Origin of the sequence: Saccharopolyspora karakumensis, from assembly GCF_004349225.1 — a bacterium.
GTDB classification, from domain to species: Bacteria; Actinomycetota; Actinomycetes; order Mycobacteriales; family Pseudonocardiaceae; genus Saccharopolyspora; species Saccharopolyspora endophytica.
This window is the reverse complement of sequence record NZ_SMLA01000035.1, coordinates 1-54,351: the sequence shown is the minus strand read 5'-3', so window position 1 is coordinate 54,351 and position 54,351 is coordinate 1. Positions and strand designations below refer to the sequence as shown.

At 70.2% G+C, this 54,351-nt stretch carries 60 protein-coding genes, 1 tRNA gene and 1 pseudogene (1 of these 62 only partly in view); 32 read left to right on the top strand and 30 right to left on the bottom strand.

Going from position 1 to position 54,351, the window contains the following annotated elements:
- Positions 1-416, top strand: the 3' portion of a protein-coding gene (locus E1202_RS21055; RefSeq protein WP_207918820.1) for a universal stress protein. It extends 46 nt beyond the left edge of the window; the window shows 416 of its 462 coding nt (coding positions 47-462); its start codon lies beyond the left edge, outside the window; the stop codon is at positions 414-416.
- 51 nt (positions 417-467) lie between these two features.
- Here E1202_RS21055 and E1202_RS21050 read toward each other — a convergent pair whose 3' ends face one another.
- Complete coding sequence (locus E1202_RS21050; protein ID WP_132684860.1) at positions 468-830, bottom strand: VOC family protein; 363 nt, start codon at positions 828-830, stop codon at positions 468-470.
- A gap of 42 nt (positions 831-872) precedes the next feature.
- Between E1202_RS21050 and E1202_RS21045 the strand changes: the two genes are divergently transcribed.
- Positions 873-1,463: a pentapeptide repeat-containing protein gene (locus E1202_RS21045; RefSeq protein ID WP_132684859.1), complete on the top strand. Its 591-nt coding sequence runs from the start codon at positions 873-875 to the stop codon at positions 1,461-1,463.
- Positions 1,464-1,544: 81 nt separating this feature from the next.
- Here E1202_RS21045 and E1202_RS32630 read toward each other — a convergent pair whose 3' ends face one another.
- A complete protein-coding gene (locus E1202_RS32630) occupies positions 1,545-4,034 on the bottom strand; it encodes a glycohydrolase toxin TNT-related protein (protein WP_132684858.1) in 2,490 nt (829 codons plus the stop codon).
- 328 nt (positions 4,035-4,362) lie between these two features.
- On the opposite strand from E1202_RS32630, the gene E1202_RS21035 reads away from it, so the two are divergent.
- Genes E1202_RS21035 through E1202_RS21025 form a run of 3 tightly spaced genes read left to right on the top strand, consistent with a single transcriptional unit; the run spans position 4,363 to position 6,765 of the window.
- Positions 4,363-5,592 (top strand): MFS transporter, encoded by a 1,230-nt coding sequence (locus tag E1202_RS21035; RefSeq protein WP_132684857.1) that lies wholly within the window; start codon positions 4,363-4,365, stop codon positions 5,590-5,592.
- A gap of 6 nt (positions 5,593-5,598) precedes the next feature.
- Complete coding sequence (locus E1202_RS21030) at positions 5,599-6,450, top strand: bifunctional methylenetetrahydrofolate dehydrogenase/methenyltetrahydrofolate cyclohydrolase (protein WP_132684856.1); 852 nt, start codon at positions 5,599-5,601, stop codon at positions 6,448-6,450.
- A 24-nt stretch (positions 6,451-6,474) separates the two neighbouring features.
- Complete coding sequence (locus E1202_RS21025; RefSeq protein WP_235878762.1) at positions 6,475-6,765, top strand: DUF3017 domain-containing protein; 291 nt, start codon at positions 6,475-6,477, stop codon at positions 6,763-6,765.
- 219 nt (positions 6,766-6,984) lie between these two features.
- Here the strand turns inward: E1202_RS21025 and E1202_RS21020 are convergent, their stop codons facing one another.
- Both E1202_RS21020 and E1202_RS21015 read right to left on the bottom strand, forming a co-directional pair.
- On the bottom strand, positions 6,985-7,821 hold the full coding sequence (locus tag E1202_RS21020) for a DUF4253 domain-containing protein (RefSeq protein ID WP_235878760.1): 837 nt from the start codon (positions 7,819-7,821) through the stop codon (positions 6,985-6,987).
- Between the two features lie 82 nt (positions 7,822-7,903).
- The gene (locus tag E1202_RS21015) at positions 7,904-8,929 is read right to left on the bottom strand and encodes a medium chain dehydrogenase/reductase family protein (protein WP_132684855.1); all 1,026 of its coding nucleotides are present in this window, start codon (positions 8,927-8,929) and stop codon (positions 7,904-7,906) included.
- 89 nt (positions 8,930-9,018) lie between these two features.
- Between E1202_RS21015 and E1202_RS21010 the strand changes: the two genes are divergently transcribed.
- A complete protein-coding gene (locus tag E1202_RS21010) occupies positions 9,019-9,693 on the top strand; it encodes a TetR/AcrR family transcriptional regulator (RefSeq protein ID WP_132684854.1) in 675 nt (224 codons plus the stop codon).
- Between the two features lie 28 nt (positions 9,694-9,721).
- Here the strand turns inward: E1202_RS21010 and E1202_RS21005 are convergent, their stop codons facing one another.
- The 3 genes from E1202_RS21005 to E1202_RS20995 form a co-directional block, all read right to left on the bottom strand.
- Complete coding sequence (locus E1202_RS21005) at positions 9,722-9,922, bottom strand: DUF1918 domain-containing protein (RefSeq protein WP_132684853.1); 201 nt, start codon at positions 9,920-9,922, stop codon at positions 9,722-9,724.
- A 57-nt stretch (positions 9,923-9,979) separates the two neighbouring features.
- Positions 9,980-10,408: a hypothetical protein gene (locus tag E1202_RS21000; protein WP_235878758.1), complete on the bottom strand. Its 429-nt coding sequence runs from the start codon at positions 10,406-10,408 to the stop codon at positions 9,980-9,982.
- Positions 10,409-10,534: 126 nt separating this feature from the next.
- Positions 10,535-11,368 carry a metal-dependent hydrolase gene (locus tag E1202_RS20995; RefSeq protein WP_132684852.1) on the bottom strand — a complete coding sequence of 278 codons (834 nt, stop codon included), beginning with the start codon at positions 11,366-11,368 and terminating at the stop codon, positions 10,535-10,537.
- A 236-nt stretch (positions 11,369-11,604) separates the two neighbouring features.
- Between E1202_RS20995 and E1202_RS20990 the strand changes: the two genes are divergently transcribed.
- Together E1202_RS20990 and E1202_RS20985 are read left to right on the top strand one after the other, a co-directional pair.
- On the top strand, positions 11,605-12,825 hold the full coding sequence (locus tag E1202_RS20990) for an NADP-dependent isocitrate dehydrogenase (protein ID WP_132684851.1): 1,221 nt from the start codon (positions 11,605-11,607) through the stop codon (positions 12,823-12,825).
- A 221-nt stretch (positions 12,826-13,046) separates the two neighbouring features.
- Positions 13,047-13,121: transfer RNA gene (locus E1202_RS20985), tRNA-Val, on the top strand.
- Positions 13,122-13,341: 220 nt separating this feature from the next.
- On the opposite strand, the gene couM is transcribed toward E1202_RS20985, so the two are convergent.
- From couM to E1202_RS20970, 3 genes are read right to left on the bottom strand one after another with little or no spacing between them, the layout of a single operon-like run.
- Positions 13,342-13,827 carry a p-hydroxycinnamoyl-CoA hydratase gene (gene couM, locus E1202_RS20980; protein ID WP_132684850.1) on the bottom strand — a complete coding sequence of 162 codons (486 nt, stop codon included), beginning with the start codon at positions 13,825-13,827 and terminating at the stop codon, positions 13,342-13,344.
- A 32-nt stretch (positions 13,828-13,859) separates the two neighbouring features.
- Positions 13,860-14,750, bottom strand: coding sequence for a 4-hydroxyphenyl-beta-ketoacyl-CoA hydrolase (gene couO, locus E1202_RS20975; protein WP_132684870.1), 891 nt, complete (start codon positions 14,748-14,750; stop codon positions 13,860-13,862).
- Between the two features lie 8 nt (positions 14,751-14,758).
- A complete protein-coding gene (locus E1202_RS20970; RefSeq protein ID WP_132684849.1) occupies positions 14,759-15,670 on the bottom strand; it encodes an SDR family NAD(P)-dependent oxidoreductase in 912 nt (303 codons plus the stop codon).
- Positions 15,671-15,760: 90 nt separating this feature from the next.
- Between E1202_RS20970 and E1202_RS20965 the strand changes: the two genes are divergently transcribed.
- Positions 15,761-16,207, top strand: coding sequence for a MarR family winged helix-turn-helix transcriptional regulator (locus E1202_RS20965; protein WP_132684848.1), 447 nt, complete (start codon positions 15,761-15,763; stop codon positions 16,205-16,207).
- A 21-nt stretch (positions 16,208-16,228) separates the two neighbouring features.
- On the opposite strand, the gene E1202_RS20960 is transcribed toward E1202_RS20965, so the two are convergent.
- The 3 genes from E1202_RS20960 to E1202_RS20950 form a co-directional block, all read right to left on the bottom strand.
- Positions 16,229-17,506 (bottom strand): MFS transporter, encoded by a 1,278-nt coding sequence (locus tag E1202_RS20960; RefSeq protein WP_328591005.1) that lies wholly within the window; start codon positions 17,504-17,506, stop codon positions 16,229-16,231.
- A gap of 145 nt (positions 17,507-17,651) precedes the next feature.
- A complete protein-coding gene (locus E1202_RS20955; RefSeq protein ID WP_132684846.1) occupies positions 17,652-19,169 on the bottom strand; it encodes an acyl-CoA synthetase in 1,518 nt (505 codons plus the stop codon).
- A gap of 35 nt (positions 19,170-19,204) precedes the next feature.
- Positions 19,205-20,374 (bottom strand): acyl-CoA dehydrogenase family protein, encoded by a 1,170-nt coding sequence (locus tag E1202_RS20950; RefSeq protein ID WP_132684845.1) that lies wholly within the window; start codon positions 20,372-20,374, stop codon positions 19,205-19,207.
- A gap of 236 nt (positions 20,375-20,610) precedes the next feature.
- Here E1202_RS20950 and E1202_RS20945 point away from each other — a divergent pair, with 236 nt between their 5' ends.
- A complete protein-coding gene (locus E1202_RS20945) occupies positions 20,611-21,609 on the top strand; it encodes an MBL fold metallo-hydrolase (RefSeq protein WP_132684844.1) in 999 nt (332 codons plus the stop codon).
- A gap of 70 nt (positions 21,610-21,679) precedes the next feature.
- Here the strand turns inward: E1202_RS20945 and E1202_RS20940 are convergent, their stop codons facing one another.
- A complete protein-coding gene (locus E1202_RS20940) occupies positions 21,680-22,147 on the bottom strand; it encodes a MarR family winged helix-turn-helix transcriptional regulator (protein WP_207918818.1) in 468 nt (155 codons plus the stop codon).
- Between the two features lie 98 nt (positions 22,148-22,245).
- On the opposite strand from E1202_RS20940, the gene E1202_RS31880 reads away from it, so the two are divergent.
- The 3 genes from E1202_RS31880 to E1202_RS20930 all read left to right on the top strand — a co-directional run bounded on the left by E1202_RS31880 (position 22,246) and on the right by E1202_RS20930 (position 24,094).
- A complete protein-coding gene (locus tag E1202_RS31880) occupies positions 22,246-22,545 on the top strand; it encodes a hypothetical protein (RefSeq protein ID WP_207918816.1) in 300 nt (99 codons plus the stop codon).
- Entirely contained in the window at positions 22,458-23,567 is a 1,110-nt protein-coding gene (locus E1202_RS20935; RefSeq protein WP_207918814.1) for a PP2C family protein-serine/threonine phosphatase, read from the top strand. The genes E1202_RS31880 and E1202_RS20935 overlap by 88 nt, the downstream gene beginning before the upstream one ends.
- A gap of 83 nt (positions 23,568-23,650) precedes the next feature.
- Positions 23,651-24,094: an STAS domain-containing protein gene (locus E1202_RS20930; protein ID WP_132684843.1), complete on the top strand. Its 444-nt coding sequence runs from the start codon at positions 23,651-23,653 to the stop codon at positions 24,092-24,094.
- Between the two features lie 7 nt (positions 24,095-24,101).
- On the opposite strand, the gene E1202_RS20925 is transcribed toward E1202_RS20930, so the two are convergent.
- Positions 24,102-24,413, bottom strand: a complete 312-nt coding sequence (locus E1202_RS20925) for a hypothetical protein (RefSeq protein WP_235878756.1) — start codon at positions 24,411-24,413, stop codon at positions 24,102-24,104.
- A gap of 126 nt (positions 24,414-24,539) precedes the next feature.
- On the opposite strand from E1202_RS20925, the gene E1202_RS20920 reads away from it, so the two are divergent.
- A complete protein-coding gene (locus E1202_RS20920) occupies positions 24,540-25,145 on the top strand; it encodes a class I SAM-dependent methyltransferase (protein ID WP_132684842.1) in 606 nt (201 codons plus the stop codon).
- Positions 25,146-25,164: 19 nt separating this feature from the next.
- Here E1202_RS20920 and E1202_RS20915 read toward each other — a convergent pair whose 3' ends face one another.
- Positions 25,165-26,031: an oxidoreductase gene (locus E1202_RS20915; protein ID WP_132684841.1), complete on the bottom strand. Its 867-nt coding sequence runs from the start codon at positions 26,029-26,031 to the stop codon at positions 25,165-25,167.
- 245 nt (positions 26,032-26,276) lie between these two features.
- Here E1202_RS20915 and gdhA point away from each other — a divergent pair, with 245 nt between their 5' ends.
- The 7 genes from gdhA (at position 26,277) to E1202_RS20880 (ending at position 31,175) form a co-directional block, all read left to right on the top strand.
- Positions 26,277-27,605 carry an NADP-specific glutamate dehydrogenase gene (gene gdhA / locus E1202_RS20910; protein ID WP_132684868.1) on the top strand — a complete coding sequence of 443 codons (1,329 nt, stop codon included), beginning with the start codon at positions 26,277-26,279 and terminating at the stop codon, positions 27,603-27,605.
- A gap of 147 nt (positions 27,606-27,752) precedes the next feature.
- Positions 27,753-28,685: a YihY/virulence factor BrkB family protein gene (locus E1202_RS20905; RefSeq protein WP_235878752.1), complete on the top strand. Its 933-nt coding sequence runs from the start codon at positions 27,753-27,755 to the stop codon at positions 28,683-28,685.
- Positions 28,686-28,788: 103 nt separating this feature from the next.
- Entirely contained in the window at positions 28,789-29,355 is a 567-nt protein-coding gene (locus E1202_RS20900) for an RNA polymerase sigma factor (protein WP_132684840.1), read from the top strand.
- Entirely contained in the window at positions 29,348-29,911 is a 564-nt protein-coding gene (locus tag E1202_RS20895; RefSeq protein ID WP_132684839.1) for an anti-sigma factor, read from the top strand. The genes E1202_RS20900 and E1202_RS20895 overlap by 8 nt, the downstream gene beginning before the upstream one ends.
- A 138-nt stretch (positions 29,912-30,049) precedes the next feature.
- Positions 30,050-30,553 (top strand): Asp23/Gls24 family envelope stress response protein, encoded by a 504-nt coding sequence (locus tag E1202_RS20890; protein WP_132684838.1) that lies wholly within the window; start codon positions 30,050-30,052, stop codon positions 30,551-30,553.
- Positions 30,554-30,597: 44 nt separating this feature from the next.
- On the top strand, positions 30,598-30,909 hold the full coding sequence (locus E1202_RS20885) for a hypothetical protein (RefSeq protein ID WP_132684837.1): 312 nt from the start codon (positions 30,598-30,600) through the stop codon (positions 30,907-30,909).
- A complete protein-coding gene (locus E1202_RS20880; protein WP_132684836.1) occupies positions 30,909-31,175 on the top strand; it encodes a hypothetical protein in 267 nt (88 codons plus the stop codon). Before E1202_RS20885 ends, E1202_RS20880 begins: the two co-directional genes overlap by 1 nt.
- A 106-nt stretch (positions 31,176-31,281) precedes the next feature.
- Here E1202_RS20880 and E1202_RS31515 read toward each other — a convergent pair whose 3' ends face one another.
- The 3 genes from E1202_RS31515 to E1202_RS20870 form a co-directional block, all read right to left on the bottom strand.
- Entirely contained in the window at positions 31,282-31,545 is a 264-nt protein-coding gene (locus E1202_RS31515; RefSeq protein WP_165943926.1) for a hypothetical protein, read from the bottom strand.
- Between the two features lie 176 nt (positions 31,546-31,721).
- Positions 31,722-32,366 (bottom strand): DUF3159 domain-containing protein, encoded by a 645-nt coding sequence (locus tag E1202_RS20875; protein WP_132684835.1) that lies wholly within the window; start codon positions 32,364-32,366, stop codon positions 31,722-31,724.
- Complete coding sequence (locus tag E1202_RS20870) at positions 32,363-34,237, bottom strand: S9 family peptidase (protein WP_132684834.1); 1,875 nt, start codon at positions 34,235-34,237, stop codon at positions 32,363-32,365. The genes E1202_RS20875 and E1202_RS20870 overlap by 4 nt, the downstream gene beginning before the upstream one ends.
- Before the next feature lie 156 nt (positions 34,238-34,393).
- Here E1202_RS20870 and E1202_RS20865 point away from each other — a divergent pair, with 156 nt between their 5' ends.
- From E1202_RS20865 to E1202_RS20855, 3 genes are all read left to right on the top strand, one after another.
- On the top strand, positions 34,394-35,116 hold the full coding sequence (locus E1202_RS20865) for a helix-turn-helix domain-containing protein (RefSeq protein ID WP_132684833.1): 723 nt from the start codon (positions 34,394-34,396) through the stop codon (positions 35,114-35,116).
- Positions 35,117-35,190: 74 nt separating this feature from the next.
- Positions 35,191-36,006: a polysaccharide lyase gene (locus E1202_RS20860; protein WP_235878750.1), complete on the top strand. Its 816-nt coding sequence runs from the start codon at positions 35,191-35,193 to the stop codon at positions 36,004-36,006.
- Between the two features lie 112 nt (positions 36,007-36,118).
- Complete coding sequence (locus E1202_RS20855) at positions 36,119-38,008, top strand: N-acetylmuramoyl-L-alanine amidase (protein ID WP_132684832.1); 1,890 nt, start codon at positions 36,119-36,121, stop codon at positions 38,006-38,008.
- On the opposite strand, the gene E1202_RS20850 is transcribed toward E1202_RS20855, so the two are convergent.
- The 5 genes from E1202_RS20850 to E1202_RS20830 all read right to left on the bottom strand — a co-directional run bounded on the left by E1202_RS20850 (position 37,992) and on the right by E1202_RS20830 (position 43,951).
- Positions 37,992-39,710, bottom strand: a complete 1,719-nt coding sequence (locus tag E1202_RS20850) for an ABC transporter permease subunit (RefSeq protein ID WP_132684831.1) — start codon at positions 39,708-39,710, stop codon at positions 37,992-37,994. The genes E1202_RS20855 and E1202_RS20850 overlap by 17 nt on opposite strands.
- Positions 39,707-41,182 (bottom strand): ABC transporter substrate-binding protein, encoded by a 1,476-nt coding sequence (locus E1202_RS20845; RefSeq protein WP_132684830.1) that lies wholly within the window; start codon positions 41,180-41,182, stop codon positions 39,707-39,709. Before E1202_RS20845 ends, E1202_RS20850 begins: the two co-directional genes overlap by 4 nt.
- A 36-nt stretch (positions 41,183-41,218) precedes the next feature.
- Positions 41,219-42,490, bottom strand: coding sequence for an MFS transporter (locus tag E1202_RS20840; protein WP_132684829.1), 1,272 nt, complete (start codon positions 42,488-42,490; stop codon positions 41,219-41,221).
- On the bottom strand, positions 42,487-43,032 hold the full coding sequence (locus tag E1202_RS20835; protein WP_235878748.1) for a GNAT family N-acetyltransferase: 546 nt from the start codon (positions 43,030-43,032) through the stop codon (positions 42,487-42,489). Before E1202_RS20835 ends, E1202_RS20840 begins: the two co-directional genes overlap by 4 nt.
- An 88-nt stretch (positions 43,033-43,120) precedes the next feature.
- Positions 43,121-43,951, bottom strand: coding sequence for a hypothetical protein (locus E1202_RS20830; RefSeq protein WP_132684828.1), 831 nt, complete (start codon positions 43,949-43,951; stop codon positions 43,121-43,123).
- A gap of 206 nt (positions 43,952-44,157) precedes the next feature.
- On the opposite strand from E1202_RS20830, the gene E1202_RS20825 reads away from it, so the two are divergent.
- Positions 44,158-44,694, top strand: a complete 537-nt coding sequence (locus tag E1202_RS20825) for an RICIN domain-containing protein (protein WP_132684827.1) — start codon at positions 44,158-44,160, stop codon at positions 44,692-44,694.
- Positions 44,695-45,065: 371 nt separating this feature from the next.
- Here E1202_RS20825 and E1202_RS20820 read toward each other — a convergent pair whose 3' ends face one another.
- From E1202_RS20820 to E1202_RS20810, 3 genes are all read right to left on the bottom strand, one after another.
- Complete coding sequence (locus tag E1202_RS20820) at positions 45,066-45,422, bottom strand: hypothetical protein (protein WP_132684826.1); 357 nt, start codon at positions 45,420-45,422, stop codon at positions 45,066-45,068.
- 48 nt (positions 45,423-45,470) lie between these two features.
- Entirely contained in the window at positions 45,471-45,707 is a 237-nt protein-coding gene (locus tag E1202_RS20815; RefSeq protein ID WP_093413953.1) for a DUF397 domain-containing protein, read from the bottom strand.
- Positions 45,708-45,942: 235 nt separating this feature from the next.
- Positions 45,943-46,809 carry a helix-turn-helix domain-containing protein gene (locus tag E1202_RS20810; protein ID WP_132684825.1) on the bottom strand — a complete coding sequence of 289 codons (867 nt, stop codon included), beginning with the start codon at positions 46,807-46,809 and terminating at the stop codon, positions 45,943-45,945.
- 271 nt (positions 46,810-47,080) lie between these two features.
- On the opposite strand from E1202_RS20810, the gene E1202_RS20805 reads away from it, so the two are divergent.
- From E1202_RS20805 to E1202_RS20790, 4 genes are all read left to right on the top strand, one after another.
- The gene (locus E1202_RS20805) at positions 47,081-47,875 is read left to right on the top strand and encodes an exodeoxyribonuclease III (protein ID WP_132684824.1); all 795 of its coding nucleotides are present in this window, start codon (positions 47,081-47,083) and stop codon (positions 47,873-47,875) included.
- Positions 47,876-49,162: 1,287 nt separating this feature from the next.
- On the top strand, positions 49,163-49,822 hold the full coding sequence (locus E1202_RS20800) for a DUF1326 domain-containing protein (RefSeq protein WP_132684823.1): 660 nt from the start codon (positions 49,163-49,165) through the stop codon (positions 49,820-49,822).
- The gene (locus E1202_RS20795; RefSeq protein WP_132684822.1) at positions 49,819-50,619 is read left to right on the top strand and encodes a DUF2182 domain-containing protein; all 801 of its coding nucleotides are present in this window, start codon (positions 49,819-49,821) and stop codon (positions 50,617-50,619) included. Before E1202_RS20800 ends, E1202_RS20795 begins: the two co-directional genes overlap by 4 nt.
- 98 nt (positions 50,620-50,717) lie before the next feature.
- Complete coding sequence (locus E1202_RS20790; protein WP_132684821.1) at positions 50,718-51,104, top strand: hypothetical protein; 387 nt, start codon at positions 50,718-50,720, stop codon at positions 51,102-51,104.
- Between the two features lie 47 nt (positions 51,105-51,151).
- Here the strand turns inward: E1202_RS20790 and E1202_RS20785 are convergent, their stop codons facing one another.
- A complete protein-coding gene (locus E1202_RS20785; protein ID WP_132684820.1) occupies positions 51,152-51,526 on the bottom strand; it encodes a VOC family protein in 375 nt (124 codons plus the stop codon).
- A 376-nt stretch (positions 51,527-51,902) separates the two neighbouring features.
- On the opposite strand from E1202_RS20785, the gene E1202_RS32265 reads away from it, so the two are divergent.
- Positions 51,903-52,082 carry a hypothetical protein gene (locus E1202_RS32265; protein ID WP_235878746.1) on the top strand — a complete coding sequence of 60 codons (180 nt, stop codon included), beginning with the start codon at positions 51,903-51,905 and terminating at the stop codon, positions 52,080-52,082.
- A gap of 258 nt (positions 52,083-52,340) precedes the next feature.
- On the top strand, positions 52,341-52,517 hold the full coding sequence (locus tag E1202_RS32260; protein WP_235878743.1) for a HepT-like ribonuclease domain-containing protein: 177 nt from the start codon (positions 52,341-52,343) through the stop codon (positions 52,515-52,517).
- 12 nt (positions 52,518-52,529) lie between these two features.
- Here E1202_RS32260 and E1202_RS20770 read toward each other — a convergent pair.
- Positions 52,530-52,853: pseudogene (locus tag E1202_RS20770) on the bottom strand (dihydrofolate reductase family protein); the annotation flags it as partial.
- A 100-nt stretch (positions 52,854-52,953) separates the two neighbouring features.
- Here E1202_RS20770 and E1202_RS20765 point away from each other — a divergent pair.
- Entirely contained in the window at positions 52,954-53,484 is a 531-nt protein-coding gene (locus E1202_RS20765) for a TIGR03086 family metal-binding protein (RefSeq protein WP_132684819.1), read from the top strand.
- Here the strand turns inward: E1202_RS20765 and E1202_RS20760 are convergent.
- Positions 53,462-54,351 (bottom strand): NAD(P)/FAD-dependent oxidoreductase (locus E1202_RS20760; protein WP_132684818.1); only part of this gene is annotated, 890 nt, incomplete at its 5' end. The genes E1202_RS20765 and E1202_RS20760 overlap by 23 nt on opposite strands.

The following is a 54,351-nucleotide window of genomic DNA, read 5'->3' as shown; positions in this document are numbered from 1 at the left end:
ACGGTCTGGGCGGCATCGTCGTCGGCATGGACGGCAGCCCGGCCAGCTTCCACGCCGCGGCGTGGGCGGCGGGTCTCGCCCGGCGGGAGCGCGCGCGTCTCGTGCTGGTCTACGTCGAGGCCGTGGGCGGCGTCGCCTACTGGTCCCCGATGGGCGTCGCGGTGGCCAGCGAAGCCGCTGAGTCCCTGGTGGAGGAGCTCAAGCAGGAAGTCGTCTCGCACCTCAAGTGGGTGGACATCGACTGGGACTTCGTGCACCACCGGGGTGACCCGGCGGTGGGCCTGGAGCAGGTCGCCGAGCAGTACCGCGCCGACCTGATCGTCGTCGGCCGCTCGCGCCGGAGAGGCGGTCTGCTGGGCACGGTCCCGGCGACGCTGGTGGTGGAGGCGGTCCGCCCGGTCGTCGTCGTCCCCTGAGGCGGAACCGCCCCCGCGCCGCGCTCGCGAACGGCTCCCGGCCGCGAACCCTCAGTCCGAACGTTCCTGGTGGGACAGGGTGTTGACGACGGTGCCGCTCGGGTCGCGGTGGAAGAACCTCCGCACGCCCCACGGCTCGTCGGTCAGCGGGTGCACGATCTCGACGCCCCGCTCCACCGCGGCCGCGTGGGCGGCGTCGACGTCGTCGACCTCGACGGAGATGTCCGGGTGCTCCGGAGCGCTGGCGTCCTCGGTGATGAGCGCGAGCTGGCGCTTCCGGTCCTCCGGGGAGCAGAGCGTGACGATCCAGCCCATGTCCATCACCACCTCGAAACCGAGCACGCGCACGTAGTGATCGCGCGTGGCGGCGATGTCGGTGGCCCTGATGTTGGGTACAACTCGGTGGATTCGCATGGCGCCTCCGGTGTCGTCGGGCGCTCGTGCCAGGGTGTGGCCATGACGAGCGCGGTCGGTGAGGACTTCCAGGACGCGATCTTGCCGGATCAGGAGTGGTCCGGCCGGGTCTTCGAGCGATGCGTGTTCACCGACGCCGACCTGACCGGTCTGAAGACCCGCAACTGCGTGTTCACCGACTGCGACTTCACCGGCGCCGACCTCAACACCTCCTCGCACGTCGCCAGCGCGTTCCGGTCCTGCAAGTTCGAGCGCACGGTGTTCGGCAGGAGCAGCTTCGACGGGTGCAGCCTGCTCGGGTCCGGCTTCGTCGACTGCCGGCTGCGGTCGCTGAAGGTCCGCGAGACCGACCTGACCCTGGTCGCGATGGGCCGCTGCGACCTGCGCGACGTCGATCTGCACGGCGTCCGCTTCCGGGAGGCCAACCTCACCGAGTGCGATCTGCGCGGCTGCGACCTCCGCGAAGCGGACTTCAGCGGGGCGCGAATGCTCGGCGCCCGCCTCAACAACGCCGATCTCCGGGACGCCCGCCTCGACGCCGACGCCCTGGTCCAGGCGAACCTCCGGGGCGCCCGGGTTGACACCGCTCTGGCCCTGTCCTTCGCAGCGGCCCACGGCCTGCACCTGGACTGACCTGGCCTCGCCGCGCTGAGACCGGCAGAACGGAAGAGGGCCCTCCCCCGAGCTGGGGAAGGGCCCTCTTCTCAACCGTTCTCACTCCATGGGCGGACGTTCGCCCGACGGCATCTCGGCGAGGGTGCCGTCGGCGATGAGGTCGCTGACCGCGGCCGGGAGCACGAACGCGGTGCCGCCACCGGGCTGCTCGAACCACGCGACCGCGGTTCCCCGCAGCGCCTGGATCGGGCGCTGCACCCGGTAGGCCGAGTAGGTCCGGTTGGACCACTGCGGCGGCAGTGAGCGGTGCGTGTACGGCGTGCGCGCGGTGTACAGCACGTTGCCGTTGGGCTCACCGAAGCGGTCGAGCTCGGTGCCCGGCTGCAGCATGACGATCCGGCGGTCCCGGTACAGCGTCAGCGGCGGTTCGCCGTTGAGCGGCTGGATCTGCTGACCCTGCGGGGCCTGGCCGTTGGGCGCAGCCTGCGGCTGGCCCTGCGGGGGCTGCTGACCCTGCTGCGGACGCGGCGGTCCGGGCGGCGGGCCCTGCCGCTGCGGGCCGGCCATGCCGGGGCCACCGGGCCCGGGACGACGCTCGGCGCCACCGGCCGGACCCTGCTGCGCGCCGGGGCCGGCGGCCGGGGGAACCGGGGCGTTGCTGTCCCGGCGCGGCTGGCGCTTGGGCAGCGGGTTGGATCCCGGCGCCCCACCGGCCTGCGGCTGCACCGGATTCCCCGCGGGCGGGGACGGCGGAGCCTGCGGCGGGAGCGGTCGGTCCAACGACGGCGCAGGCTGGAACCGGGTCGGCTCCTCGGCGGGCGGCGCCGGCGGGGCCTGCGGTGCCGGTTCCTGGGACGCCTGCGGCGCTTCCTGGTTGGCGGTGAACAGCGGGTTCCCACCGGTGCTCGGGCCCGACTGCTCCGGCTCGCGCGCGGCGCGCTGGGGCAGTTCCGACGCCTGCGGCGTGCGCTGCGGCAGATCGGCCGACGGCTCCGGGGTGCGCTTGGGCAGCTCGGAGGCCGGTTCCGGGGTCCGCTGCGGGAGGTCGGCGGGCTCCTGCTGACCGCGCTGCGGCAGGTCGGCCGGTTCCGGCGTGCGCTGCGGGAGCTCGCCGGCGGGCTCCGGGGTGCGCTGCGGGAGGTCGGCCGGTTCCGGCGTGCGCTGCGGGAGTTCGGGTTCTGGCGCGCCGCGCTGCGGCAGGTCGGCGACCTCGGGAGCGACCGGTGCCGGAGCCGACGCGGTCGGCTGCTCCATCAGCAGCTTGCCGAGCAGGTACGCGGCGGCGTGGTCGACGCGGGCGAACCGGACGTCCTCGTTGCCGGTGACGACCCAGTCGTCGCCGTCCTGCACCAGGCAGTGGGCGTCGGCGCTGCGGCTGCCCAACCGGTAGGCGTCGCTGTCCACCTGGAAGTCGGACAGCCGGTCGTGCAGCTGCGCCAGCACTTCCTGGGCGTCGGGTGCGTCGTCGTCCTCGTCGAGGACGTGCCGCGAACCGGAGGCCGACGGTGCGTCGTCCTCGATGAGCTCGTCGGCCGGCTCGGGAACCTCGTCGGCCTCGGGCTCACCGGAGGTGGAACCGATCGCGGCGGCGCCGACGGCGGCCGCCCCCGCTCCGGCGGCCACCCCGGCGCCCACCCCGAGCGCGGAGTTCCCGGAGTTCGGCTCGGGTTCGTCGGCCGGCTCCTCGTCGGGCTGGTCCACCAGCTCGCTGACGGCCGCTTCGCGGGTCGCGTCGTCGACGTCGCCGACGGTGAAGCCGCGGCTGCGGACGTGCTCGACCAGCGCCGACTCCGGTGGCATGCCGTACTGGGCCAGGTAGTAGGCCACCGAGCCCGGCCACAGCCAGGTGCCGTCGGTGTGCCAGGTGCCCGGGACGGTCTGGGCGCGCTCGGGGTCGAAGTGGTCCTCTTCGTTCTCCCGGGAGGCCAGCACGACCGGAGCGTTCTCCAGGTACTGCCGCAGCGCGCCGACCTCGTCGGCGGGCACCGGGCGGCGCTCGGACACCACCGGGCGACCTTCGTCGTCGACGTCGTCGAAGACGTTGGTGATCCGGAAGCGGCCGGAACCGATGCCGGCGGAGGAGAACCCGGCCTCGTCCTCGAGCCCCGCGACCGTGTCCGGAACCACGGGGGTGTCCTCGGCCTGCGGGGATGCGGTGCCGTCGACCCGTTCCTGCATCCAGTCCGGGATGTTGTCCTCGGACCGCGGGTAGCGGCGAAGTTCGTCGACGTAGGCCGCCCGGGGCAGCGGGCGCTGCCACTGCGGCTCGGTGTCGAAGTTGATATCGATTCGGTAACTGGACGGGCGCTCGACCACGTAGAGCGCGCTCAACCAGGTGCCCACGTCGGGGCGGTACATGCCCTCCCGGAGGCGCTCGAAGATCTCGCGCAGCTCGACCGGCGGCTCGAGCGAGCGTGAACTGCCGTCCTGCGCGGTGAGCTCACCCAGCAGGTCGGTGTATTCGCCGGTGGCGCGGTACTCCACCGTGATCTCCTGCCAGTCCTCAGGAGCGCCTTGTAAAAGCAGAACACCGATCTTGCGGGCGATCTGCTCCTGCTCTTCCGGACTGATCGCTGTCGGACGCGACATGGGTGACATCCTCCCCCTCTCGACGAGGCAACCCGACTCCACCCCGTCGAAACGCTACTCGACGCGGGCCCGGCGTTGTGCGCTGTGTGTGACATCCGCGCCGCCGTTGATCGTCTTGTGGCGGTTTTCAAGATCACCCTGGGTGAGACCGGTGATCTCGCCCCAGAGCTTGCCTGCTGAAAGTTCGAATGAACATCACACCACCAGGTGTATTGGATCAGCGAGGGGGTCCGAAAACCAGTAGCGGTACGCCCGTGCCGAACGCCACAGTTATCACGTGCTGCGTCCTTACCGGCTACTGGCCGCTGTCCCACACGCTCCGTCACTGATGGGCTTCGGTCTGCTCGCGCGCCTCTACATCCCGGCTCAGGTGATGGTTCTGACGTTCCTGATCGCCGAGTGGACCGGTTCGTACGCGATCGGCGGCGCGGTCTGCACGGCCATGACCATCGGTCAGGCGATCGCCGGGCCGGTGCGCGGCCGTGCCGCCGACCGCACCTCGGTCGTGAAAGTGCTGGCGGTGAGCGGGTTCTTCCAGTCGGCCGGATTCGCGGCGATGATCGTGACCACGCACCGGCTGGACGGGGAGCACTGGTGGGTGATGCTGCTGGTCGGGTTCGCCACGGGCCTGGCGTCGCCGCCGCTGGGGCAGGTGGCGCGCTCGATGTGGCCGCGGATCACCGAGGGCGAGGCGCGCGAGGCCGCTTACGCCGTCGAGGCGACGCTGCAGGAGCTGCTCTACGTGGTGGCGCCGATGCTGGCGACGTTCGTGGTGGCGGTGTGGAGCCCGTCGGTGGCGCTGTCGGTGCTGGCGGCCTGGGCGCTGATCGGTCCCGGCCTGTTCGCCTCGGCGTGGTGGCGGGCGGGGATTCGCGGCGGGCTGGGCGGCGGTGCCGCACCAGGACGTTCGGCGGGCCTGGTGCGGGTGCGGGGGTTCGTGTCGATGATGTGCTTCTTCAGCCTGTCCGTCGGCGCGCTGGTCTCGGTGGACCTGGTGCTCGTCGGCTGGGCCCGCGAGCGGGGTGAGCCCGGCATGGCGGGGGTCATGGCGACGATGTGGGCGCTGGGGTCGCTGGTGGGCGGTCTGGTGATGGGCGGTTTCCCGCGCTACCGCTTGGGAGTTCGCTCCGGGCTGGCCGCGCTCGGTCTGTGCGCGCTGGTCCCGGCGCTGCCGCCGGTGTCCAGCGGATCGCCGTGGGTGATCGGGGCGATCCTGGCGGTCGGCGGTGCGGCGATCGCGCCGCTGCTGGCGGCCTCCAACGGTCGGCTGGCCGATCTGGCGCCGCCGGAACGCCGGGGAGAGGCGTTCGGCTGGACGACCACCGCGAGCACGATGGGCATCGCGATCGCCAACCCGCTGGTGGGCTCGATGATGGACCGCGGTGGCCCGGCCTTGGCCGGGGCGGCGTGCGCCGCGATGGCGGTCGCCGCGTTCGGCGTGGTGCTGGTGCACCTGCACCGCTCCGGTCCACTGCGGCCCGCCTCGGAAGTCGTGGGAGAAGTGGCGGAGAAAACTGCGGACCGGCGAGGTCAAGCCGCGACCGATCTGCCACGATGAGCAGCTGTGAGCGCGACGATTCTCGACGGCAAGGCCACCAAGGACGCGATCTTCGAGGAGCTGCGACCCCGCGTCGCCCGGCTCGTCGAGCGAGGGCAGGCCCCGGGCCTGGCAACGGTGCTGGTAGGAGACGACCCGGGTTCGCACTCCTACGTGCGCGCCAAGCACAACGACTGCGCGAAGGTCGGTATCAAGTCGATCCGCAAGGACCTGCCCGCCGACGTCAGCCAGGCTGACGTGGAGGCGGTGATCGACGAACTCAACGCCGATCCCGAGTGCACCGGCTACATCGTGCAGCTGCCGCTGCCCAAGCACCTCGACGCCGGGCCGCTGCTGGAGCGCATGGCCCCGGCCAAGGATGCCGACGGCCTGCACCCGATCAGCCTCGGCCGGCTGGTGCTGGGCGAGGAGGCTCCGCTGCCGTGCACCCCGCGCGGCATCATCGAGCTGCTGCGCCGTCACGACGTCGAGCTCAACGGTGCGCGCGTGGCGGTCGTCGGTCGCGGCATCACCGTTGGCCGTCCGATCGGTCTGCTGTTGACCCGCCGCAGCGAGAACTCCACGGTGACCCTGTGCCACACCGGCACCAAGGACGTGGCCTCGGAGATCTCCCGCGCGGACGTGGTGGTCGCGGCGGCGGGCGTGCCGCACCTGATCACCGCGGACATGGTCAAGCCGGGCGCGGCCGTGCTCGACGTGGGCGTCACGCGTACCGAGGACGGGCTGGCCGGTGACGTGCACCCGGACGTCGCCGAGGTCGCCGGTTTCCTGTCGCCGAACCCCGGCGGCGTCGGCCCGATGACCCGCGCGATGCTGCTGACCAACGTCGTCGAGGCGGCCGAGCGCAACCTGGGCTGAGTTCGGCGCGGGGACTGGAGGAACGTGAGCGACTGGATCCCGGACAGGTACCGCCTGTCCGTCCACGTGCCGTTCGGCCTGGTGTGCGGCATCGGGCTGATCGGTTTTCTGCTGGTGGCCCTGCAGCACTGGCGTCGCGGCACGGTCGTGCTCGGTCTGGCGCTGCTGGTGGCGGCCGGGCTGCGCGCGGTGATCCCGGACGATCGCGCCGGTCTGCTGGCCATCCGCAGCCGCGTGGTGGACATGCTGCTCTACAGCGGTTTCGGCGTGGTCATCATCTCCATCGCCATGACCATCCGAGGCCTGTTCGGCTGACGAGAACCCCAAGAGGCAGGCGCCCCACCAGGGATGCCTGCCTCTTTCACGTCCACAACAGACAGTCCGCGAAGACCACGAGCTCCACGCGGACGGTTCTCGCTGACAACGTGGTTCCCCGATTTCAGTGGAAGTCGGGATCTCAGTTCAGGGATCGGGACCGGGTTTCAGGGGACGGGACCCGGTTTCAGTGGAAATCGGGGTTCTGATTTCAACCCTTCAGTCCCACCAGAAGGTCCAGGTGCGGCGGCCTCGGATCTCGCCCGCGTAGGCCGAGATCGAGCCGGTCTCCTGCAGGATCCGGTCGGGGCAGAAGGTCCAGTGCTCGGCGGCGACCTGCGCGGCGTGCTCGGCCGTCTGCGGCGGGGCGGCGACGCTCATGTCCAGGCGATCCGGGCCGAGCCGCAGGATGCGGGCGCCGAAGCGCTCCTCCCAGCTGCGCACCATCGCCGACAGCCCGGCGGTGCGCGAGACGTGGTTGGCCGCACCCGACCAGCCGAGCACCGTCAGCACGTCGGCGCCGCGCTTGACCGGCACCAGCGCCAGCCGGGTGTCGGCGTCGACGAGCTTCGGGAGCTGCTGGTTGGCCAGCACGTCCGGATCGGCCAGCAGGTTCCCGGCCTTGGCGGGCCCCGGGCAGGTGTGGTCGAAGGGCGCCAGGACGTCGAGGTCGTAGGCGGGGCCGAGTTCGTCGTCGGCCTGCACCAGGCCGTCCCAGATCCGCACCATGACGTCGTAGACGCGCCAGCGGTCGATGTGCTCCAGCGGTTCGGGGGCGGTCACGCCGACGGTGCAGCGCTCGCCGAAGGTCTCGTCGCTGTCGCACAGCAGCAGCGGCCACAGCCCGCTGCGCCGGTGCTCGGCGCGCAGCGCGGCGGCCAGTTGGGGTCTCGGGGTGTCCAGGCTGATCCAGCACAGCGGTGTCGGGTAGGCGGCCATCGACATCCGCTCGGTGAGGATCTCGCCAGGTGGCAGCTCCGTGGAAAGCCCTGAACCGATGCCGAAAACCGCAGGAAGATCGGCCGGTGCCCCCGCGTCCCGGTCGTCTTGCAACACTTCACAGCCTCCTCGCGATTCCCGTTGGAACCACCTTAAGGACGCGGGGCGTTTCGTGGGAGTCCGGGATGGTGCAAACCAGCTAACATTTCGGGCTTCCCGAGCCTCGGTTTTCGGGCAGCAGCACGATGCGTCCGGTCTTCTTCCCGGATAGGTGCAGGTCCAGCGCTTGCTCGGCGTCCTTGAGCGGCATCCGCTCGGCGATGAGCGGGCGCAACCGTCCACTGGTGACCCTCGCGAACAGCTCGGCCAGATCGGCTCGGAAGCGCTCGTCGGGTCGCACGTAGTACAGCCGCATGCGACGTCCTGCCGTCCTGCCGAGCAGCCGGCGGAGCTCCCAGCCGACCAGCAGCCGGGTGATTCCCAGGTAGGGCCGCCACCACGGGCCGGCATCGTCGAGCGTGGTCGCGCTGCCGTAGCTGATGAGGGTGCCGCCGGGTGCGAGAAGTCGCCAGGACGTCGGCAGGCTCGACGGCCCGAGCGGGTCGAGGACGGCGTCGACCCCGTCGGGCGCGAGTGCGCGCACGCGGGCCGCGACGTCCTCCGCGCGGTGATCGATCAACTCCGCTCCGAGAACGGCGAGGCCGGCGTGCCGGTGCGCGGAAGCCGTTCCGATGACGCGGATCCCGTCGGCCGCGGCCAGTTGCGCCAGCAGCGTCCCGACTCCGCCGCCGATGCCGTGCACCAGCACCGTTCGTCCTCTTCGGACGTTCGCGGCGCGCAGCAGCTGGCGCGCGGTGACCCCGTTGAGCACCAGCGACACCGCCTCGGCCGCGTCGATGTCGGCGGGGACCTCGACCAGGTCGCGATCGCGGACCTCCACGTGCTCGGCCCACGCGCCGGTGCGCGGCATGGCGGCCACCCGCTGCCCGATCCGCCAGGAGCTCTCGGGGCCGACGGCGACGATCTCGCCGACCAGGTCGTACCCGGGCACGAACGGGAACGCGGGTTGGGCCGGGTAGCGGCCGCGCCGCATCTGCACCTCCGCGAAGGAGACTCCGGTGGCTTCGGCGCGGATCACGACGCCGCGCGGGCCCGGTTCGGGTGCCTCGGCCTCGCGGACGGCGACCTCGTCGAGTCCGGTGAAGGCGATCTCGGTGCCTGCCATGATGACTCCTCGTGATAATTCGAAGCGAACGTTAGAGCTTCTAACGCAAATATGAGCCTGTTACCGTGAGGGTGTCAAGGGAGGCGGACATGTCAGCAGCGCAGCGCAGTCCCCGCGAGCGGTTCCGGGAGCAGACGCGCAACGAGGCGAAGCAGGTCGCGATGGAGCAGCTCGCCGAGTCGGGGCCGTCGGGGATCTCGGTCAACGCGATCGCCAAGCGGATGGGCGTCACCGGGCCCGCGCTCTACCGGTACTTCGCCAATCGCGACGCGCTGCTCACCGACCTGGTCACCGACGGCTACCGCGACCTGGCCGAGACCCTGGAGGGCATCGCGCTCGACCACCGCCGCAAGGCGCCCGAGAACAGGTTCCGCGAGATCGCGACGGGTTTCCGGGCGTGGGCGTTGGAGGCTCCGCAGCGCTTCCTGCTGCTGTACGGAACCCCGGTGCCCGGCTACGAGGCGCCCGCGGAGACCTTCGGCCTCGCCGACCGCGCGTTCCGGCCGCTCCTGGACGCCCTCGCCGAGCTGGCGCCGGAGGCGCCGCCGAACGGCGCGCTGGACCGGCAGCTGGTGGCCTGGCGCGAGCGGCGCGGCGGGCCGCAGCCGCCGGTGCCGGCGCTGCGCAAGGCGGTTCGCGCCTGGTCACGCCTGCACGGCGTGCTGAGCCTCGAAGTGACCGGTCAGTTCGCCGGGATGGGGATCGACCCGGAACCGCTGTTCCGGGCCGAGGTGGATTCGGTTCTCGCCGAACCGTGGGAGTGAGGCCGGCCGCTGGGCGCGACCGGCCGTGCTACTCCCCTCGGCGAGGGGACGGGGCTTCGACCACGCAGTCGGAACCCGGGAACACCAGGCCGACGTGTCCGTCGGTGTAGCGGACCCGGTACGGCGGTTCACCGTCCGGTCCGAGCACCTCCAGGATCTCCCCGAACTTCTCGGCCTCGTCGACGTGCTTGCTGTGCACGTGAAGCTGGTCGCCCACGACTGCTCTCATCGCACATCACCTCCGCCACACCAGGCTAAGTGACGTGCGACACGCTCCGCATGGTCGTCAGCCGGCCAGGCGGGAGCAGGTCGTGGTGACGGCCTGGTACTTGTCCAGCTGAGCGGAGGTCCACTCGGCGCTGGCCTCGATGTCGATCCGGCCGTCGGCCACCTGCTGCACCGACTCCTGCACGTCGAGCAGGTTCTGCTTCAGGGTTTCGTCCGCGGTCCGGTCGGCGAGCTGCTGGATCTCGGTGACCTTGGCCTGCGCGTCGGCTTGAGCCTTCTGCGGGTCGGCGAAATTCGGCACGAAGTTCGCGGCGTTGATCGCCTGCAGGCACGCCTGCGCGGTGTCCAGGCTCTGCTGGGCGCCCTGGAGCTGCTGGTTGGCCTGTTGCAGTCCCTGTTGGGCCTCCTGGATCTCGCCGCACGCGGCGAGGCCGGCCAGCAGTGGCAGCGACACGATCGCCGCTGCGATCCGCATTCGAGCTCGCATCTTCCCTCCGGGGACAAGGAGCGGTGCCCACATGGCACCGCAGGTGCACCTTATCGGTCAGACCAGAGGGATTGTGCCCTTTGTCTTGTTTTACGTGCTAATGGTCTAAACCCTACTCCGGCTGGCTCAAGGGCTTGCCTCGATCCAGGCCATCAAGCCAGGTGGCAGGTCCAGTCCGGCCAGCCACGGGGCCACGCCGAGGCGGTAGAGCACCACGCAGGTCAGCGCCGCCGCCGCGAGGGTCAGGCCGGGGCCGATGATGGCGAGCTCGACGGCGCCGCCGGTGCGCATGCGCAGCTTCTTCGGCGGCGCGACCGGGTACCAGGTCTTGCCGCCCAGCGGTACCGGCCAGAGCATCGGGCAGCCCTGCTCGGTGATCGCGTCGCCGATGAAGTGGGCGACGCAGCCGATCATCACGGCGAGCCCGAACGCGGCGGCGTCGGTCGGCTGGTCGCCCGCCCAGGCCCAGCAGGCCACCGTGAGCAGCAACGACGTGACTGCGATGAGCAGCGCGTCCTGCCGCGAGCTCCAGGTGTGCATCAGCCCGCGCACCGCGAGCCCGGCGAAGAAGAACATCAGCACGCCGAGCGCGCTGCCCTCGCTGGTCTGCACGATCGCGGTGGTGATCAGGCCGGCGAGGACGGCGAAGACGACCGTGTGCGTGAAGCCGCGGTGGGTGCCCTCGCGGTCGCTGTCCCTCTTGGTGCGGGTCAGCCGGTACAGGAAGCCGCTGAAGCCGCTGATGCCCGCGGAGAAGCCCTTGGATATGGCGCCGAAGGTGGCGGCGACGGTGGACGACGGGTGATCGATGTCGGGCAGCAGCGCGGCTCCTGCGGAGAGAGTGGCTCCGACCACCCAGGTCTTGGGGGATAATTGCCCTATCGCGTGCGTGTCGGCCAGGGCGGTCACCGCTGCCCATGCGGCCAACCCGCTCATCGCGTGCGTCGGTCCTGTCGCCATGTCTCTCCTGCATCGCCTGCCGCGCCGAACACCTGCTCGACAAGATCACTCGTCTGTGAGTTCGAGAGTAGAAGAAGATCGCGGTGCGGCTCGGCATTGCCCGGGGAGTGGCAGCTGTGAATCTGGCTTCGGATGTGCCGTGACCCTGGTGGCGGCCGACGGGGGCAAGGCACAATCGAAGGCGCTAGCAGTACGCTTGTACCGCTTGCATTCTCGCGAGAGGAGCACCCCGCCACATGAGCAAGATCAAGGTCCAGGGCACGGTCGCCGAACTGGACGGCGACGAGATGACCCGGATCATCTGGTCCTTCATCAAGGACAAGCTGATCCACCCCTACCTGGACATCAACCTCGACTACTACGACCTCGGCATCGAGCACCGGGATGCCACCGACGACCAGGTGACCGTCGACGCGGCGAACGCCATCGCCAAGCACGGCGTAGGCGTCAAGTGCGCCACCATCACGCCTGATGAGGCGCGCGTGGAGGAGTTCGGCCTGAAGAAGATGTGGCGGAGCCCGAACGGGACCGTCCGCAACATCCTCGGTGGCGTCATCTTCCGCGAGCCGATCGTCATCTCCAACATCCCGCGGTACGTGCCGACGTGGACCAAGCCGATCGTCATCGGCCGTCACGCCCACGGCGACCAGTACAAGGCCAGCGACTTCAAGGTCCCGGGCCCGGGCACCGTCACCATCACCTACACCCCCGAAGACGGCTCCGAGCCGATCGAGATGGAGGTGGCCAAGTTCGGTGAAGACGGTGGCGTGGCCATGGCCATGTACAACTACCGCAAGTCGATCGAGGAGTTCGCGCACGCGTCCTTCCGGTACGGCCTGGAGCGCGGCTACCCGGTCTACATGTCGACCAAGAACACGATCCTGAAGGCCTACGACGGCATGTTCAAGGACGTGTTCGAGGAGATCTTCGAGGCCGAGTACAAGGCTCAGTTCGACGCCAAGGGCATCACCTACGAGCACCGGCTGATCGACGACATGGTCGCCACCGCCCTGAAGTGGGAGGGCGGCTACGTCTGGGCCTGCAAGAACTACGACGGTGACGTGCAGTCGGACACCGTCGCGCAGGGCTTCGGCTCGCTGGGTCTGATGACCTCGGTGCTGATGACCGCTGACGGCAAGGTGGAGGCCGAGGCCGCGCACGGCACGGTGACCCGCCACTACCGCCAGCACCAGCAGGGCAAGCCCACCTCGACCAACCCGATCGCGTCGATCTACGCCTGGACCCGCGGCCTGCAGGCCCGCGGCAAGATGGACTCGACCCCGGAGGTCATCGGCTTCGCCAACGCGCTGGAGCAGGTCATCGTCGAGACCGTCGAGAGCGGCAAGATGACCAAGGACCTGGCCCTGCTGGTCGGCAACGACCAGCCGTTCCAGACCACCGAGGAGTTCCTCGCGACGCTGGACGAGAACCTGCAGAAGAAGATGGCCGACCGCTGATCTTCGGCTGACGCGAAGCGCCGCTACCACCTCGGGTGGAGCGGCGTTTTTGCGTTCCGGGCGCTCGCCGGCGACGTGGAGTCCCCTGCGGGCGTGGGGTGGCCGCCGGATTCCTCGGCTCGTCGCCGGCGGCGACGGCGTCTCGCCAACGCCAGGGGTGGGTGCGAACGGCCGAAACCCGTTGGGCTAAACTCTTCACCGCTGGCGGAGAGATCCGCCGAGCGCGATTAGCTCAGTGGGAGAGCGCTACCTTGACACGGTAGAGGTCACTGGTTCAATCCCAGTATCGCGCACCACTTCTCGATGCGGCTTGGCGATCCCGTTTCGCCACAGGCGAGTTCGCGCGTCGCTCGCAGGTGAGGATCACCTGGAGAACTCGGCGGTTCCAGGTCGAGCCGATGCCGCTTTCCGCGGTGACTCGTGTAATCCGCTCGGACAGCCGTGTCCGTCACCGGTTCCGCACCGCACCGGTGGACGCGTCCCCGAAGGTGACGCCTCCACCGGGGCAGCGAGGGGTCATTCGAAGAAGCGGTACACGGCCTCGGCGACGACCGCCGGACGCTCGTGGCCTTCGAGCTCGATCCGGCCGTCGACGATCAGCTGCACGCCGCCCTTCGGCAGAACCTCCACCGCTGCGAGCGTCGCGTGCAGGCGGACCCGGCCACCGGCCGGAACCGGGTTGGTGAAGCGGACCTTGTTCAGCCCGTAGTTGATCGCCATGGTCACGCTGTCCACCTGCAGGACCTCGGCCCACATCGGGATGATGAGCGAGAGCGTCAGGTATCCGTGCGCGATCGGCCCTCCGAACGAGCTCTCCGCCCGGGCGCGCTCGGGGTCGACGTGGATCCACTGGTGGTCGTCCGTGGCGTCGGCGAAGGTGTTGATCCGCTGCTGGGGGACCTCGACCCAGGAGCTCGTGCCCAGTTCCGCTCCCTCCAGCGCCTGGAGGTCGGCGAGCGTGGCGACGCGGGTCGTGGTCGGCGCGGTCGTGCTGTCGGTCATGGAATCTCCTCGTTCGAACGCGGCCGGTGGTGTCAGCTCTTGACGCCGAGAACGCGCAGCGCGTTCTCCTTGAAGATCAGCGGGGCGACTTCGGGTTTGATGTCGAGCTTCGCGAAGTCGTTGCGCCAGCGGTCGACCTGGATCACGGGGAAGTCGGAGCCGAAGAGGACCTTCTCGCGGAGCATCGTGTTGGCGGCCTTCACCAGCTGCGGCGGGAAGTACTTCGGCGACCACCCCGACAGGTCGATGTAGACGTTCGCCTTGTGCATGGCGATCGAGATCTGGGAGTCGACCCACGGCACCGCCGGGTGCGCCAGGACGATCGTCAGGTCCGGGAAGTCGGCCGCGACGTCGTCGAGGAGCATCGGGTCCGAGTAGCGGAGCTTGATGCCGTGCCCACCGGGGAGCCCGGCGCCGATGCCGGTCTGCCCGGTGTGGAACAGCGCGGGCACACCGGCCTCGGAGAGCAGCTCGTACAGCGGGTAGAACCGGCGGTCGTTGGGTTCGAACCCCTGCAGGCTCGGGTGGAACTTGAATCCCCGCACGCCGCAGTCGTCGAGCAGGGTGCGGGCGCGCCGGACCGCGGTCAGGCCCTGCCAGGGGTCGACCGAGCCGAACGGGATGAGCACGTCGTTGTTCGCGGCGGCCAGTTCGGCGATCTCCTCGACGGAGTTGGGCGCGTGGCCCGACGCCGAGGTGGCGTCGACGGTGAACACGACCGCCGCCATGTTGCGCTCCCGGTAGTGCGCGGCGATGGAGTCGATCGAGGGCGTGCGCTCGTGGCCGGATTTGAAGTACTTCTCCGAAGCCGCCATCAGCTCGTCGTCGACCGACTTGTGCCCGCACCCGTCGATCTCGACGTGGGTGTGCACGTCGATGGCCTCGATCGCGTCGAAGTCGATGGCGCACTCGTAACGGGTCACCTCGTCGCTCATCGGGCCCGCACCTCCTCCGGGAATTCCTCGCCCACCGATTCGACGGCGTGATCGAAGGTCGCGGCCCACTCGGTCGCGATGGCGTCGGCCGACCAACCGCCGTCGTGGAACGCGGTCGTCGTCAGCTGCGGGTGCGACCACAGCGCGAGCCGGTCCCCGCCGACCGAGATGGCCTGGCCGGTGATCTCGGCCGCCGCTTCGGAGGCCAGGAACGCGACCACTCCCGCGGCGTCCTCGGGCGTGCCCATCCCGACGTCGCGCCGGATGACGGCGGGCAGCGGTTCCCCCCGCTTCATCGACTCGACGTGCGGCGCGAGGAACGGGATGGTCTCGGTCATCGCCGTCGCGGCGACCGGGCACACGGCGTTGACGGTGATGCCGGCCCGCTGCAGCTCCATCGCCCAAGTCCGGACCATGCCGACGATTCCAGCCTTCGCGGCGGAGTAGTTGGTCTGCCCGAAGTTGCCGCGCTGACCGGCGGGAGAACCCACGCAGATGATCCGGCCGCCCTCTCCCTGCTCCCGGAAGCGCTGCACCGCCCGGCGCACGCAGGTGAAGGTGCCGCGCAGGTGCACGTCGATCACCGCGTCGAAGTCCTCGTCGGTCATCTTCCACAGCACCTTGTCCCGCAAGATGCCGGCATTGGTGACCAGGACGTCCAGCCGGCCGAACTCCTCGACGGCGGCGGCCACCAGTCGCTCGGCCGTCTCCGCGCTTCCCACTGGAGCCGCCACCGCGATCGCGCGGCCTCCGGACTCGACGATCTCGGCGGCAGCGGCGTCCGCGGCGGCTCGGTCCACGTCGTTGATCACCAGTGCGGATCCGCGCCGCGCGAGCTCCTTCGCGTACGCCCGGCCCAGGCCCTGCCCGCTACCGGTGACGACGGCAACCTTGGTGCTCAGATCCATCATGCTCCTTAGGTCGAGTCCTTCGCATGCTAAAATCCATAGTTAAGTTTTTCAATTATTTAGACGTAGAGATGTGGACAGGGGAGACGCATGCCGCAGTCGCAAGGCCACTCGTTGGCGGAGGACCTCGGTTTTCTGCTCTCGCGTTCCGGGGAGATCCTGGCCGGTGCGGTGAACAAGGCACTGGTCCCGCTGGGTCTGAAGGTGCGCTCGTACACCGTCTTGGCGCTGGCGTGCGAAGCGCCCGAAGGGGTCAACCAGCGCAGCGTCGCGGCCACGATGGGGCTCGACCCCAGTCAGATCGTGGGCCTGGTCGACGACCTCGAGGAGCGCGGCCTGGTCGAGCGCACGGCAGCTCCGGCGGACCGCCGCAACAAGCTGATCGTGGCCACGGACGAGGGGCGCGAACTGCACGCGGACGCCAGTGCGCGTGCCGCCCAGGTCGAAGCCGGGTACCTCGAGCACCTGTCCGGCGAGGCGCTGGACCAGCTGCGAGAAAGCCTGCAGCACATCGTGTTCCCGGAGAGCACGAGCTGACCGGGCCGTGGGCGGACCCCATCAGCGTCCGCCCACCGCGTCCAGGTCGTTGTCCTTGCTCTCGCCGGCCAGGAGGATGAACACCGCGCTGACCAGGCACAGCCCGATGATGAACAGGCCGACCGGCAGGATCGAGCCACCGGCGGAGGCGAACAGCGATGCCAGGATCACCGGGGTGAAGCCCGCACCGACCAGGGTCGCCAGCTGATAACCCAGCGAGGCGCCCGTGTAGCGGCTGCGCGTGCCGAACTGCTCGGAGATGTAGGCCGCGACCGGTCCGTACGTGGCGCTCTGGCACAACGTGTAACCGATGAAGGCGAACGCCGCCGCTGCGAGGGTGCCCTGGGCGAGGAGCATGAACAGCGGGTAGACGAGCACCACCATCCCGGCCAGGCCGCCCAGCATCACCGGTCGACGGCCGATCCGGTCGGACAGCCGGGCGTAGCCGAGCACCAGGAAGATCGCGCAGAACTGGCCCACGGCGAAGCCGAGCAGCACTTCGGACTTCACCCCGCCGTGCTTGATCGCGTAGGTGATCGCGAACGTGGTGAACGCGGTCTGCATGCCGAAGCTGGCGATGCAGGCCAACGCGGAGAACACCACCGTTCGCGGACGGCGCAGCACGGCGAAGATCGGCGGATCGGACTTCTTGCGGTCGGCCTGCTCCCGGGCCGCGCGCTCGGCGGCCGCTCGGAACACGGGGCTCTCGCTGACCTTGGACCGGACGTACAGGCCGAGCGCGAGCATCACGGCCGACACGAGGAAGGGAACGCGCCATCCCCAGCTGAGGAAGTCCTCGGAGGGCAGCAGCGCTGCTCCCGACATGGCGAGGGTGCCCAGCAGCGCACCTGTGGGCGCACCCGCGTTGGTGAACGCGGCGAGGAAGCCCCGCCGCTCCGGTTCGGCGTGTTCGAGCGCCATCAACGCCGCACCGCCCCACTCGCCGCCGATCGCGACGCCCTGGAGGACCCGCAGCGTGACCAGCGCGATCGCACCCCACGACCCGATCATCGACGCCGGCGGGATCAGTCCGATCAGGCAGGAGGCCGCTCCCATGATGGCCATGGACAGCACCAGCATCTTCTTCCGGCCGATCAGGTCGCCGAAGTGTCCGAACACGACACCTCCGAGCGGGCGCGCGAGGTAGCCGGCGGCGAAGGTGCCCAGCGAGGCGATGGTCGCAGCGGCGGGCGAGAGGTCGGAGAAGAACACCGGCCCGAACACCAGCGAGGCCGCCGTGCCGTAGAGCAGGAAGTCGTAGTACTCGAGCGTGCTTCCCAGGTAACTGGAAAGCACCACGCGGGCGGCGTCTCCCGATCGCGGGGGCGATGACTGCGTTCTCGCGGAGCCGGTCTCGGTCATGGTGCTCCTTCGGTCGGTGAACGAGGGGGATCGGGATCGCGCAGCGCGCCGGACAGCGCCGCTGGCGTGGGGCGACGGCGTGTCAGCGGGCGTGGAGCCGCCGGAGTTCGCTCTTGCGGATCTTCCCGGTGGCGTTGCGGGGGATCTCGTCGAGCACGAGCAGCGACTTCGGGATCTTGTACTTCGCGAGGCGCTCGCCGAGGTACTCGACCATCTGCTCGTGGGTGAGCGCATGCCCGTCGTCCAGGCTCACCGCCGCGCAGCCGACCTCGCCCCACTTCTCGTCCGGGATGCCGAAAACCGCGCAGGAGGCCACGCCCGGCATCTCCAGCAGCACCGCCTCGATCTCGGCGGGGTACACGTTCTCGCCACCGGAGATGATCATGTCCTTGAGCCGGTCCACGATCGTCACGAACCCGTCGTCGTCGGGGAGCCCGACATCGCCCGAGCGGAACCAGCGCCCGTCGGTGAAGGCGTCCGCGGTGGCGTCCGGTCGGTTCCAGTACTCGCGCATCACGTTCGGACCGCAGACCTGGATCTCGCCGCGCTCGCCCGGTCCCACGTCGCGCCCTTCCTCGTCCACCACCCTGACGTCGGTGAAGAAGTGCGGAACACCGGCGGTTCCGCGCTTGCGCTCCACGTCGTCCGGCGTGAGGATCAGCGCGCCCGGGCCGGTTTCGGTCAGGCCGTAGCCCTGGCAGATCTTGATGCCGCGTTCGGCGTAGGTCCGCAAGGTCCGGGGCGGTACGGGTGCCGCGGCCACCGTCACCCGCCGGATGGCCGACAGGTCCGTCGAGGTCCAGTCGGGGTGGGAGCTGAGCGCGTCGAACATGGTCGGCACGCCGAAGGTGTAGGTGATCCGCTCGCGCTCCAGCGTCCGCAGGATCCGGCCGGGCTCGAAGCCCTCCTCGATGACCACGTTGCCGCCCTTGAGCAGCGTCGGCAGCGCGACGAAGTCCAACGCCGCCGTGTGGAACAGCGGAGCGCACACCAGGGCGGTCTCATCGCTGCCGAAGTCGAGGTCGATCACCGCGTTCATCACGCTGAACACGATGTTGCCGTGCGTCAGCACCACGCCCTTCGGGCGACCGGTCGTGCCGGAGGTGTACATGATGAAGCACGGGTCGTCGTGCGACACCGGTTCGTCGATGCGCGCGGTGCCGGCCGAGGCGATGACGTCCTCGTAGCCGACGGCGTCCGCGGGTGCGTCCCCGTCGCGCATGACGATTCGCGTCGCGGAACCCGCCGCAGCCCGCGCGACCTCGGTGAGCTCCTGCGAGTGGATGAGCACCGAAGCATCGGAATCGCGCAGGGCGAACTCGACTTCCGGCGCGGTCAGCCGTGCGTTGAGCGGGACGAAGAGGGCGCCGAGGAGGCCGGAGGCGAACAGCGCTTCGAGGTAGGCGGGGTGATTCGCGCTCAGCAGCGCGACCCGGTCCCCGCGCCCGACACCGAGCTCCCGCAAGGCGTGCGCGAGCCTGGTGACCCGGTCGTCGAGCTCTCGGTAGGTGATCCGACGATCGCGGAAGGACATCGCGACCTTCTCCGGGGAGAGCCGGAACCTGCGGTACGGCCAGGAACCGGTGCCTTCGTTGCGCATGTGGTGTGGCTCCTTCGGTGTGCGGCTCGGTCCGATCAGCTCGAGATCAGCCTGCGACCGATGATTTCCTTCATGACCTCGGTGGTTCCGCCGTACAGGGTGCTGCCGCGGGAGTCGAGGTAATCGGCGGCGACGTCGTACTCGGCCATGAACCCGTAGCCCCCGTGCAGCTGGACCGCTCGGTTCACCACCTTCGAGTGCAGTTCGGTGACCCACCACTTGGCCATCGCCGCGGTGACCTCGTCGAGCTCGTGCTGCGCTGCGGCGAGGACGCAGCGGTCCACGAAGGACTGCGCGATCTCGATCTCCGTCGCCAGCTCCGCGAGGTAGAAGCGGTTGGCCTGGAAGTCCGCTATTCGCCGCCCGAAGGCCGTGCGGGTGACGGCGTGCTCCAGCGCGGTGCCGAACGTTCGGCGCATCAACGCCATGGACGCGACCGCGATGCTCAGCCTCTCCTGGGCCAGGTGGTGCCGCAGGTAGCCGAAGCCCTCCCCCTCCTGGCCGAGGAGGTTGGCGCGCGGGACTCGGACGTCGTCGAAGTGCAGCTCCGCTGTGTCCTGCGCGGCGAGTCCGATCTTGCGCAGCGGTCCGGTGCGGGAGAAGCCGGATGCATCGGCTTCGATGACGAGCAGGCTGATGCCGCGCTTGCCCGCGGCGGGGTCCGTCTTGACGACAGCGATGAAGACGTCGGCGAGCATGCCGTTCGAGATGAACGTCTTCGCGCCGCTGACCACGTAGTGGTCCCCGTCGCGCGTCGCGGTGGTGGTGATCGCGGCGAGGTCGCTGCCCGCTGCGGGTTCGCTCATCGCGATGGCCGCGATCTTCTCCCCGGCGCACAGCGGAGCGAGGAAGCGCTGCTTCTGCTCGTCGCTGCCCAGCGCGTTCAAGTACGGCGCCACGAGGTCGTTGAACCCGGACAGGCTCATGGTCACCGCCTGCGCCCCGATCCGGCACAGCTCCTCGATGAGCACCGCGTTGAAGCGGAAGTCGTCGACGCCCCCGCCGCCGAACCGCTCGTCGACCCCGACTCCCAGCAGGCCGAGCTTTCCGGCCGTCCGGAAGATCGCCGGGTCCACGCACCCGGCATCCGCCCACTCGGCGAGGTGCGGGGCGACCTCGCGCTCGGCGAAGCGTCGGGCGACATCGCGGAACGCCTCGTGGTCGGCGTCGAAGATGGTGCGGGGCAACGAAACGGTGCTGCTCATCGAGGTCCTCTCGTGCCGGCTGCGCCGCTGTGCGGCGGGCGAGTGGTCACGCAGATCACAATGAAACTTAGATGATTGAAAATGTCAACCCAAGACAATGTCAACGAGTGCTGTCATCATGCACTGCGGGCCGGGGGACGACCGACCCTCATCTCCGATTCCGCACATCAGATTCCGGATGACCGAGCCCGCGAGCCGACGGGTCCCGCCGGTCGGCACCGGAGAAGGAGATCTCGATGTCTTCAGCAACCGAAGTGATCCTGCTCGGCACCTCAGGCGGACCGCGGTGGCGACGTGATCGCGCCGGGATCGCGTCGGCGCTCGTCGTGGGCGACGCCGTCTACCTCGTGGACTGCGGGTACGGGACGGGCCGCCAGATGATCCGGGCAGGGCTCGGGCTGGATCGCTTGCGCGGAGTCTTCGTCACCCACCTGCACTCCGACCACACGGTCGACTTCTTCAGCCTGCTGCTCTTCGGCTGGTACGAGAAGCTCGAAGGCGTCGAGCGGCCGGTGGTGGCGCTCGGGCCCGGTGACCGCGGCCGGGTCCCTCCCGCCTCACCGCACCTGCTGACGCCTCCGGCGACGATCTGCTCGGACAGCCCGACCCCGGGGCTGGCCGAGATGACGCGCCACCTCACGCGGGCCTTCGCCACCGACATCAACGACAGGCTGCGCGACAACCTCAGGCGGCACCCGGACGACCTCCTCGTGGCTCGCGACATCGCCTTGCCCCAGGACGTGCCGTTCGACCCCGACCACCGCCCGTGCCCGCGCATGCGGCCGTTCCCGATCTACGAGGACGACCGGGTGCGCGTCTCCGCGACCCTGGTGCAGCACGCGCCCGTGGCCCCCGCGTACGCGTTCCGCTTCGACGCCGACGAAGGCTCGGTGGTGTTCTCGGGGGACACCGGGGTGTGCGAGAACCTGATCGAACTCGCCGCCGATGCGGACGTCCTCGTCCACGAGGTCATCGACGAGCAGTGGGTCCACCGGCAGTACGAGGGAGGTCGGACGGAGCAGCAGCGCTCGATGATCGACCACCACCTCACCGCCCACACGACCATCCCCGACACCGGCCGCGTCGCAGAACGAGCCGGGGTGCGGACCCTCGCGCTCCACCACTTCGTGCCGGGCGAGCTCGACTCCCCGCGCTGGGACGAGGCCGCGAAGGAGTTCTCCGGCACCCTCGTCGTCGGCCAAGACCTGGACCGGTTCCCGATCCGCCGAACCTGATCACAAGACCAGAGGCCGTGACCACCGCCCCCGGTGATCACGGCCTCGCACTGAGGAGAGTTGCTCGGGGTCAGGCGAGTTCTTCGTCCGGGAGGTCGAGGTCCGTTGCTGCTGCGTGGAAGGCGTTGAGGCCGGTCAGCAGTGCCGTGCGGGAGCGCGGGGGCATGGCGTCGAGGACCTGCTTGAGGTCGGCTTGGCGTTCCCGCTGGAACTGGCGGAGGAGGCGGCGGCCGTCCCGGGAGAGCCGGAGCATGACCTCCCGGCGGTCGTCGGAGCCCGCGACGCGGTCGAGCAGGCCAGCGGCCTGGAGCCGATCGCACACCCGGCTGGTCACCGACGGGATGGAGCCCAGCTCGTCGGCGAGGCTCATGAGGTTGATCGAGCCGTGGCGATCCACGACGACGAGCGCCCGCAGCTGCGACGGTGAGACCTTCGGCTTGATCCGCTCGGCGCTGCGTCCCCAGACGACCATGAGAACCCCGATACCGGCCTCGAGGTCGTCGAGGTGTTCCGTGGACAGGGGATCGGGTTTGCGCACCGGAGGATCCTCCTCGCCGGGTGTATCAAGTCCGCGCACTGCGATACCGGACGTATTCTGGCACGCCGGGAGCCGAGAACGTCCGCGGTTGAGCGGACTTGGGTGAAGCCGGAGACGTGGTGACCGTCGCGACACGTCTGGATTCCCTCGAACGCGCGTTGCGGGCCGCGCCGGCTCACGAACTGCCGGAAACGCTGCTGGAACTGCTGGGGAAGCAGTTCGGCGTCGCGGGGTTGGAGACCTACCTGGCAGACCTGCGCCTCGCCGTCCTGGAACCGGTGATCGAGCCGGAAGGCCCGGGAATCCGCTGGTGGCGACGCTGGAAGGGCGCGTCTTCTGCGACCAGGTGTGCATCCAGCAGCCGCTCGACCACGAGGTCGCGCTGGTCCTGCCGATGACGGTGCGGGGCGACCGGTCGGGCGTCCTGTGGTTGCGGCTGCCCGAAGCTCCGGACGAGGAGGTGCGCGAAGAACTGGCCGTCGCAGCCGAACTCGTGGCGCACGCGATCGTGCTCGCCGAAGTGGCGACGGACCGCTACCAGCGCGCACGCCGGCCCCAGCGCCTGACGCTCGCCGCCGAGATCCAGTGGCAGCTGCTGCCGGTGCGCTCCGTCGCCTGCGCCTCCTACCGGCTCGCCGGTCAGCTCGAACCCGCCTACGCGGTGCGGGGCGACAACTTCGACTGGGCCCAGGACCTGGACTCGCTCACCGTCGCGGTCACCAACGGGATGGGCGAGAGCACGACGGCGGCGGCGCTGACCACGCTGGCGATCACAGCGCTGCGCAACGCGCGGCGCAGCGGCGCCAACCTCGCCACCCAGGCCGCCCTCGCCGACCAGGCCGTGTGGGCGCACCACGCGGGGACTCAGCACATCTCGACCCTGCTGATGCGGATCGACCTCGCCACGGGCGACGTCCGCGTCATCGACGCCGGATCGCCACGGCTGTGGCTCGTGCGCGAGAACAGCGTGGAGCGCGTCGAACTGGAGGCCCAACTCCCGCTCGGCCTGGTCGACGGCACGGAGTACGAGGAGCAGCACCTCCAGCTGGAGCCGGGCGATCGGCTCTTCGTGCTCACCGACGGGATCTACGACGCGGTGCTCGCCGATCGTCACTACAGCACCGCCTCGCTGCGCCGAACGCTGCAGGCCGGCCGCGGGCTGCCGCCCACCGAGGCCGTGCGATCGCTGCTCAGCGACCTCCGGGCCTTCCTCCAGGACAGCGACCTGGACGACGACGCCGTGGCGGTGCGCATCGACTGCCTCGCGGAGACGAGCTCCCCGCAGCGGAGGAGCGGAGCTGGATCCTGCTCTGAACCTCGAATCGCGTGCCGCGGAAGGCTGATCCGTTCCCGAACGACGAAGTTCCGGAAGCTCGGCGTTCTCCGCGAATTTGCTTGCCACGCGGCAAGCAACCGGTAAGATCACGTGGTTCAACTTGATCGGGTTGAGGCCGCAAAGGTCGGCCGGCGACGGATGCCGCCGACGCGAGGAAGGACGACAGGATGTCCCTCGGGCAGCGGGTTGCCGGAGCTCTCGGCGACGAGGCTCCGCACGACACCACCGGCAAGACACCGGCGGCGAGCGTTCAGGTGACGTTCCCGCGGCCGGACGCGGTCGTCGCCACCGTCAGCGCACCCGTGGACCGCGACACGGTCGACCAGCTCGAGACCATGCTCTGGCCGCAGCCGACGTCCACGGCGCGGCTGGTCGTCGTGGACCTCACCGACGCGCACGTGCTCGACGTCCCGGACCTGCAGCTGCTCACCCACGCCCACATGCTGGCCCACGCTCGCGGTGGGGCGCTGCACGTCGTCGTCGCGAGCGAGGCAGTCCTGGACGCGCTGCACGCCGCCGGGCTCCGCGCCCTGCTGGAGTGCCACGCCACCGTCCAGGACGCCCTCGCCGCGACGACGAGCACCGACGCCGTCGGCACGCCGAGGGGCTGACCGGAGGTCAGAGATGCGGGTCCTGGGCGGCCTGCAGGCTGCCCGCCGGTAACCGCTCGGCTCCCCAGCTGCGCTCGATGTAACCGGTGATCCGCTCGATGTCCTCGGCGGGCACTCGCTCCGGTTCCCTCCGCTCGAGCGGGTCGAGGTGGAAGATGTAGAGGCGGGAGGCGAACTGGTCGAACGGCAGCGACGCCTCGCCGAAGCGCTCACCGCTTCCCGCCGTGGAGACCACAACGCCGTCGCCCCAGTCCTGCCCGCTGTCGTTGTTCGGGTTGAAGGAGTAGACCCGCATGACGTCCTGCGGATCCCGCGCCACGCGCAGGATCGTGATCGCGTGCCAGCCGACTTAGCGGGCCGCGCTGTCGGTGACGGCGACGGCCGGTCGGCGCAGCTGCGGCTCGATTCGCCGGGATTCGCCCCCGGGTGGTGGTATACATGCCGAGTGGCGGAAGGTTCTGCGACCGAGGCGTACGGACGGCGTTGCGCGGAGTACGTCGAACTCCTCGGCACGATCGATGCGACCGCAGCACCCGACCGCGAGCTGATCGCCGGTTGGGCCCGCGCGCAACCCGAGGGACCGCTCCTCGACGTCGGGTGCGGGCCGGGGCACTGGACGAACTGGCTGCACGAGCAGGGCCTGGACGTCGGAGGTGTCGATCCGACACCGGAATTCGTCGAGGTCGCCCGGAAGCGCTTCCCGGACGTGGCGTTCCGGGAAGGCGTCGCCGAGCAGCTCGAGGTCGCCGACTCCGGCCTGGCCGGAATCCTCGCCTGGTACTCGCTGATCCACGTGCGGCCCGACCGCGTCCCCGCCGCGCTCGCCGAGTTCGCCCGGGTCGTCGAACCCGGCGGCGGACTCCTCGTCGGCTTCTGCCGCGGACCGGAGGTCGCACCCTTCGACCACGCGGTGACCACCGCGCACTTCTGGCCGGTCGACCAGCTCAGCGACCTGATCGAGGAAGCCGGGTTCGCGGTGTCGGTCCGCGACACCCGCGACGATCCCGGTGCCCGGCCGCACGGCGCGATCCTGGCCTCCCGCGTCGGCTGACCGCCTCGCGCTGCGTGGCTCAGGCCAGCAGGTCTCCCGGGCCGGGAATCCCGGTGAGCCGCCTCGACATCTCCCACAGGCGCTGCGCCGCTTCCGGGTCGCTTGCCCGCGCGCTGCGGCCGACGAGCGTCGGATGCCCGCGCAGCTCCCGCCGTCCGTCGGGGCCGACGTAGGCGGCCCCGGGCAGGTCTTGCGCCGCCGCGTACAGGCTCGGCAGCGCGCCCATGGCGGGACCCTGCGCCACCAGGGCACCCGCGATCCGCGTCGCCCCGACCAGCAGGCGGTTCCGGCCGTGGGTTCCGAGGTCGGAGGCGGTGTAGCCCGGGTGCGCGGCCAGCGCGCGGACGGGTGAGCCGAGCCGCTCCAGCCGTCGCTGGAGTTCGAGGACGAACAGCAGGTTCGCCAGCTTGGACTGGCCGTACGCCGCGACCGGCCGGTAGGGGCGGCGCTCGAAGTTCGGGTCCTCGAAGTCGATCGCGCCGAACCGGTGCGCCCCGGAGCCGAGCGCGACGACGCGACCGGTGATGTGCGGCAGCAGCAGGTTGGTCAGCGCGAAGTGCCCGAGGTGGTTGGTGCCGAACTGCGTCTCGAACCCGTCGACCGTGCGCCCGGCCGGCACCATCGCCACACCGGCGTTGTTGACCAGCACGTCGACGTCCCCGGTCCACGACTCGGCGAACTCGCGGACGGAGGAGAGGTCGGCCAGGTCGAGCCTGCGCACCTCGTTGCTGCCGCGCACCGCGCGGGCGGCGGCTTCGCCGCGTTCGAGGCTGCTGACCGCGAGCACGACGTGCGCTCCGGCGCGGGCGAACCCGCGTGCCGTCGCCATGCCGACGCCGTTGCTCGCGCCGGTGACGATCACGGTCCGCCCGTCGAGCCGGGGCATCGGTCTCCGTCGTGGACCAGGTCCTCATGCCGGCGAAGTGAACCGGCGGAGGCGGGCGAGTCCGGGGAGGTCATCCGGGCTCGCCCGCTCCGCGCGGGCGTGATTGGGATAACTGGAGCAGCAGAACATCAAGTTCGCGAACCGTGTTTCGTTCAGGTCAATGTTCTGTTAAAACAGTACGAGCGTTCTGTTATACCTACTGCTGAGGAGCCTCGCCCGTGAGCCGAGACCCGAACGGACTAGAGCTGACGGCCGACGTCTTCGGTGCCATCCAGTTCCGCGACGGGCACCAGCCCGAGTTCGGCCAGGCTGTCTACGAGGTCCTGGAGTCGCTGGAACCCGCCCTCGCGCGGCACCCCGAGTACCTGCGGTCCGGTGTGCTGGAGCGGTTGTGCGAACCCGAGCGGCAGATCATCTTCCGGGTTCCGTGGACCGATGACGCGGGCGAGGTCAGGGTCAACCGAGGGTTCCGGGTCGAGTTCAACTCCGCGCTCGGGCCGTACAAGGGCGGGCTCCGGTTCCACCCCTCGGTCAACATCGGCGTGATCAAGTTCCTCGGCTTCGAGCAGATCTTCAAGAACGCGCTCACCGGGCTGCCGCTCGGCGGCGGCAAGGGCGGCTCGGACTTCGACCCCAAGGGCAAGTCCGACGCCGAGATCATGCGGTTCTGCCAGTCGTTCATGACCGAGCTGCACCGCCACATCGGCGAGTACACCGACGTGCCCGCGGGCGACATCGGCGTCGGGCGCCGCGAGATCGGCTACCTGTTCGGCCAGTACAAGCGCATCACCAACCGCTACGAGTCGGGCGTGCTCACCGGCAAGGGGCTCAACTGGGGCGGATCCCAGGTGCGGACCGAAGCGACCGGCTACGGCACGGTCTACTTCGTCGAGGAGATGCTGCGCGCCCGCGGCGACGGCTTCGACGGCCGCCGCGTCGTGGTGTCCGGCTCGGGCAACGTCGCGATCTACGCCGCCCGGAAGGCCGAGGAGCTCGGCGGCACCGTCGTGGCGATGTCCGACTCCGGCGGCTACGTCGTCGACGAGAACGGCATCGACATCGAAGCGGTCCGGGAGCTCAAGGAGGTCCGCTCCGGTCGTCTCAAGGAGTACGCCGAGGACCACGAGCGCGCCCGGTTCGTCGAGGGCGGCTCGATCTGGGACGTGCCCTGCGCGATCGCGCTGCCCTGCGCCACCCAGAACGAGCTCGACGACGAGGCCGCGCTCGCGCTGGTGCGCAACGGCGTCGTCGCGGTCGGCGAGGGCGCGAACATGCCGACGACCCCGGGTGCGGTGAAGGTCTTCCTCGACGCGGGGACCGCCTTCGGGCCCGGCAAGGCCGCCAACGCCGGTGGCGTGGCCACCTCGGGCCTGGAGATGCAGCAGAACGCCTCCCGCGACTCGTGGCACTTCAACTACACCGACGCGCGGCTGGCGGAGATCATGGCCGACATCCACAACGGCTGCCTGGCCACCGCCGAGGCCTACGGAGCCCCCGGCAACTACGTCCTGGGCGCCAACATCGCCGGGTTCACCAAGGTCGCCGACACGATGCTCGACCTCGGCGTCATCTGAGGTCCCATCCCCTCCGGGCGTGTCCGCGAGGCGGTCGAGCACCGCGTCGCGGAAAATCACGATCAGGACCGTGACGCCGGGGCCCTCCCGCGCATCGGACCGTTCGTGATCACCACGCGACAAGCAGAGCGCCCGGAGGAGGGGGTCGTGCCGCGCAGCCTCTTCCAGCGGCTTCGACACCCGCGCGACCCGCGGCTGCGGGGCCTGATCAGGCTGGCCTCCCGCACCGCGGAGGCCAGCGGCCGCTACCGGCTGATGGGTCTGGCGGGCGAGGCCGCGTTCTTCACGCTCACCTCGCTCCCGCCGGTCCTGCTGAGCGTCGTCGGCACCCTCGGCTACCTGGCCGGCTGGCTCGGCCGCGAGGACACGGTCGCGGCGGTGGAGAACACCCTGGTGGAGGCCGCCGGAACGGTCCTGTCGCCGCAGGCCATCGATCAGCTGCTGCGACCGGTGCTGCTCGAGGTCCTCGGATCGGGGCGCGCCGGGATCATCTCGATCGGTTTCCTGCTCGCGCTGTGGTCCGGGTCGGCGGCGCTGAACGTCTACATCGACACGATCTCGGTGGTCTACGGCCTCGGCGGGCAGCGCGGCGTGGTGCGGCAGCGGTTGATGTCGGTGCTGGTCTACGTGGTGGGTCTGCTGGTGGCGCTGATCCTGCTGCCGCTGCTGGCCGTCGGGCCGTCGGTGATCGCCGGGTGGGTCCCGGAGGCGGCGGCGCTGGTGTACGGCCTGTACTGGCCGCTCATCGTGCTCGGCTCGATCGCGTCGCTGAGCACCCTGTACATGGTCTCGGTCCCGATCCGCGCGCCGTGGCGCGAGCACGTCCCGGGCGCCGTGGTGGCGCTGCTGGTGTGGCTCGCGGGCAGCTTCGGGCTGCGGATCTACCTGGACGTGAGCCTGCAGAACTCGCCGGTCTACGGCGCGCTGGCGGCCCCGATGGGCGTGCTGCTCTGGCTGTACGTCACGGCGTTCGCGGTGCTGCTGGGCGCTGCGGTCAACGCCGAGCTCGACACCGTCCAGCCGTCCCGCGTGATCGCCACGGCCCGCCGCGCCATCCGCGAGGACGGGTCCGGGTCGTGATCCGGTCGCGGGGCGCGATCATCGAGCTCACCGCTGGAAGCGGGCGGTGAAGTGGACCTCTGGTGGAGTCGCCTCTGCCGATGAGCTGCGGGAGACTTCGGGCGTGACCGAGCGGGTCGACACCGACAGAGACCTGATGGCCGCTGCCCAGCGCGGCGATGGCGTGGCGTTCGACGAACTGGTCCGTCGGCACACCGCGACGATGTACCGGGTCGCGTTCCGCATCCTGGCCGACCGGGCGGAGGCGGAGGACGCGGTGCAGGAGGCGTGGGTGTCCGCCTGGCGGTCGCTGAACCGCTTCCGCGGCGATGCCGCGCCGACCACGTGGCTGTACCGGGTGGTGACGAACGCGGCGCTCGGCCAGGTCCGCAGGCGCCGGGCCGTGCCGATGGACGTCAGCGACGAATCGATGGACCACCTGTTCGCCGACGACGGCACGGGGAATCCAGAAGGGCACGCCGTGCGTTCCGAGGAGGCCGACCTGGTGCACCGGGCGATCGCCACCCTCGAACCCTCGCAACGGGTCCCCCTGGTGCTGCGCGAGTTCGAAGGGATGTCTTACGAGGAGATCGCCGAGGTGCTAGAGGTGAACACCGCCGCGTTGCGCTCCCGGCTGCACCGCGCCAGGTTGGCCCTGCTCGCGAAGTTGGAGGAGATGCGCCGTGGGTGAGCTTCCCTTCGACCCCGAGCAACAGCTGGCCTGCGGGCACACCTACGGCGAGCTGGTCGAACACCTCGCGGGCGACTCCACGCCGGAGTTCGCCGAGCACGTCGCCGGCTGCCCGCACTGCCGCGCCGCGCTGGACCGGTTGGGCCCCAGCTGGGCGCCGGTGCGCCGCGCCGCCCAGGTCTCCGTGGAACCGCCGAACGGCCTGCTCGACCGGGTGCTGAAGACCTCCCGCCGAGCCCGGGGCGTCAACGTCGGACCGTCGATCGAGATCCCGCAGGAAGGCGGGGCGCTGCGGGTGACCCCGCACGCCGCGCTGGTGCTGGCCAGGCGCTTGACCGCCGAGCTGCTCGCGGGCTTCCCCGGTGTCCGGTTGCTGGCCTGCACGGGCGATTCGCAGGAGATCCGCGTCGAGCTCCAGGTCAGCTACGGCTCGGACGTCCCGGAGCTGGCGACGCGGCTGCGCGAGGAGGTCGAGGACGGGCTGCGCAGCGCGCTCGGTCCGGGCGCTCCCGCCGTGTGGGTGCGCATCGCCGACATCTCGTACCCCGAGGGCTGACGGACCCGCCTCGCTCGTGACGCGCGTCACGCAGCCGTCACGGAGCTCCGCCCGGCCGCATCTGATCTTCCGTCGGCAGCGGTTCGGCCCGGCCCTCGCGGGCGGCCGGCCGCGAGCGATCGAGCGGAAGGAATCACCATGCCCCAGTCGAGCGGCAACTCCACCCAGCGCACCGAGTCCCAGGACGTCACGACGTCCACCTCGGCCGGTGCGGGGTCGGTTCGGCCCACCGAGCACACCTCGCAGGGCAAGACCACGATCGCGGCCTCGGTGGTGCAGAAGATCGCCGGCATCGCGGCGCGCGAGATCTCCGGTGTGCACGCGATGGGCGGCGGGGTCTCCCGCGCCTTCGGCGCGATCCGGGAGCGCATCCCGGGCGGCAGCGGCACCTCGTCGACCTCGGGCGTGCAGGTCGAGGTCGGGGAGAAGCAGGCGGCCGTCGACCTGGACATCATCGTCGAGTACGGCGCGTCCATCTCGGAGATCGCCCGCGCGGTGCGCCGCAACGTCATCAGCGGCGTCGAGCGGATGACCGGTCTGGAGGTCATCGAGGTGAACATCGCGGTCAACGACATCCACCTGCCCGATGAGGGCCAGGACGACGAGGGCGCCTCCACCGGCCCGTCCGCCCGGGTGGAGTGAGGCGTGGCGTCCGCGCTCCTCCCGCGATGCGCGGAGGAACCGGGATGAGCCCCGGCGCAGCCGAGGTGGCCGACCAGGTCGCCGCAGCCGTGCTGGCGCACCCGGCGGTGGCCGGGCTGCACGGCGGGAGCTTCGGCACCACCGCCACGCACCTGCCCGGCCGCCGGGTCGTCGGCGTCCGGCTCGGCGACGCCCGCGACGCGGTCGAGGTCGGAGTGGTGCTGCGGCTGGGCGACCCGCTGCTGGACGTCGTGGACCAGCTGCGGCGGCGAGTCGCCGCGGTCGTCGGCGAGGTCCCGGTGGACGTGGTGGTCTGCGCCGTCGTCGAGCCGGGCGAGGAACCGGGAGGCAGCTGATGGTCCGCGAACCGGATCCGGACGCGCGGCGCCGGTATCGCGCCTTCATCCGGGCCAACCACCCCGACGCGGGTGGTGATCCGGAGGTGTTCGCGGCGGGTCTGGAGCGGCTCCGCGCCCGCTCGCGGCCCCATGGGGGACGCGAGAGCCGTCCGGATCGCTACGACGCCCCGGTGGAAGTGGTCCCCGACGCGCGGATGGTGACCCGGCTGGCCCGCCGGGTCCGCGCCTGGCGTCGTCGCAGGAAGCGCAGCCGGGTGCGGTGAGAGATCGCTTCGATCGAGGCGACGAGGAGGGTGTGGCGAATGAACGCTGTGCAGACAGGGCTGCTGGCCGGGTTGATCCTCGGAGTTGCCGCTGCGGCAGGAGGTTTCACCGGTCTCTGATCGCGCTGGTCGCGAACCGGGTGCCGTTCCTCGCCGGGGCCGCGGCGCTGGGCGTGGTGCTGGTGGTCGCCGGGATCTGGTGGCTGATGCGGTCGCTGGCCCGGAGGGAGGGCCCGACGTGCCGTTGGCCGACGAGGACGGCGGCACGGCCACCATCGCCTCCGGCGCGCTCGCCGCGGCGGTGCGCAGCGACGCCGAGCAGGTCACGGGTGTGAGCCGCGCCCGCGTGCGGATGGCGGGCACCGAGCACCGCCCGCACCTGCGACTCGCGCTGTCCCTGCAGGCAGGCGCGGACGTGCGCGGGGTGTGGGCGGAGCTGGACGACGAGGTCCTCGACCGCGCGCCGAGCGCTGGGGACCGAACGGCTGCCGGCTGCGATCCACTTCCGGTTGGAGCGCGCGGCCGGCCGCCGGGTCAGCTGATCGGTCAGCGCTTGAGGACCTTCGTGGTGCGGCGGAAGGACCAGAGGACGACCAGGGCGGCCAGCGCGGTCAGCGGGGTGCCCATGGCGATCTTGGCGAAGGCCAGCCAACCGGTGGAATCGGTGAGGTAGAGCCATTCCTTCACCACGAACCGCCCCGCGAAGACCAGCAGCACCGCCAGCGACGCGAGGTGGTGGGCGCGCAGCGCGGACCGGTTCTGGCGCCAGGCGTTCCCGCCGCCGTGCAGCAGGTTCCAGATCACTCCGGTCAGCGGACGACCGGCGAGCATCGAGACGAGCACGACGACCGCTCCGGCGAGGCTGGCCCAGATCCCGATGAGGAAGAAATCCTTGGCCGAGCCGGTCCAGGCCGCGACACCGCCGGCGACGGCGATGGCCAGGACGCCGCCGAGCGCCGAGGACGGCTTCTCGCCCCGCAGCAGGCGAAAACCGGTGAGCGCCAAGGCCCCCGCGAGCGCGATGCCGATCGACGGGGTCAGCGGCAGGAACGCGGTGGCGGTCACGAACACCACCACGGGCAACGTCGTGCACAGCATTCCCATCGGCCCGCCGAGCCCGTCGAGCAGCGTTTGCTGGACGTTGACGGGCTTCTGCTCGGCCTGGGGCGCGTCGGTTTCGGTCCTGGTCATTGCGCGTCTCCTATGTGGCGGGTGATGAAGCGGTCGGCGGCGTGGAACATGGCGATGACGTTCTCCCGGTTGACGAACATGTGCCCTTCGTCGTCGAAGACCAGGTACTCGACCTCGATGCCGCGCGCCCGGACGGCTTCGACGATCAGGTCCGATTCCTCCTGCACGACGCGCGCGTCGTTGGCGCCCTGGACGACCAGCAGCGGGGCGCGGATCGCGTCGACGCGGGTGATCGGCGAGCGGGCCAGCATGTCGGCCTCCTGCTCCGGATCGGCCGGGTCGCCGACGTAGCGGAACCAGTTGTTGACCAGCCCGGGTTTGACGAAATCGGGTTGGGTGCGCATGAAGTTCGCGAGGTTGGAGATGCCGACGTAGTCGACGACGGCCGCGAAGCGGTCGGGGGTGAAGGTGGCGCCGACCAGCGCCGCGTAACCGCCGTAGGAGCCGCCGAAGATCGCGACCCGGCCGGGGTCGGCGTAGCCCTGCTCGACGGCCCAGTCGACGCCGTCGATGAGGTCGTCGTGCATCGCTCCGGCGAACTCGCCGATCGCGGCCTGCGTGTGCGCCTTGCCGAAACCGGTCGAACCGCGGAAGTTGACCTTCAGGACCGCGCAACCGCGGTTGGCGAACAGCTGCGCCACCGGGTCGAAGCCCCACGCGTCGCGCGCCCACGGTCCACCGTGGACCAGCAGCACCAGCGGCAGCCCCGACGGTTCGACCCCGACCGGCAGCGTCAGGTACGACGGCAGCTCCAGCCCGTCGCGGGCGGTGATGGTCACCGGCGTCATCGGTGCCAGCGACTCGGGGTCCAGGTGCGGCAACGGCCGGAACAGCAGTCGTCGCTCACCGGTGGCGTGGTCGTAGAACCAGGTCGCGCCCGGGTCGCGGTCGTGGTTGAACGAGGCGATCCAGCGCTGCCCGGCGTCGTCGGACGTGAGCTCGCCGAGGTCGCCGTCGGAGAGCTCCTGGAGCCGGGCCAGCACCTCGGCGAAGTGCGGGTCGAGCGCCCGGATCTCCTGGCGTTCGCCGAGGTAGCGGACGCCGAGCAGCTCGCCTGCGCGGTCGCGGATCAGCGTCGCGGGCGCGGTGGGGAACACCTGCGGGCGCGGGTCGAGGTCGAAGGCCGGGTGGCTGTCGACCTCGGTCGACTCGCCGGTGGCGAGGTCGATGCGGACCAGGCGGGTCCGGTCGGTGCCCTCGTTGGTGCCGAACCACATGCCGGTGCCGTCGGGCGTCATCTGCGACATTCCGCCGACCGGGTGGTCGGCGCCCGGAAGCAGCAGCACGCGCCGCAGCGCGCCTTCGGCGTCCGGGCGCAGGATCTCGACGTCGCCGTCGGAGGTGAGCGCGGTGACCAGCAGCTCGCCGCCACCGGCCTGGAACCAGGTCATGCCGAGTCCCGGGCATTGGCCGAGCATCGTGAGCTCACCGGTGGCGGTGTCGAGCTCGTGCAGGTCGAACTCGGCCGGGTTGCGCGCGTTGAGCAGGATCGCGAGCCTGCCGGGGCGCCCGAGGGACGGCTCCGCCGAGACCACCCGGGCGCCGGGGAACGGCGTCAGGTCCACGGCGGGCGAGCCGGGGGTGTCCAGGTCCACCCGGTGCAGGTGCCAGTTCTCGTCGCCGCCGTCGTCTTGCAGGTAGAGCAGCCAGCGCGGATCGTCGGTGAAGTGGAAGCTCTGCACGCTGCGGGTCTCGTCGGCGGTGACGCACCGCGGCTCGGCATCCGGGTCGAGGTCCTGCACCCACACGTTGAGCCGGTTCTTCCAGGGCGCGAGGAACGCGAACCTGGTGCCGTCCGGCGAGATCCGCGCCTTGGCGCGCTCCGGGTCGGCGAAGAGATCCTCGACCGCGAGGTGGTCGGGTCTGGTCATGTCATCCCCCTCGTTCGTGGCTGTGGAACAAGGAGAAGGTGTGCCGCTGCGGCATGCTCAAGCCCGCAGCGGGGTGATGCGGGTCACCCTTGACCGTGCCGCAGCGGCACGGTTTTGACTACGACGTGCAACGCCCTTGAGACGAGGAGAAACCCGGTGGCCTGGAGCACCCGCGAGATCGCCGAGCTGGCGGGCACGAGCCTGCGCGCCGTGCGGCACTACCACGAGGTGGGGCTGCTCGACGAGCCCGAACGGCGGGCCAACGGCTACAAGCAGTACGGCGTCGCCCACCTGGTCCGGTTGCTGCGCATCAAGCGACTGGTCGACCTCGGGTTCTCGCTGTCCCAGATCGCCGCCATGGGCGACGCCGACGACCACCCGGAGGAAGCCCTGCGCGCTCTCGACGCGGAACTCGCCGCCACCATCGAACGACTGCAGCGCGCCCGCGTGGAGCTCGGTCTCATCCTGCACCAGGCCACGCCCACCGACCTTCCGCCCGAACTCGGCTCCGCCGCGGCGCGCGCACCGATGACCGAGGCCGACCGCTCGTTCCTCGTCGTGGTCTCCCGGATCCTCGGCCCGAAGGGGTTGCAGGCCTACGTCGACATGCTGCAGAGCACCTCGAACGAGGGGGCCGGGGAGTTCGACGACCTGCCCGCCGACGCCGACGAAGCCACCCGCCAGGCCGTCGCCGAAGAGATCGCCGAGTTCACCCGAACGCTCTACGAGAAGCACCCGGGCCTGCTCGAACTCGACGCCGACGCCCCCGGAGGCTCCCGCCACGCCTGGACCACCGCGGGCAAAGCCCTCGCCGACCTCTACAACCCGGCCCAGCTCGACGTCCTCCGCCGAGTCCACCACCGCATCCGCGGCACCTGACCCGCGGCAGCTTCCCGCCAGGGCGTTGACCGGGTGGGGGTGGGGGTGTGTGCTCGTGGTCGAGGTGATCAACGATGCGCACTCACCGATCTCGTCGTGCGGCGGGACTTCTCGGGCTCGTGCTGGCCGCGGCGGTCTCACTGCCCGCCTCGGCGTCGGCCGCGGAGCCGTGGAACGGGGATTTCGCCGACTTCCCGGCCGATTCGTGGTCGCAGCAGTGGGGTGCGGTCGGTGACGGGCGGTTCGGGTTCGACCGGATGTCCGGGCAGGACGGGGCCGTGGACGTGTTCTACGGCCGGGGTTCGTCCGCACCGTCCTGCGAGGACTGCCCCGGCGAAGGCGGCGGCCAGTTCTACAGCGACTTCACCGCCGCCGGGCGCGGCGATCTCGCCGAGGCGCGCAGCCTCCAGCTGACCTACCAGGTCCGGTTCCCGGCGGACTGGGACTTCGGCAAGGGCGGCAAGCTGCCCGGTCTCTACGGTGGGAAGCCCGGCGAGGCCGGGGGCGGGAACCACGGTCAGGCGTGGTCGACGCGGTACATGTGGCGCAACGACGCCGGTTCCGGTGCGCGCAGCGCCGACGGCGAGGTCTACGTCTACGACCCGTCGATGGGCGACGGCTACGGCGAGGACGTCGGTCGCGGTGCCTGGCAGTGGCAGGCCGACGACCAGTGGCACACCGTGCAGCAGACCGTCGACCGCGACAGCGGGCGCATCGTGGTGAGCATCGACGGGCAGCAGGTGCTCGACGAGCAGGGGATCCAGCAGATCTCCGACATCCCCTTCGCCGGCGTCTTCTTCTCCACGTTCTTCGGCGGCCACGCCACCGAGTGGGGGCCGAACCGCGACGTGCACGCCCGGTTCCGCGATTTCCAGGTCAGCACGCCCTGACAGGTAACGAGCGGGTCGCGGTTGTGCGAAATCGCCGACGTGCCCGCGATCGGAGGAGGACATTCCGTTCCTGAGCGCTCCGCGGTGAGCGGAACAGGAACGGGAGGCCCGGGTGAAGGCACAGGCGAAGCGACGCGCGCTGTGGGCGGCGGTGACCGCGGGGCTGCTGCTCAGCACCGCTCCCGCTCTCGCGGCGGAGGATCCGGACACCGCGGTGCAGCGGACGTTCGAGTCGGCCGCGGCCGAGTTCGGCGTTCCCGCACCGCTTCTGATGGCCACGTCCTACCAGCTCACCAGGTGGGAGGACCACCGCGGTGAGCAGAGCAGGGCCGGCGGCTACGGGCCGATGCACCTCACCGAGGTCGACGTGGCCCGGCTGCGCGAGGAGAACCCCAAGCTGCGCGAGCTCGCCGACCACCCGGCGCTGCACACGCTGCCGGAGGCCGCGGAGCTCGTGGGCGTTGCGGCGGAGACGCTCAAGAACGACCCGGAGCAGAACGTCCGCGCCGGGGCCGCGCTGCTCGCCGCCCGCGCCGAGCGCCTCGGCGGCGGCGAGCTCCCGAACGACCTCGGCGCCTGGTACCCGGCGATCGCCGACCTCAGCGGCAGCCCGCGGGCCAGCGGTGCGCAGGACTTCGCCGACAGCGTCTACGACGTGCTCGGCCAAGGACGTGCGCGCACCACCTCCAGCGGGCAGCACGTCGCGTTCGCACCGATCCCCGAGGTGGAGCCCGACCGCGACCTCTCCGCGAACGCTCTCGCCGAGGACGAAGCGGAAGCCGAAGCCGAAGCCGAGTGCCCGGATTCGCTGGACTGCCGCTTCATCCCCGCCGCCTACGCGCCGACCGACCCGGAGGACCCCGCAGCCGGGTACGGCAACTACGACACCGCCGAGCGGCCCGACGACGTCGAGATCGACTCGATCGTCCTGCACGACACCGAAGTTGCCTACCAGACCACGATCTCGCTGTTCCAGGACCCGGCGCACGGTGCCGCCTCGCACTACGTGATCCGGTCGTCCGACGGCGAGGTCACGCAGATGGTGCCCACCGAGGACATGCCGTGGCACGCCGGTAGCTGGGACCGGAACATGCACTCCATCGGCATCGAGCACGAGGGCTGGGCCAACGAGGGCGGCACCTGGTACACCGAGGCGATGTACCGCTCGTCGGCGGAGCTCGTGCGGTACCTGGCTGAGAAGTACGACATCCCGCTGGACCGCGAGCACGTCGTCGGCCACGACGAGGTCAGCGCCGACAAGCCCGCCGGTGCCGGGGCCGAGCACTACGACCCGGGCCCGTACTGGGATTGGGCGCACTACATGAACCTCGTCGGGGCACCGCTCGACGGCGAACGAGGTGAGGGCGAAGCGGTGACCATCCACCCGCGCTTCGCCACCAACCAGCCGCCGGTCACCGAATGCCCGGACGGCGCCTGCCAGGAACTCCCCGCGCAGCCCGCGAACTTCCTGTACCTGCGCACCGAGCCGCGCGATGACGCACCGCTGCTGAGCAACCCGGCGCTGCACCCCGACGGCGAACCCGGCACCACCCGCATCGAGGACTGGTCGGCCAAGGCCGCCACCGGCCGGGGCTACGCGGTCGCCGAGCGGCGGGGCGACTGGCTGGCGATATGGTTCGGCGGCGAGAAGGCGTGGCTGCGCGACCCGGGCGGCGAGAACACCTCTCCCGCCGAGGACGCCGACCTCGTCGAGGCCCGCCGCGACGGCATCCCGACCTACGGCATGGCGGCCCCGTCGCCGGGCGAGTACCCGGAGGGCATCGACCCCACCTTGATCGACCCGCTGCCGTACACCATCCCGGCCGGGCAGGTGTACGTCGCCGGAGACGGCGTGGACGCCACGGACTACCACGTGGGCTACGACGGTCTCGACGACCCGAACAACCACGTGGTCATCAGCGGAGCCGAGCAGTACGTGCGGATCTCCTACCACCACCGCTGGGTGTACGTGAAGCGTTCGGACGTCAAGCCGGTCGCGTGACACCCGGTGCGTGCGGGGCCAGCGCGGCGGTGAGGCCGAGCAGGGCGAGCCCCGCGGTCGGGAAGAGCACGCTCCAGGGCGCGGTTTCGGCGTAGTCGATGGACTGCGCGAGGATCGCGCCCCACTCCGGGGAGTCGTGCGGTGCCGCGAGCCCCAGGTAGCCGAGGCCCGCGAGGGCGAGGGCGTTGTGCGGCAGCCGGATCAGCGCGTGTCGCAGGACCGGCGTGAACACCGAGGGCAGCAGGTGCCGGGTGATGACGTGGGCCCGGCTCGCTCCGGTGGCGATGGCGGTGCGGACGAATCCCGAGGCGCGCACTTCGGCCGTCAGGGTCCGGGCGTGGACCGCCAGGGGGATCCAGGCTACCGAGCAGACCGCGACGACGGCGCTGAGCATCCCCGGCCCGGCCACGGCCGCGACCACGACGCCCGCCAGCACCGGAGGCACCGCGTTGAGGACGTCGGCGACACCCGCGCGGGTGCGGGTCATGCCCGAGGCCAGGCCGACGACCAGCGCCACCGCGCTGACCACCAGTGATCCTCCGATGCTGAGCAGCGCGCCGTGGCCGAAGCGGGCGAGCAGGTCGCGCCCCAGCGAGTCGGTGCCGAACGGGTGCGCGGACGTCGGGGCCTGCAGCCGGTCGGTCAGCGCGATCGCGTTCGGGTCGCGCAGCAGCCCGGCCAGCACGGCGACGGTCAGCGCTCCCGCCGCCACCAGCGCCCAGCGCGCGCTCCCGGCCGAGTCCGATGTGGACTGCGGGATGCCGGTGCTGCGCAAGGCGGGTCCCAGCATCCACCGGTGCGCGAGTACGCCGAGGCCGCCGAACGCCAGGCCCAGCAACGCGAGCACGATCACGCACCCCTGCACCAGCGGCAGGTCCTGCGCGAGCACGGCGTTCAGCGCGGTCGCGCCGAGGCCGGGGATGGCGAAGACCGCCTCGACCACGATCCCCGAACCGAGCAGCCCGACGAACAGCAGCACCAGCTGCGGGAACGCCACGGCCACCGAGCGCCGCACCACGGCCCGCAGCATCACGCGCCGGCGAATCCCGTTGGCCCGCCACACCCGCACCCACGGTTCGGCCAGCGCGCCGTCGATCGCGCTCGCCAGCACCCGGCCGAGCGCACCGGCGGCCGGAAGCCCCAGCGCCAGCGCGGGAAGCGGCATGTTCGCCGGACCGGACCAGCCCGAGGTCGGCGCCAGCCCCCAGTGCACGGCGAGCAGCACCAACAGCCCGGTGGCCAGCAGGAACTCGGGCAGCGCGGCGAGCACGGCGCCGGTGGCCAGCGCGCCCCTGCCGACACGACCCGATCCCCGGGCGGCCCGCCACAGGCTCGGTGCCAGCACCAGCAGGGCGCACACCAGCGCCGTCAGCGCGGCGACGAGGGCCAGCGTCACGGAGATGCCCGCGGCCCGGCCGAGCGAATCCGACACCGGGACGCCGCTCACCCAGGAACGCCCGAAGTCCCCGCGCACCGCACCCGCCAGCCAGCTCAGCACTCCGGTCACCGGGTCGTCGGGGATGCCGACGTCGCGCCGGATCGCGGCGAGCACGGCCGGGTCGAGCTCCTGCTCGGCGGAGCGGGCGCGCAGCACGGTCTGCGCCGGGTCGTCGCCGCGCAGCCACGGCAGCGCGCCGACCACGAACGCGGGGACGAGCACGGCGCCGGCGGTGACGAGCAGTCCGCGCAGCACCGTCCTCATGCGCCGTGCGAGGTTTCGACGGTGATCAGCCTCCGGTCGAAGCTGTCCTCGGCGACGCCGCTGACGCCGGGCGCGACGCCGATGCGACTGCGCTCGTGCGCGATCGGGACGATCGCGTCGGTGCCGAGCACCCGCTCGGCGATGCGCACCGCGGCGCGTTCGCGCTCCTGCGGGGGCGCGCCCTGGGCAGCCTCGACGGCGGCGTCGATGGCCGGATCGCACAGCCGCGACAGGTTGTACCCGCCGTCGCAGGTCCAGTCGCTGCGCAGGTAGCCGACGGGGTCACCGGTGTCCACCGAGTAGTTGCGGGCGCCGATCACCACGTCGTAGGCGCCGGAGAGCAGATCGGACTCCATCGTGGAGAACTCCTGCACGACCACGTCGGTCACCTCGAAACCGGCCTCGCGCAGGTCCTCGGCGACCACCGAGGCGATCTCGGGCAGTTCCGGGCGCTCGTCGTAGGTGGCGATGCGGATGCGGCCGCGCGGCTGGGCCGCTGGAGCCGGAGGCGGTGGGGCGGCGGTCGCCCAGGGGCTCGCCGGGCCGAACAGCCCCCGCGCCGGATCGGCCTGGCCCGCGTAGACGCCCTCGGCGATGCGGGCGGGGTCGATGGCCTGCCGCGCCGCCGCGCGCATCACCGGGTCGGCGAACACCGCGGAGCGGGTGTTGAGGTGCGCGCCGATCAGCCGGGGCAGCGGCACGTCGAGGACCTCGTTGCCCTCGACGGCGGGCAGCTGCGAGACGGGCACGGTGTCGACGACGTCGACCTCGCCCGCGCGCAGCGCGTTCGCCCGGCTCACGCCGTCGGCGATGAACCGCGCGTCCACACCGGACGCCTTCGGCGCCCCGTCCCAGTAGCGGGGATTGGCGTTGAGCGTCGCGCCCGCGGCGCCCTGCACCGAATCCAGCACGTAGGGGCCGGTTCCGGTGCGCACCGGGTTCGGCGACGCCGGGTCCGCGTAGGCGGCGGGGGCGAGGATCGCCAGCTGCGGAGCGGTGAGCCGCTGCGGCAGGATCGGATCCGGTCGCGCGGTGGTGATCTCCAGCGTCCTCTCACCGGCGGCCTTCGCCGTGAGCTGCACGCCCTTGAGCGCGCGGGGCGGGGTCGTGGCGGCGACGACGTGGTTCAGGGAGGCGGCGGCGTGCTCGGCGGTCAGCGGTGTGCCGTCGTGGAAGGTGACGCCAGAGCGCAGGTTCAGCCGCAGCGTGCGCGGGTCGGCCTGCTCCCAGCTCTCGGCCAGCGCGGGCCGCGCGGTGCCGTCGCGGTCGAGGACGGTGAGGGTTTCGGCGGCGCCGAGCTTGGTGAGCAACAGCGCGTCGTCGCTGTGGGGCGAGAGGTTCGCGACCGGCTGGAACGACATGGCCACGCCCAGCCGGTCGTCCGCACCACCGCCGGGAGCGGCGGCGAAGCAGCCGGAGAGCACGAGCGCGCCGGCTAACAGCGCGGCGACGCGGGCGAGTCCCTGGGACATGGGGAGTGGACCTCCTCGGGCGCGGAAGCACCCAGATTAATGAGAACGACTTTCATTCCTGTACCGCCTGGCGAGTATCAGCAGCGTGAGACCACCCACAGCCGGCAGCAGCGCCAGCACCGACCACGGCACCGGCGCCGACGGGCCCGGACTCGCCGCCAGGTCGAGCAGCCCGCCCGCGACACCGCTACCCACGAGCACCGCGAGACCACCCGCCGAAGACAAGAACCCGTAGTACGAGCCGAGATTGCGCCCACCGGCCATTCGGGGCACCAGGTCCTGGGCCACGGGAACCGCCAGCATCTGCCCGAAGGTCAGCAGCACCACGAACAGCACCGCCGGGAGCAGCGACACCGCGCCGGGCAGCGTCCACGGCGAGAACACCGCCACGACGGCGAAAGCGAGGCTGAGCAGGCCGAAACCCAGCGGTAGCGCGCGATGCGCGCCGAACCGGTGCCGCGCCCACGCCGCCAGCGGCAGCTGGCCGACGACGACCACGACCGCGGCGAGCGCGAACATCCAGCCCAGCGCCCAGTCCGCGCCCACCCGGCCCAGCTCCACCGGCAGCGCCAGGTAGAGCTGGTTGTAGCTGAGCAGGTAGGCGCTGTAACCGGTGGCGAAGACCAGGAACGTGCGGTTGCGCGCGATGTCGGCCCACCCGGCCAGCAGCGGTCGCCGTTCGGCGTGCGGTCCGCGCGGCAGCCACCGCGCGTGCGCGGTCAGGACGACCGCGAAGACCGCGGCCGCGACCGAGCAGGTCAGTCCGAAGTCGACGCTGAGCAGGACCGCGCCGAGCAGCGGCCCGGTCACCGCGCCGACCTCGCCGCACACGGCGAACAACCCGAACAGCTCGGTCCGGGAGATCACGCCGCGCTCCTCCAGTTCCGCGCCCTGCACGGCCAGCGCCGATTCCACCGCGGGCGAGAACAGCGCCGCGGCGAGCCCGATCAGCACGGTTCCGACCAGCACGGTCGCGAAGTCTCCCGCCGCGGCCAGCACCAGGAATCCGGCGATGCGCACCGAACATCCCGCGAGCACCGCGGGCCGGACGCCGAAGCGGTCGGCCAGCGCGCCGCCGATCGCGAACATGCCCTGCTGGCTGAAGGTGCGGACGCCGAGCACGATGCCGATCGCCCAACCCGCCATCGCCAGGTCGTCGGCCAGGTGCGTGGCCAGGAACGGCACCACCAGGTAGAAGCCGATGTTGAACGCCAGCTGGGTCAGCAGCAGCAGGCGGGCGAGTCCGGGCAGCACGGCCAACCGCGCCAGCAGCGACCACCGGCCGCGCCGGGTGTCGGCGGCGGTCACGCGCGCGAGGTCGGCAGGGCGATCTCGAAGTGGACGATCGCTTCGCCTTCGCCGCGCGCGTCGTGGACCTCCTTGGCGAGGCTCCGCCAGAAGGGTTCCGCGCCGTCGATCTCGGGGTCGGTGTGCAGGTAGGCGGTGTCGTAGCCGGATTCCGCGGCGAACTCGCAGCACTTCTCGACCAGCGCGCGGGCCAGCCCGTGCCTGCGGTGCGACGCGCGGACGTAGGTGCGCACCAGCTGCGCGGTGGCGCCGCGCGCGTAGTGCTCGGCGAGCCACAGCGGGTTCGGCGGGCTCTTCGGGCCACCGGCCCGCAGGCCGGCGGTGGCCACGACCTCACCGCCGAGGTCGGCGACGAACAGCGCCTGCCCGGGAGTGCGCAGGTAGGTGCGTTCGAGGTCGATCACGTCGGCGTGCCACTCCGGCACGTAACCGGAACCCATCTCGCGGTAGAAGGTGTCGAGCATCAGCGCGCGCGCACCCTCGACGTCCTCCGGGCGGGCCTGCCGCAACGCGTAGTCGCCGATCCGCTGCACCTCGTCCACGTTCCCCCCTAGGTCACGACCAACCCCTCCGAGGTTAATCACTCCTCGATTGCTGTTGCAATGAGGTGGCAACAAAAGGGGTGTGCGGTCAGGACCGGCGCTGGGCCGCCTGGTCGAGGAGCTCGCCCACGGTGCGGCTTCCGGCGGCGGTGTCGCCGTTGAAGCGGCGCAGGATCTCGATCCGCGCCTCGGCCGCCTGACCCTGCGCGACCTGCAGCAGCAGCAGGTCCTTGTCGGCCGACGGCAGATCGGTCACCCAGGCGCCGAGCGCCTTGGGGTCGAGCCGCTCCTGCAGCGGCGTGCTGTTCTCGGCGGCCACCTCCAGCAGGTCGTCGTCCAGCCGCAGGAACTCCGCGAGCGCGGTCTGCGCGGCGGTGAGCTGCGTCAGCCCCGGCGGCACGACCGGTTCGAGCTCCTCCTCGGCGCTGGTGTCGAAGGCGAACTCGTCGCGCTCCCACGTGCCGTAACCGGCCAGCCACGCGAGGTACAGCGGACGCAGGTCCCCGGCGGCGATCTCGTCGCGGACACCGGCCAGCCGCGGCAGCAGTCCATCGTGGCCGGTCGAGCCGGAGGGCTCCTCGTCCTCGCTGATGAAGTCCAGCACCACGTGCTCCTCGGAGCTCCAGACGTCGACGCGCTCGGCGACCTCGAACTCCTCGGCGATCGCGTCGTCGAGGTCCCCGCGCGGGACGCGGATCATCAGCCGGTGCGCGCCCCAGCTGGTCACGTGCAGGTGCGCGTCGTAGTAGGACTCGATCAGCACGTCGGGGTCGCCGCGGAAGTCGTCCTGCTCGTAGGTGGCGACGAAGGCGGTGTCGCTGATGACCGCCCGGCTGGACAGCTCCCGCACCTCGGCCTGCTCGTCGTCGCTCAACGGCCGGTCGACCGCGAGGAACTCGTAGTGCTGGTACTCGGTCACCGAAAATCCTCGCAGCTCTTGGGGAACACCGGGCCGCCAGGCTACTCACCGGTGGTGCCCGGCCGGGGAACGCCTCGAATCATCCGTGCTTCGCCCGTTGTGATTACTGGCCGCGAACATCACCCAGGGCGCTGGTATGTATCGATTTCGGGCGAACCGGACGGGTTCGCCTTCCCCGAAACACCTTCATTCTTGGAGGAACAATCATGAGACGCGCTCGCTGGATGCTGGGTGCACTCGGCGCGATGGCGGTCTTGTCGGTCGTGCCCGCGCCGTCGGCCTCGGCCGATTCCGTGCTCGTCACCAAGATCACCACCGTCGCCGACAAGTCCCGATGGGTGGTCAACGGACCGGACTCGGTGATCCGCACCGTGCAGCCCCACTCGGCCGCGCAACCGCGTTCGGCCGATCAGTGGGTCATCGCCAAGCGCCCCGACGGTGCGATGACCATCCAGAGTCAGGAGAACCGCCAGTGCGTGACCGCGGAGGCGCGCTCGGGTGGTGAACTGCGCACCGCCGAATGCGATCCGGCCAACGCCGCCCAGGTCTGGACGATCAACCGCCGCAACGACGGCACCGTCGTCATCAGCCCGAAGTCCACGCCGCGACTGGTCGTGGCGATCCAGCAGCCCCCGGCCAAGAACGGCGCACTGCAGCTCACCGAACGAGAACAGGTCACCAGCAATTCCACGAAACCCGATCACAACACCATGGACACCCAGTCGTTCAAGCTCGACATCTGAGCGGACGGAGAAGACGGCTGCCCCACCGGAATTCCGGTCGGAGCAGCCGTCTTCTCGTGCGCGGGGACGGTTGTCAGGGCAGCAGCGGCAGGTTGAACGCCGGGTGGACGACGCACTCCCAGCCGCGAGGCTCAGCGGGAGTTCGCCGAGAAGTTCACGAGTGAGCGCGCCTGCCTGAGACCCCAAAGATCGGGTTCCCGCGCGCTGGGGGACTTGTGCGCGGGAACCCGACCTCATTTGGGGGCGTCCGTTCCGGTGCGCGGCATGGGGGGGTGGCCGAACACCGGGTTTCGGACGGGGGGTTTCGGCAGCGGGGTCAGGCCCGGGGTGGGGCGTGCCCACCACGAATCAGACCCGGCTGGGAACCTTGTTCAGGCCGTGACGGCGAGCCACTTGGAGCGGCCGGCGTGCGTGGGGATCCAGCAGCCGTTGCCCTCCGCGCCGGTTTCCAGCAGCGGTTCCGGCATGTGCAGGAGCTCGTCGATCACGTCGAGGGCGGGTCCGTTGGTTCGCCACAGCACTCGGCTGGGGAACAGGACGTCGGGCTCGTCCGCGGGGATGCGCGCCGCGTCGGCGTCGTTCTCGCCGAAGAGCTGCAGGATGTCGAAAACCCCGTGGTGCACGCGGATTCCGACCACGGCGACCAGGCTTCCGCTGGCATCTCGGGGATGCGTGAACTGGAAGTCGCGGGCGACCAGGGCTTGCAGGCCGTTGGTTATGTCGTTCATGGCGCCACCGTTGTTCGTCGTAGGGGCTCAGACCATGTGGCGACCAGTTCAGACGATCAGATCGTCGAACTCGCCGTCCTTTGCTCCATTGAGGAACGCTGCGATCTCGTCCCTGCTGTAGACCAGTGCCGGGCCCTCCGGGTAGCGCGAGTTTCTGACAGCAACCCCACCGTCGACCAACGGTGCCAGCTCCACGCAGTTACCCACCGCTCCGCTGTGGCGGCTCTTGCGCCAGTCAGCGTTGGGAAGCTGCTTCGCGGGCATGCCGTTCTGGATGTTCGTCATCCGAACCCCACCCTTCCCCGACTCTCATCTTGCACGGATCACCTGCACGTGCAGTTGATCGTGCAGCAGAAGGTATCAGTTGCAGATGCACGATTGAATGCACGTGCAGTGCGCTGAGAGCGTGATCACACCGCCAGGTGTAACGCCCACGGCGGCACTCGGTGCCGACCGCGTGGCGAACGGTCGTCCTTGATCGCCCGAACGGGCGAGAAAACTGGGAAATTCCCGGTGGGGCTCAGAATTCCCGGAGGCGTTCCTGCATCAGCTTGCGGGAGCCCTCCGGAGTCAGCGCGTCGACCGCGAGCCGGTGGCTGACCTTGCTGTAGGTCTCGACTTCCTCGGCCTTGTCCAGGTACAACGCGCCGCAGAGGTGTTCCAGGTAGACGATGTCCGGAATCTCCGGCTCGGCGAACCGCAAGATCGTGTAGGCGCCTTCGGCAGCGGAGCGCCCGAGCGAGAAGGGCAGCACCTGGAGGGTGACCGTGGGCAGCTTCGTGGAGTCCAGGAGGGACTCGATCTGCTCGCGCATCACCGTCTTGCCGCCGATCGGCCGGTGCAGGACGGACTCGTCGATCACGGCCCACACGCGCGGCGACTTGGGCTGGGAGAACATCCGCTGCCGCTGCATGCGCAGCCGGACCCGGCGGTCGACCTCTTCGTCCTCGACCTCGGGGCGCCCCTGGGTGGCGACGGCTCGCGCGTAGCGCTCGGTCTGCAGCAGGCCCGGGACGAACTGGAGCTCGTAGGTCTGGATCCGGGAGGCGGACTCCTCCAGGCCGACGAAGTCCTGGAACCACGGCGCGATCAGGTCGTTGTAGCGGTTCCACCAGCCCGGCTCGTTGGACCGGCGCACCAGGTCCAAAAAGGACTCGCGCTCGGACTGGTCGTCCACTCCGTACAGGCTCAGCAGGTCGGCGACGTCGCGTTCCTTGAAGCCGACGCGACCGAGCTCCAGGCGGCTGATCTTCGAACCCGAACCGCGGATGGCGTACCCGGCGTCCTCGCGGGAGATCTGCTTGGACTCGCGCAACCTGCGCAGCTGGCTGCCCAACACGAGACGGCGGGCCGTGGGGCCGCTTCCCGTGGCGCTGTCCGGGGCCACGCGAGACCTCCTGCAGGGGGTTTTAGGACGTTCTACGTCCCACTGTCGACGCGAAGTGGTTGAACGTTACGGGAGGCGATAGTAGTGGAATACGGCCGCAGGTCTAGTAGCTTCCCCGGTTCGGACGATCTTGCGCAGGTCAACGGGGTGAAATCAACGGATTGCGGAGCGTTGAAATCCGCTCGAAATCCGTCTGCGGGGTCGATCAGCGGTGGAAATCACTCGTGCGGGGCGGTCCATCCGCTGAAAAGCACTCGATAGGCTCGTCGATGTGCTGACTTTGTCAACGGTGAATGTAAATGGTTTGCGTGCCGCCGCGAAGAAGGGATTCGTCGAGTGGCTCGCGGAGACCGGTGCGGATGTGATCTGCATGCAGGAGACCCGCGCCGAACCCGACCAGCTCACCTCGGAGGTGAGGGAGCCCGCAGGCTGGCACGCGGCCCTGGCCCCGAGCTCGGCCAAGGGCCGCGCGGGCGTGGCGATCTACAGTCGCACCGAACCGGAGGCCGTCCGCATCGGTTTCGGCTCGGCGGAGTTCGACGACAGCGGCCGCTACCTGGAGATCGACCTCCCGGGCATCACGATCGCCAGCCTCTACCTGCCCAGCGGTGAGGTCGGCACCCCGCGCCAGGACGAGAAGGAGCGCTTCATGAAGGAATTCGGCGAACACCTCGCCGGACTCCGCGAGCGCGCCTCCTCCGCGGGCCGCGAGGTCGTCGTCTGCGGCGACTGGAACATCGCCCACCGCGAGGTCGACCTGAAGAACTGGAAGGCCAACCAGAAGTCCGCCGGTTTCCTCCCGGAGGAGCGGGCGTGGCTGACCGAGGTCTTCGAGTCCGGCTACACCGACGTCGTCCGCCACCTCCACCCCGAAGGTCCCGGGCCGTACTCGTGGTGGTCCTACCGCGGCAAGGCCTTCGACAACGACTCGGGTTGGAGGATCGATTACCAGGTCGCGACCCCTGGACTTGTCGAGCGCGCGACCAAGGCGGTCGTCGAACGCGCACCCAGCTACGACAAGCGCTGGTCCGACCACGCCCCGGTGACCGTCGCCTACGACTTCTGATCGCGGCCGAGTCGGTTCGGGAATGGTGGCGGATGGGTCGTCGCCGGCACGGGTGATGGGTGTCTTGCGGCACACTGATCGTCGTGCCGGGACGACACCGCGGCCCGCGACCCGGCAGAACTCCTCGACGCACATCGTTTTCCGGTCAGGGAAGACTTCGAGGAACATCTCTGGGCAACGATCTCGACGCCGTCTACGGCCCCCGTCTCTTAATCAGCCCGCATGCCACCGAGTGGCCGAACTGGGGCCCGGACCGAGTCCAGCGGTGGCTCGGTTATCTTGCAGCTCACCTGACTCGGCTCGGCAGCTGTGATCTCACTTGGTGGCGTCTCGGCACTGGCATTGATAACATCACCCGTGCCGTTATCATTACTTGCCTTGTCGGCTGGTCGGGTTGGTTTGCGGGTGCTCTCATGAGCCCGATGACCGTGAGTTAATCTTCCGTCTCCGGTGTTCCGTTGGTGCTCCTTTATGTGCGCCAACCGGGGTCGTTGCTGCTTTTGTGAATGTGTCAGGACACCACGGCAAGAGCCAGAACGATTCCGTTTACGGCTTCGGCGGCGAATGCTGAGAGGCCTGACGTTCGCGGGGTTCAAGAAGGAGATGAGGTGCTCGTCGGGGTGGTTCTCGGTTTCTCGGCCGGAAGTTCGGAAGAGCTCGCAGGGACAACATCGATCACTATCCAAGTCGGCGCCTGGAATGCGGGCAGTATGGTTGAGGAAGGCTGGGCGGACTCTCGGGCGGGCTCGTTTTTGGGCTTGTGAATCTCGTGGCTCTGCTTCTCGGTGGTCGCCGCGACCCGGAGAAGTCCGTGAGTGCGTAGCAGCTCTTGATTGCTGACGGCGCGGTCACCCTCGTGCGTATAATTGCTGCGGCAATCACAGTGGGGAGTGTCGTCGGGTTCGTGGTGTTCGATCGCGCACCCACGTTTGCCGCGCAGCTTTGCATTGGGTTTCTGGTCGGAGCAGCGGATGGAGCGGTTCGCCTGCTTGGCTCTGCGTGGGGGATCGGTTCATTTTTGCGCGCCTTTGGCTCCCGCTGACCGGGCGCTTGCCTCGGTCCACGAAACGCTTCCTTGCCGTGGCGAATTGCGCCAAGCAGGTGCGGTCCACCAATTCCGCCACGCTCGGCTCCGTGATCATCTGGCCCGCCGGCATCAGAGGTAGTCGCCACCGGTCCGGTCTCGAGCTGCGCCTGGAAGTGGGCTCATCGGGTCTTTCGTCCCTGTTTCGTGCCGCGAAGCGCGCCGACACTGGATCCGAGGTCTGCGATGATGTGGAGGTCGACATGGCTGCTCCGAGCACTCCGCAGTGGCACGTCGTCGGGGGCTGGTTCGACGCGTGCAAGTGCGCGATTCCATGTCCGTGCTCCTTCGCGCAGCCGCCGACCTACGGCGACTGCAACGGCGTCCTGCTGTGGCACATCCGTGAAGGCAGTTACGGAGACACCGCCCTGGACGGGCTCAACGTCGCGATGCTCGGCTCGTTCGTCGGCAACGTGTGGAGCGGTGAGCACAGCGACGCCCGCGCCGCCATCTTCATCGACGAGCGAGCCGACGAATCGCAGCGCGCGGCGCTGCAGAAGATCTTCGGCGGCGAGGCAGGAGGCTGGCCGAAGCAGTTCGGCGAGATCTTCGGCCCCGAGATCGTCGCGATGGAGTACAGCCCGATCGAAGCGTCCATCGCCGATGATCTGGCCACCTGGAGCGTCCGCATCCCCGGCAAGGCCGAGGCGACCGTCGAAGCGCTGACCGGTCCCGCCAGCCCCGAAGGCGCACGTGTGGAGGTGCACAACCTGCCGGGCTCGGAAGTCGGACCGGGGCACGGAGCGGCCGTCTGGGGCAAGGCCACCGCGGACCGGGCCGACGCGTTCGGCTTCAGCTGGGACCGCTCCGGCTACTCCAGCAAGTACATCCCCTTCGACTGGTCCGGGCCGGACGCGGCATGACCGGCACTGCGCAGGCGCGCGGCGTCCCTTCGCTGCGGTCCTGGTCCGGGGTGGAGGTGGTGCTGGCCGCGGTTCTGCTGGCGCTGGCGGGGGTCTCCTGGCTGCTCAGCGGAGTCCTCGGCATGCCCGAGATGCGGATGGGGCTGCTCACCGGCATGGGGTCGGCCGAGATGATGTCGGGCGGACCGGCGCCCTTCGCCCTGTTCCTCGGTGTCTGGGTCGTGATGATGGCCGCGATGATGTTGCCGGCGATCACGCCGTTCACGATCGGGGTGTTCAGGCTGGTGCGGGCACGGCGGAGACGCGGAGTGCTGCCGCCCCTGACGTTCGGGTACCTGCTCGTCTGGACCGCCGCGGGCGTTGTCGCGTGGGCGGTCCTGCGCGGGTTCGACGCGATCGGCCACAGCACCGCGTCGGTGCGGGTCGGTGCTGTCGTGCTCCTGGTCGCCGGTGCGTACGAGTTCAGCCCGTTGAAGCGCTGGTGCTTGGTCCGCTGCCGATCACCGCTGGCGCTGGTGGTCAGGCATGGCGACGCGGTGGTCGGCGGAAGGCTGGGGGCGCTGCGGGTCGGCGTGCACCACGGCGGGTACTGTCTCGGCTGCTGCTGGGCGCTGATGGTGGTCCTGCTCGCCGTCGGTGTGATGAACCTGCTGTGGATGGCCGTTCTCGCCGCGGTGATCTCGATCGAGAAGGTGCTCCCCCGAGCGGAGATCGTCAGCTCCGCGCTCGGCGCGGTGTTGGTCGGTGCGGGCGTCGTCCTGCTGATCGCGCCCGGGTTGCTGGCCCCGATGGTCTGAAGCGTCCTCGCGCCGAACCGAAGCTCCCGTCGGCTCGTGTCCGCCCGGACTCAGGGCGGGCTTGACCTCCAGTTAGGTCGAAGTTCGACACTCGTCGCATGGTGAAGCCCGAAGAAGGCCCGATCCTCTTCCGGAACACGATGCGGATCACCGAGGGCCACTTGGACGAGTTCAAGGACGCGGTGCGCGAGGCGGTGGAGTTCGTCGAGGAGCGCGGTCCGCAGCTGATGGTGGACGTGTTCATCGACGAGGAGCGGATGCTGGCCTACAGCTACCAGCTCTACCGCGACTCCGATGCGATCCGGGAGCACTGGCGGCTCTCCGACCCCTACATCCGCGGCGTGATGGAGCACTGCGAGGTGGAGCGATTCGACGTCCACGGTCATCCCGACGACGCGGTTCGCGAGGGTCTTCGCCCGATGGCCGACTCCGGCACGCCGCTCACCATCACCGAACGCGCGACCGGTTTCGCCCGGTTCGCGTGAGGGGCGCGACGGGCGCGAGTTCGCGATGAATCCGCGCCCGCTCGAACTCACAGGTACGGCGTCGTGATCATCTCCAGGCCGTGGCCGGCGGGGTCTGTGAAGTAGACGCCGCGACCTCCGTGGTTGTGGTTGATCCGGCCCGGTTCGGCGCCGTGCGGATCGGCCCAGTGGTCGATGTCGCGCTCCTGGATGCGCGCGTAGGCGCGGTCGAAGAGGGCGTCGTCGACCAGGAACGCGTAGTGCTGCACCTGGATCTCCACCGGTGGTTCGGCGAATTGCAGCAGCACGCCGCCGTCGAGCTGGACGTTGGTGAACACGCCCCACGACGGGGCTTGTGGAACCTCGAAGAGCTCCCGGTAGAACCGCGCGGATTCCTCGCGATCCTTCGCGGCGATGATGGTGTGGTTGAACGTGACGCTCACAGATCTCTCCTCAGTGGACTGCGGTGCTCAGTCGTGGAGGAACGCGGGCTGAACGGATGTCGACGCGCTCGTCCGCCGTCGTCAGACGGGTGGGAGGAGACCTCCCCCTCCCGAACGAGAGGGGGAGGGGCGCGAGGCCCGCGGAGAGGTCAGCTCTCTACCGGGTAGCCAATCCGTGCATGGCTCAACGCCGCCCCGGTCATCATGAGATGAAAGCTAGCCGGAACGGCTCGTGATCGCAACGGTCCTGCTCGGCTCACCGGGTGGGTTCTGCACGATCAGAGATCGGTTGGGAACCTCTGCGAGGTGTGCGGTGAGGTGACTTGGGCTCCGTGATCAGGCACAATGAGGCGGGGAGGTGTCGACCATGCACGAGTTGATCGAGGCGAAGCGCGATGAGGTCGAAGCGCTTTGCCGGATGCTCTCAGTGCGTCGGCTCGACCTCTTCGGTTCGGCGGTGGGAACGGCGTTCGACGTCGACAGCGGTGACGTCGATGTGCTGGTCGAATTCGCGGTTGGTCCTGGGTTCGACTACTTCGGCACTTACTTCGACTGAAAGAGGGGGTTGGAGAACATCCTCGGTCGTCCGGTCGACCTCGTCAGCGCTGCGAGCATTCGCAACCCCTACTTCAAGCAGCAGGTCCTGGATACCAGGGAACTCCTCTCTGCAGCGTGACGTTCGGACGTACCTCTGGGAGGCGCTCCAGGCCGCAGAACTGATCGGCGAGTTCACCAAGGGTGAAGACTTCGCGTCGTACCAGGCGCAAGCCATGTCGAGCGGCAGTTCGAGATCATCGGTGAGGCTCTGAACCAGTTGTCGAAAGCCGATCGGGAGCTCGCCGAGAAGATCCCCGACCTACCTCGAATCGTGGCCTTCCGGAACATTCTCATCCACGGGTACGCCACAGTCGACGACGCCTTGGTGTGGCAAGTGCTCACCGACAGGCTTCCTCCTCTTTCCGATGTGTTGAGGAAGTTGCTGGAAGCCTGACGGCGCGCGGTCTCACCGCTTGCGGTAGGTGAGGTGTAGGACGCCGCTGTTGAAGGGTTCGGCGTCGGCCAGTTCGAACCGGGATGGGGAGAACTCGCCGTCGGACAGGGGGATTCCCGCGCCCGCCACCACCGGGTGCAGCTTGATGATCAGCTCGTCGATCTCGGGTCGCAGCGCGGCTGCGAGCTTCCCGCCGCCGCACAGCCAGATGCCCGCGCCCGGTTCGCGCTTGAGCTCGCGCACCTTCTCCAGCGGATCGGTGGAGACGAATTCGACGGTCGGGTCCGGGGTTTCGGTGATGCTGCGCGAGAACACGATGCTGCGCAGGTGCCGGTAGGTGCCCCTCGTGGTCCTCGGTGACCATAGCGGCGCGGCGATGAGTTCGGCGGCCCTTTTCCGTCTACCTCTTCGACGAGTCCGTCCGAGGAGGTCCGCGTTGATCGATCTGACACCCGCCTGCCACCGGCTGGCCGGACTGCTGAGCGCCGTGACCGACGACCAGCTGGACCTGCCGACCCCGTGCTCGGAGTACGCGGTCCGCGACCTCATCGCGCACGTCGACGAGGCCGCGCAGGGGTTCACCGCCCTGGCCTCGGCTCGGCCGGGCCCCGGCGACGCCCGAGCTCACGTGCTGGAGCTGGCCGACGCGTGGTCCGCGCCGGCCGCTTGGGCAGGCGAGACCGAGGTGGGCGGCGTGCCGCTGCGCAACGAGGTCTGGGGCCGCATCGCCCTCACCGAGGTGGTGGTCCACGGCTGGGACCTGGCGCAGGCCACTGGAGCGGGGTTTCACCTGCCCGAGGACACCCTGCGGGCGTGCTGGGCCCACGTTCGCGTGTTCGTCCCCAGCGCGCCGCTGCCGGAGCTGTGGGGACCTCCGGTCGAGGTCGCCGACGACGCGCCGCTGCTGGATCGGATCGTCGCCATGACCGGACGCGCTCCCGGCCTCAGCGAGCGATGTGCTCGTTGAGGGGAACTCCGGGGTCGCCCAAGGCTTGGCGGTCGATGGTGGTGCCGGAGGTGATGAGGGTCTTGATCTGCTCGGTGACGTCCCAGATGTTGACGTTCATGCCCGCCAGCACCCGGCCCTGGGAGAGCCAGAAGGCGATGAACTCGCGGGCCTCGACGTCACCCCGGAACAGCACCTCGTCGTACTCGCCCGGTTCGACGAAACCGAGGTACTCCATGCCCAGGTCGTACTGGTCGGTGAAGAAGTACGGCAGCTCGGAGTAGCTGGTGTCGCCGCCGAGCATCGACGAAGCGGCGACGGCGGGCTGGTTGAGGGCGTTGTTCCAGTGCTCGACGCGGATCTGCTTGCCCAGCAGCGGGTGGAAGGCGTTGGCCACGTCGCCCGCCGCGACGATGTTGGGATCACCGGTCCGCAGCGTGGCGTCGACCAGGACGCCGTTGGAGACGCGCAGCTTGGCCTCGGCGGCCAGTTCCACGTCCGGATCGGCGCCGACGGCGATCAGCACCGCCTGGGCGTCGATCTCCAGCCCGTCGGTCAGCCGCACCCCGGTGACCTTCCCCGACGGCGCGAGGATCTCGTCGATCGCGGTGGTGAAGCGGAAGGACACGCCCCGATCCCGGTGCATGGCGGCGAAGACCTCCGCGACCTCGCGGCCGAGGACGCGCAGCAGCGGCAGCTCGGCGGTCTCCACCACGGTCACGCCGACACCGGCCTGGCGGGCGGCGGAGGCGACCTCCAGCCCGATCCAGCCCGCGCCGACCACCACCAGGTCCTCGATGCCGGCCAAGGTCTCCTTGATGCGGTCGGAGTCGCCCACCCGGCGCAGGTGCAGCACGCCTTCGGCGTCGTGGCCGGGGACGGGGAGGG

What these genes read in the sequence shown, in the direction of transcription:
- E1202_RS20915 (WP_132684841.1), bottom strand. Translation starts at nt 26,031, where the DNA reads ATGCCCCGGCTCGACGGGCGGACCGTGATCGTCACCGGCGCGAGCAAC.
- E1202_RS20955 (WP_132684846.1), bottom strand. Translation starts at nt 19,169, where the DNA reads ATGCGCAACGAAGGCACCGGTTCCTGGCCGTACCGCAGGTTCCGGCTC.
- E1202_RS20825 (WP_132684827.1), top strand. Translation starts at nt 44,158, where the DNA reads ATGAGACGCGCTCGCTGGATGCTGGGTGCACTCGGCGCGATGGCGGTC.
- E1202_RS32630 (WP_132684858.1), bottom strand. Translation starts at nt 4,034, where the DNA reads ATGTCGCGTCCGACAGCGATCAGTCCGGAAGAGCAGGAGCAGATCGCC.
- E1202_RS20870 (WP_132684834.1), bottom strand. Translation starts at nt 34,237, where the DNA reads ATGACCAGACCCGACCACCTCGCGGTCGAGGATCTCTTCGCCGACCCG.
- couM (WP_132684850.1), bottom strand. Translation starts at nt 13,827, where the DNA reads ATGACCGACAGCACGACCGCGCCGACCACGACCCGCGTCGCCACGCTC.
- E1202_RS21045 (WP_132684859.1), top strand. Translation starts at nt 873, where the DNA reads ATGACGAGCGCGGTCGGTGAGGACTTCCAGGACGCGATCTTGCCGGAT.
- E1202_RS20800 (WP_132684823.1), top strand. Translation starts at nt 49,163, where the DNA reads ATGGCTGCTCCGAGCACTCCGCAGTGGCACGTCGTCGGGGGCTGGTTC.
- E1202_RS20930 (WP_132684843.1), top strand. Translation starts at nt 23,651, where the DNA reads ATGTCCCTCGGGCAGCGGGTTGCCGGAGCTCTCGGCGACGAGGCTCCG.
- E1202_RS21050 (WP_132684860.1), bottom strand. Translation starts at nt 830, where the DNA reads ATGCGAATCCACCGAGTTGTACCCAACATCAGGGCCACCGACATCGCC.
- E1202_RS20885 (WP_132684837.1), top strand. Translation starts at nt 30,598, where the DNA reads ATGAGCCCCGGCGCAGCCGAGGTGGCCGACCAGGTCGCCGCAGCCGTG.
- E1202_RS20880 (WP_132684836.1), top strand. Translation starts at nt 30,909, where the DNA reads ATGGTCCGCGAACCGGATCCGGACGCGCGGCGCCGGTATCGCGCCTTC.
- E1202_RS21010 (WP_132684854.1), top strand. Translation starts at nt 9,019, where the DNA reads ATGTCAGCAGCGCAGCGCAGTCCCCGCGAGCGGTTCCGGGAGCAGACG.
- E1202_RS20795 (WP_132684822.1), top strand. Translation starts at nt 49,819, where the DNA reads ATGACCGGCACTGCGCAGGCGCGCGGCGTCCCTTCGCTGCGGTCCTGG.
- E1202_RS20890 (WP_132684838.1), top strand. Translation starts at nt 30,050, where the DNA reads ATGCCCCAGTCGAGCGGCAACTCCACCCAGCGCACCGAGTCCCAGGAC.
- E1202_RS21015 (WP_132684855.1), bottom strand. Translation starts at nt 8,929, where the DNA reads ATGGCAGGCACCGAGATCGCCTTCACCGGACTCGACGAGGTCGCCGTC.
- E1202_RS20815 (WP_093413953.1), bottom strand. Translation starts at nt 45,707, where the DNA reads ATGACGAACATCCAGAACGGCATGCCCGCGAAGCAGCTTCCCAACGCT.
- E1202_RS20945 (WP_132684844.1), top strand. Translation starts at nt 20,611, where the DNA reads ATGTCTTCAGCAACCGAAGTGATCCTGCTCGGCACCTCAGGCGGACCG.
- E1202_RS20820 (WP_132684826.1), bottom strand. Translation starts at nt 45,422, where the DNA reads ATGAACGACATAACCAACGGCCTGCAAGCCCTGGTCGCCCGCGACTTC.
- E1202_RS20850 (WP_132684831.1), bottom strand. Translation starts at nt 39,710, where the DNA reads ATGAGGACGGTGCTGCGCGGACTGCTCGTCACCGCCGGCGCCGTGCTC.
- E1202_RS20790 (WP_132684821.1), top strand. Translation starts at nt 50,718, where the DNA reads ATGGTGAAGCCCGAAGAAGGCCCGATCCTCTTCCGGAACACGATGCGG.
- E1202_RS20875 (WP_132684835.1), bottom strand. Translation starts at nt 32,366, where the DNA reads ATGACCAGGACCGAAACCGACGCGCCCCAGGCCGAGCAGAAGCCCGTC.
- E1202_RS20970 (WP_132684849.1), bottom strand. Translation starts at nt 15,670, where the DNA reads ATGGATCTGAGCACCAAGGTTGCCGTCGTCACCGGTAGCGGGCAGGGC.
- E1202_RS20995 (WP_132684852.1), bottom strand. Translation starts at nt 11,368, where the DNA reads ATGGCGACAGGACCGACGCACGCGATGAGCGGGTTGGCCGCATGGGCA.
- E1202_RS20990 (WP_132684851.1), top strand. Translation starts at nt 11,605, where the DNA reads ATGAGCAAGATCAAGGTCCAGGGCACGGTCGCCGAACTGGACGGCGAC.
- E1202_RS21000 (WP_235878758.1), bottom strand. Translation starts at nt 10,408, where the DNA reads ATGCGAGCTCGAATGCGGATCGCAGCGGCGATCGTGTCGCTGCCACTG.
- E1202_RS20845 (WP_132684830.1), bottom strand. Translation starts at nt 41,182, where the DNA reads ATGTCCCAGGGACTCGCCCGCGTCGCCGCGCTGTTAGCCGGCGCGCTC.
- E1202_RS21035 (WP_132684857.1), top strand. Translation starts at nt 4,363, where the DNA reads ATGGGCTTCGGTCTGCTCGCGCGCCTCTACATCCCGGCTCAGGTGATG.
- E1202_RS20965 (WP_132684848.1), top strand. Translation starts at nt 15,761, where the DNA reads ATGCCGCAGTCGCAAGGCCACTCGTTGGCGGAGGACCTCGGTTTTCTG.
- E1202_RS20860 (WP_235878750.1), top strand. Translation starts at nt 35,191, where the DNA reads ATGCGCACTCACCGATCTCGTCGTGCGGCGGGACTTCTCGGGCTCGTG.
- E1202_RS20950 (WP_132684845.1), bottom strand. Translation starts at nt 20,374, where the DNA reads ATGAGCAGCACCGTTTCGTTGCCCCGCACCATCTTCGACGCCGACCAC.
- E1202_RS21005 (WP_132684853.1), bottom strand. Translation starts at nt 9,922, where the DNA reads ATGAGAGCAGTCGTGGGCGACCAGCTTCACGTGCACAGCAAGCACGTC.